The 55,881-nt window shown below is 60.2% G+C and carries 53 protein-coding genes and 4 tRNA genes; 43 read left to right on the forward strand and 14 right to left on the reverse strand.

All coding sequences use genetic code 11. The annotated features are described in order from the left end of the window. Positions 1-50: 50 nt before the first annotated feature. Positions 51-1,175, reverse strand: a complete 1,125-nt coding sequence (locus HMPREF3135_RS03275; protein WP_016421984.1) for an HAD family hydrolase — start codon at positions 1,173-1,175, stop codon at positions 51-53. A gap of 164 nt (positions 1,176-1,339) precedes the next feature. Between HMPREF3135_RS03275 and HMPREF3135_RS03280 the strand changes: the two genes are divergently transcribed. From HMPREF3135_RS03280 to rfbA, 17 genes are all read left to right on the forward strand, one after another. Next, the gene (locus HMPREF3135_RS03280; protein ID WP_016421985.1) at positions 1,340-1,582 is read left to right on the forward strand and encodes a glutaredoxin family protein; all 243 of its coding nucleotides are present in this window, start codon (positions 1,340-1,342) and stop codon (positions 1,580-1,582) included. A gap of 224 nt (positions 1,583-1,806) precedes the next feature. After that, complete coding sequence (locus HMPREF3135_RS03285; RefSeq protein ID WP_083280601.1) at positions 1,807-3,249, forward strand: glutamyl-tRNA reductase; 1,443 nt, start codon at positions 1,807-1,809, stop codon at positions 3,247-3,249. Between the two features lie 15 nt (positions 3,250-3,264). Then, a complete protein-coding gene (gene hemC / locus HMPREF3135_RS03290) occupies positions 3,265-4,197 on the forward strand; it encodes a hydroxymethylbilane synthase (RefSeq protein ID WP_049190547.1) in 933 nt (310 codons plus the stop codon). A 204-nt stretch (positions 4,198-4,401) separates the two neighbouring features. Further along, complete coding sequence (locus HMPREF3135_RS03295) at positions 4,402-6,069, forward strand: bifunctional uroporphyrinogen-III C-methyltransferase/uroporphyrinogen-III synthase (RefSeq protein WP_016421988.1); 1,668 nt, start codon at positions 4,402-4,404, stop codon at positions 6,067-6,069. Between the two features lie 47 nt (positions 6,070-6,116). Beyond that, positions 6,117-7,175, forward strand: coding sequence for a porphobilinogen synthase (gene hemB / locus HMPREF3135_RS03300; RefSeq protein WP_070438168.1), 1,059 nt, complete (start codon positions 6,117-6,119; stop codon positions 7,173-7,175). Positions 7,176-7,220: 45 nt separating this feature from the next. Further along, positions 7,221-7,865: a hypothetical protein gene (locus HMPREF3135_RS03305; protein ID WP_016421990.1), complete on the forward strand. Its 645-nt coding sequence runs from the start codon at positions 7,221-7,223 to the stop codon at positions 7,863-7,865. After that, entirely contained in the window at positions 7,862-8,242 is a 381-nt protein-coding gene (locus tag HMPREF3135_RS03310; RefSeq protein WP_016421991.1) for a hypothetical protein, read from the forward strand. Before HMPREF3135_RS03305 ends, HMPREF3135_RS03310 begins: the two co-directional genes overlap by 4 nt. 19 nt (positions 8,243-8,261) lie before the next feature. Further along, the gene (locus HMPREF3135_RS03315; protein ID WP_016421992.1) at positions 8,262-10,853 is read left to right on the forward strand and encodes a heavy metal translocating P-type ATPase; all 2,592 of its coding nucleotides are present in this window, start codon (positions 8,262-8,264) and stop codon (positions 10,851-10,853) included. 35 nt (positions 10,854-10,888) lie between these two features. Beyond that, positions 10,889-12,235, forward strand: coding sequence for a glutamate-1-semialdehyde 2,1-aminomutase (gene hemL / locus HMPREF3135_RS03320; RefSeq protein WP_070438036.1), 1,347 nt, complete (start codon positions 10,889-10,891; stop codon positions 12,233-12,235). A gap of 7 nt (positions 12,236-12,242) precedes the next feature. Then, complete coding sequence (locus HMPREF3135_RS03325) at positions 12,243-12,941, forward strand: histidine phosphatase family protein (protein WP_083280602.1); 699 nt, start codon at positions 12,243-12,245, stop codon at positions 12,939-12,941. Between the two features lie 54 nt (positions 12,942-12,995). Then, on the forward strand, positions 12,996-13,610 hold the full coding sequence (locus HMPREF3135_RS03330; RefSeq protein WP_049192980.1) for a TlpA disulfide reductase family protein: 615 nt from the start codon (positions 12,996-12,998) through the stop codon (positions 13,608-13,610). An 8-nt stretch (positions 13,611-13,618) separates the two neighbouring features. After that, positions 13,619-14,494 carry a cytochrome c biogenesis CcdA family protein gene (locus HMPREF3135_RS03335; RefSeq protein WP_141739572.1) on the forward strand — a complete coding sequence of 292 codons (876 nt, stop codon included), beginning with the start codon at positions 13,619-13,621 and terminating at the stop codon, positions 14,492-14,494. A 15-nt stretch (positions 14,495-14,509) separates the two neighbouring features. Beyond that, on the forward strand, positions 14,510-16,198 hold the full coding sequence (locus HMPREF3135_RS03340; protein WP_070438040.1) for a cytochrome c biogenesis protein ResB: 1,689 nt from the start codon (positions 14,510-14,512) through the stop codon (positions 16,196-16,198). A gap of 172 nt (positions 16,199-16,370) precedes the next feature. Further along, positions 16,371-17,381 (forward strand): c-type cytochrome biogenesis protein CcsB, encoded by a 1,011-nt coding sequence (gene ccsB, locus HMPREF3135_RS03345; RefSeq protein WP_016421998.1) that lies wholly within the window; start codon positions 16,371-16,373, stop codon positions 17,379-17,381. A gap of 52 nt (positions 17,382-17,433) precedes the next feature. Continuing rightward, positions 17,434-18,426 (forward strand): dTDP-glucose 4,6-dehydratase, encoded by a 993-nt coding sequence (rfbB, locus tag HMPREF3135_RS03350; RefSeq protein ID WP_070438043.1) that lies wholly within the window; start codon positions 17,434-17,436, stop codon positions 18,424-18,426. Positions 18,427-18,528: 102 nt separating this feature from the next. Next, complete coding sequence (locus HMPREF3135_RS03355) at positions 18,529-19,218, forward strand: dTDP-4-dehydrorhamnose 3,5-epimerase family protein (RefSeq protein WP_016422000.1); 690 nt, start codon at positions 18,529-18,531, stop codon at positions 19,216-19,218. Positions 19,219-19,238: 20 nt separating this feature from the next. Next, a complete protein-coding gene (rfbA, locus tag HMPREF3135_RS03360; RefSeq protein WP_016422001.1) occupies positions 19,239-20,114 on the forward strand; it encodes a glucose-1-phosphate thymidylyltransferase RfbA in 876 nt (291 codons plus the stop codon). Here the strand turns inward: rfbA and HMPREF3135_RS03365 are convergent. Further along, a complete protein-coding gene (locus HMPREF3135_RS03365) occupies positions 20,111-20,377 on the reverse strand; it encodes a hypothetical protein (protein ID WP_016422002.1) in 267 nt (88 codons plus the stop codon). The genes rfbA and HMPREF3135_RS03365 overlap by 4 nt on opposite strands. A 193-nt stretch (positions 20,378-20,570) precedes the next feature. On the opposite strand from HMPREF3135_RS03365, the gene HMPREF3135_RS03370 reads away from it, so the two are divergent. Further along, positions 20,571-20,966: a DUF4229 domain-containing protein gene (locus tag HMPREF3135_RS03370; protein WP_070438046.1), complete on the forward strand. Its 396-nt coding sequence runs from the start codon at positions 20,571-20,573 to the stop codon at positions 20,964-20,966. Here HMPREF3135_RS03370 and HMPREF3135_RS03375 read toward each other — a convergent pair. From HMPREF3135_RS03375 to menE, 3 genes are read right to left on the reverse strand one after another with little or no spacing between them, the layout of a single operon-like run. Continuing rightward, positions 20,963-22,135 (reverse strand): alpha/beta fold hydrolase, encoded by a 1,173-nt coding sequence (locus tag HMPREF3135_RS03375; protein ID WP_083280603.1) that lies wholly within the window; start codon positions 22,133-22,135, stop codon positions 20,963-20,965. The two genes, HMPREF3135_RS03370 and HMPREF3135_RS03375, sit on opposite strands and share 4 nt — an antisense overlap. A gap of 9 nt (positions 22,136-22,144) precedes the next feature. Then, positions 22,145-23,041 carry a 1,4-dihydroxy-2-naphthoate polyprenyltransferase gene (locus HMPREF3135_RS03380; RefSeq protein WP_070438049.1) on the reverse strand — a complete coding sequence of 299 codons (897 nt, stop codon included), beginning with the start codon at positions 23,039-23,041 and terminating at the stop codon, positions 22,145-22,147. Between the two features lie 56 nt (positions 23,042-23,097). After that, a complete protein-coding gene (menE, locus tag HMPREF3135_RS03385; protein ID WP_048732378.1) occupies positions 23,098-24,246 on the reverse strand; it encodes an o-succinylbenzoate--CoA ligase in 1,149 nt (382 codons plus the stop codon). Between the two features lie 102 nt (positions 24,247-24,348). Between menE and msrA the strand changes: the two genes are divergently transcribed. Continuing rightward, complete coding sequence (gene msrA, locus HMPREF3135_RS03390; protein ID WP_048732380.1) at positions 24,349-25,005, forward strand: peptide-methionine (S)-S-oxide reductase MsrA; 657 nt, start codon at positions 24,349-24,351, stop codon at positions 25,003-25,005. A 99-nt stretch (positions 25,006-25,104) separates the two neighbouring features. Continuing rightward, entirely contained in the window at positions 25,105-26,286 is a 1,182-nt protein-coding gene (locus HMPREF3135_RS03395; RefSeq protein ID WP_070438052.1) for a YkvI family membrane protein, read from the forward strand. Between the two features lie 23 nt (positions 26,287-26,309). On the opposite strand, the gene HMPREF3135_RS03400 is transcribed toward HMPREF3135_RS03395, so the two are convergent. From HMPREF3135_RS03400 to HMPREF3135_RS03425, 6 genes are all read right to left on the reverse strand, one after another. Further along, a complete protein-coding gene (locus HMPREF3135_RS03400; RefSeq protein WP_048732383.1) occupies positions 26,310-27,743 on the reverse strand; it encodes an ABC-2 family transporter permease in 1,434 nt (477 codons plus the stop codon). After that, on the reverse strand, positions 27,740-28,483 hold the full coding sequence (locus tag HMPREF3135_RS03405; RefSeq protein WP_070438055.1) for an ABC transporter ATP-binding protein: 744 nt from the start codon (positions 28,481-28,483) through the stop codon (positions 27,740-27,742). The genes HMPREF3135_RS03400 and HMPREF3135_RS03405 overlap by 4 nt, the downstream gene beginning before the upstream one ends. 115 nt (positions 28,484-28,598) lie before the next feature. Next, on the reverse strand, positions 28,599-29,306 hold the full coding sequence (locus HMPREF3135_RS03410; RefSeq protein WP_016422011.1) for a response regulator: 708 nt from the start codon (positions 29,304-29,306) through the stop codon (positions 28,599-28,601). A gap of 52 nt (positions 29,307-29,358) precedes the next feature. Next, the gene (locus HMPREF3135_RS03415; RefSeq protein ID WP_070438058.1) at positions 29,359-30,588 is read right to left on the reverse strand and encodes a sensor histidine kinase; all 1,230 of its coding nucleotides are present in this window, start codon (positions 30,586-30,588) and stop codon (positions 29,359-29,361) included. Between the two features lie 33 nt (positions 30,589-30,621). Further along, a complete protein-coding gene (locus tag HMPREF3135_RS03420) occupies positions 30,622-31,302 on the reverse strand; it encodes an alpha-ketoglutarate-dependent dioxygenase AlkB family protein (protein ID WP_070438061.1) in 681 nt (226 codons plus the stop codon). A gap of 16 nt (positions 31,303-31,318) precedes the next feature. Then, positions 31,319-32,101: an SDR family oxidoreductase gene (locus tag HMPREF3135_RS03425; RefSeq protein WP_070438063.1), complete on the reverse strand. Its 783-nt coding sequence runs from the start codon at positions 32,099-32,101 to the stop codon at positions 31,319-31,321. A gap of 139 nt (positions 32,102-32,240) precedes the next feature. On the opposite strand from HMPREF3135_RS03425, the gene arfB reads away from it, so the two are divergent. The 7 genes from arfB (at position 32,241) to HMPREF3135_RS03460 (ending at position 39,134) form a co-directional block, all read left to right on the forward strand. Continuing rightward, positions 32,241-32,684 carry an alternative ribosome rescue aminoacyl-tRNA hydrolase ArfB gene (gene arfB / locus HMPREF3135_RS03430; protein ID WP_070438066.1) on the forward strand — a complete coding sequence of 148 codons (444 nt, stop codon included), beginning with the start codon at positions 32,241-32,243 and terminating at the stop codon, positions 32,682-32,684. 41 nt (positions 32,685-32,725) lie between these two features. Then, complete coding sequence (pdxY, locus tag HMPREF3135_RS03435; RefSeq protein ID WP_246818303.1) at positions 32,726-33,652, forward strand: pyridoxal kinase PdxY; 927 nt, start codon at positions 32,726-32,728, stop codon at positions 33,650-33,652. Between the two features lie 221 nt (positions 33,653-33,873). Continuing rightward, positions 33,874-35,544 carry an ABC transporter substrate-binding protein gene (locus HMPREF3135_RS03440; RefSeq protein ID WP_016422017.1) on the forward strand — a complete coding sequence of 557 codons (1,671 nt, stop codon included), beginning with the start codon at positions 33,874-33,876 and terminating at the stop codon, positions 35,542-35,544. A 126-nt stretch (positions 35,545-35,670) separates the two neighbouring features. After that, on the forward strand, positions 35,671-36,618 hold the full coding sequence (locus HMPREF3135_RS03445; RefSeq protein WP_016422018.1) for an ABC transporter permease: 948 nt from the start codon (positions 35,671-35,673) through the stop codon (positions 36,616-36,618). After that, positions 36,611-37,438: an ABC transporter permease gene (locus HMPREF3135_RS03450; protein ID WP_016422019.1), complete on the forward strand. Its 828-nt coding sequence runs from the start codon at positions 36,611-36,613 to the stop codon at positions 37,436-37,438. The genes HMPREF3135_RS03445 and HMPREF3135_RS03450 overlap by 8 nt, the downstream gene beginning before the upstream one ends. Next, the gene (locus HMPREF3135_RS03455) at positions 37,435-38,385 is read left to right on the forward strand and encodes an ATP-binding cassette domain-containing protein (RefSeq protein ID WP_016422020.1); all 951 of its coding nucleotides are present in this window, start codon (positions 37,435-37,437) and stop codon (positions 38,383-38,385) included. Before HMPREF3135_RS03450 ends, HMPREF3135_RS03455 begins: the two co-directional genes overlap by 4 nt. Further along, positions 38,382-39,134: an ABC transporter ATP-binding protein gene (locus HMPREF3135_RS03460; protein ID WP_016422021.1), complete on the forward strand. Its 753-nt coding sequence runs from the start codon at positions 38,382-38,384 to the stop codon at positions 39,132-39,134. Before HMPREF3135_RS03455 ends, HMPREF3135_RS03460 begins: the two co-directional genes overlap by 4 nt. 454 nt (positions 39,135-39,588) lie before the next feature. Here HMPREF3135_RS03460 and HMPREF3135_RS11555 read toward each other — a convergent pair whose 3' ends face one another. Further along, positions 39,589-39,738 carry a hypothetical protein gene (locus HMPREF3135_RS11555; RefSeq protein ID WP_246817631.1) on the reverse strand — a complete coding sequence of 50 codons (150 nt, stop codon included), beginning with the start codon at positions 39,736-39,738 and terminating at the stop codon, positions 39,589-39,591. A 6-nt stretch (positions 39,739-39,744) separates the two neighbouring features. Between HMPREF3135_RS11555 and HMPREF3135_RS11095 the strand changes: the two genes are divergently transcribed. The 5 genes from HMPREF3135_RS11095 to HMPREF3135_RS03485 all read left to right on the forward strand — a co-directional run bounded on the left by HMPREF3135_RS11095 (position 39,745) and on the right by HMPREF3135_RS03485 (position 44,719). Beyond that, positions 39,745-39,993 carry a hypothetical protein gene (locus tag HMPREF3135_RS11095; protein WP_241482443.1) on the forward strand — a complete coding sequence of 83 codons (249 nt, stop codon included), beginning with the start codon at positions 39,745-39,747 and terminating at the stop codon, positions 39,991-39,993. Further along, a complete protein-coding gene (locus HMPREF3135_RS03470; RefSeq protein WP_065421727.1) occupies positions 39,990-41,390 on the forward strand; it encodes an MATE family efflux transporter in 1,401 nt (466 codons plus the stop codon). The genes HMPREF3135_RS11095 and HMPREF3135_RS03470 overlap by 4 nt, the downstream gene beginning before the upstream one ends. Before the next feature lie 223 nt (positions 41,391-41,613). Continuing rightward, entirely contained in the window at positions 41,614-42,735 is a 1,122-nt protein-coding gene (locus tag HMPREF3135_RS03475) for an ABC transporter substrate-binding protein (protein ID WP_224783767.1), read from the forward strand. A 95-nt stretch (positions 42,736-42,830) separates the two neighbouring features. After that, entirely contained in the window at positions 42,831-43,880 is a 1,050-nt protein-coding gene (locus HMPREF3135_RS03480; protein ID WP_070438183.1) for a FecCD family ABC transporter permease, read from the forward strand. A gap of 179 nt (positions 43,881-44,059) precedes the next feature. Continuing rightward, a complete protein-coding gene (locus tag HMPREF3135_RS03485) occupies positions 44,060-44,719 on the forward strand; it encodes an ABC transporter ATP-binding protein (RefSeq protein ID WP_080969612.1) in 660 nt (219 codons plus the stop codon). Positions 44,720-44,829: 110 nt separating this feature from the next. Here the strand turns inward: HMPREF3135_RS03485 and HMPREF3135_RS03490 are convergent, their stop codons facing one another. Continuing rightward, on the reverse strand, positions 44,830-45,798 hold the full coding sequence (locus tag HMPREF3135_RS03490) for a 1,4-dihydroxy-2-naphthoyl-CoA synthase (RefSeq protein ID WP_042389125.1): 969 nt from the start codon (positions 45,796-45,798) through the stop codon (positions 44,830-44,832). A 25-nt stretch (positions 45,799-45,823) separates the two neighbouring features. On the opposite strand from HMPREF3135_RS03490, the gene HMPREF3135_RS03495 reads away from it, so the two are divergent. From HMPREF3135_RS03495 to HMPREF3135_RS03515, 5 genes are all read left to right on the forward strand, one after another. After that, positions 45,824-46,849, forward strand: a complete 1,026-nt coding sequence (locus tag HMPREF3135_RS03495; protein WP_070438069.1) for an o-succinylbenzoate synthase — start codon at positions 45,824-45,826, stop codon at positions 46,847-46,849. 353 nt (positions 46,850-47,202) lie between these two features. Then, entirely contained in the window at positions 47,203-48,942 is a 1,740-nt protein-coding gene (gene menD, locus HMPREF3135_RS03500) for a 2-succinyl-5-enolpyruvyl-6-hydroxy-3-cyclohexene-1-carboxylic-acid synthase (RefSeq protein WP_168163233.1), read from the forward strand. Between the two features lie 67 nt (positions 48,943-49,009). Then, a complete protein-coding gene (locus HMPREF3135_RS03505) occupies positions 49,010-49,501 on the forward strand; it encodes a DUF3592 domain-containing protein (RefSeq protein ID WP_049172339.1) in 492 nt (163 codons plus the stop codon). Positions 49,502-49,505: 4 nt separating this feature from the next. After that, positions 49,506-50,714, forward strand: coding sequence for a glycosyltransferase family 4 protein (locus tag HMPREF3135_RS03510; RefSeq protein ID WP_016422034.1), 1,209 nt, complete (start codon positions 49,506-49,508; stop codon positions 50,712-50,714). Between the two features lie 10 nt (positions 50,715-50,724). Then, positions 50,725-51,417 (forward strand): demethylmenaquinone methyltransferase, encoded by a 693-nt coding sequence (locus HMPREF3135_RS03515; protein ID WP_042388380.1) that lies wholly within the window; start codon positions 50,725-50,727, stop codon positions 51,415-51,417. A 51-nt stretch (positions 51,418-51,468) separates the two neighbouring features. Here the strand turns inward: HMPREF3135_RS03515 and HMPREF3135_RS03520 are convergent, their stop codons facing one another. Continuing rightward, complete coding sequence (locus HMPREF3135_RS03520; RefSeq protein WP_168163232.1) at positions 51,469-52,821, reverse strand: geranylgeranyl reductase family protein; 1,353 nt, start codon at positions 52,819-52,821, stop codon at positions 51,469-51,471. 118 nt (positions 52,822-52,939) lie between these two features. Between HMPREF3135_RS03520 and HMPREF3135_RS03525 the strand changes: the two genes are divergently transcribed. The 6 genes from HMPREF3135_RS03525 to secE all read left to right on the forward strand — a co-directional run bounded on the left by HMPREF3135_RS03525 (position 52,940) and on the right by secE (position 55,783). Next, positions 52,940-53,995, forward strand: a complete 1,056-nt coding sequence (locus HMPREF3135_RS03525; protein ID WP_070438072.1) for a polyprenyl synthetase family protein — start codon at positions 52,940-52,942, stop codon at positions 53,993-53,995. A 180-nt stretch (positions 53,996-54,175) separates the two neighbouring features. Next, positions 54,176-54,257, forward strand: a tRNA-Tyr gene (locus HMPREF3135_RS03530). A 399-nt stretch (positions 54,258-54,656) separates the two neighbouring features. After that, positions 54,657-54,729: transfer RNA gene (locus tag HMPREF3135_RS03535), tRNA-Thr, on the forward strand. 39 nt (positions 54,730-54,768) lie between these two features. Beyond that, positions 54,769-54,842: transfer RNA gene (locus HMPREF3135_RS03540), tRNA-Met, on the forward strand. Positions 54,843-54,945: 103 nt separating this feature from the next. Beyond that, a tRNA-Trp gene (locus HMPREF3135_RS03545) sits at positions 54,946-55,018 on the forward strand. Between the two features lie 456 nt (positions 55,019-55,474). Continuing rightward, the gene (secE, locus tag HMPREF3135_RS03550; RefSeq protein ID WP_016422041.1) at positions 55,475-55,783 is read left to right on the forward strand and encodes a preprotein translocase subunit SecE; all 309 of its coding nucleotides are present in this window, start codon (positions 55,475-55,477) and stop codon (positions 55,781-55,783) included. Positions 55,784-55,881 lie beyond the last annotated feature (98 nt).

The raw sequence follows: 55,881 nt of genomic DNA on the forward strand, positions 1-55,881 counted from the left end.
CATTTTTGTCATAAACGCAGTCACTAACTCTCGAGTACGCCTAGCAGCGCTTAACTTTCCTTATTCGCGTCCCACAGTCGCTTGCCGACGAGTCCCGCGCCCCCGACAGCTCCTGCCAGCAGTGCTCCGATCGAGAGCCACCGCATCGTGGCGAAAGTTGCGGAGCGGAAGTGGCGATAGTCGTAGATAGTCCACCCCATCTTCTGGGCGTAATTCCGCAACTTGCGGTCCGGGTTGATGGCCACGGCGGTGCCCACCATGGACAGCATGGGAATGTCGTTGGCGGAATCTGAGTATGCCGTGCAGCGAGACATGTCCAACCCGGAGGAGGCCGCCAGAGCTGCCACCGCGTGCTTCTTGCCCGGGCCGTGGAGAATATCGCCTACCAGGCGGCCAGTGAACTTGCCATCTTTGACCTCGGCGACCGTGCCAAGGGCGCCGGTCAGTCCGATGTGCTTAGCGATAACCTGGGCCAGCTGCACCGGGGTGGCGGTGACCAGCCAGACCTCTTGGCCAGCCTGGATATGTAGTTCCGCAAGATCGCGGGTGCCCTGGTAAACGCGGTCGCTGATCTTTTCTTCAAAGATTTCTTCGCCGAGTTTGACCATTTCATTCACATCGTGGCCGGCGAAAAACTCCAATGCCTGTTCACGGGCCTTAGCTACGTCGGCGGCGTTTTCCGCGCCTGAGATTCGGAATTTCAGCTGCTTCCAAATCATGCCGGCCAAATCGCGCTTCTTGATGAAGCCGCGCTCGACCAAACCCATGGCAAAGAGGAAGATTGATGCGCCCTGGACAAGCGTGTTGTCCACATCGAAGAAAGCGGCTGCGCCCTGATCGCGTTCGACACCTGGAATGGGCTGCGAGAGCACACGTGCACCGCCAGCGGCATCTTCGGCACCCGCTACACTGCGAAATCCCGTAGCCAGTTCTTCGCCGCCGACGTCGTAGACCTCGCCGAGAGCTTCCAGTGCATTGGCAGCCGCTGCAGCACCAGCTTCCTCCTGTGCTTCATCATTGAGCGGAGCGAGAACTACCTGCTCGAGGAAGTTGCGGACGTTACCCTGCGAGGACGCAAGGTCACCCAGCATGTCGATGGGGAAGGGGGAGCGGTTGTCGGCACTGAACTCACTCACGGCACGAAAATCTCTTTCCACGGTGTATGCAACCGACATCCGTTATCGGAAGCTCTTGTTGAATAGTATCCGCTCTTTAGGCAAAGCTGCGCGCTGAGATTCAAGGAGCGGATGGGGCAAGGATAAGAAGAGTCACTTTTGCAGGGGAAGTGTGGGGAGGGGGACGTCGTAAAGCGAAACAGTCGACCTTTAGACTGGCCGTTATGGTGACTGTGACGGTGATGAGTAGGAAGACGTGCGGTTCGTGCGCCCGAGTGATTGCGCAGATTGAGCCGCTAGTTCGGGACCAAAATGCGCAGTTCCAGGTGGAAGACGTCGATACCGATCCGAACTTGGCCATGGAATTTGGCGATCGCGTGCCGGTGATTTTGGTCAATGATGAGGAAATCGCTTGCTGGGAAATCGATGATGATGAACTCCTGGAAGCGATAGCGGAGGCCGAATAAGTTCGGGAGACAACTCTGCCGAACTGCTAGGAGCTGCGGAGACATGGCAGAATGTGGAGTAGCGGCAAAGAAGTAGGGGAGTGCTGCGAACATCGAGGTAGAGACTAAGTAAAGTATGCCTTTGTTGTGACGAGATGGCGGAGTTGTCTAGCGTTAACAGTCATAGCTGTGTGAAAAAGCCCGTAGCGGGGCCTGTGAAGGAGCAATAGAGCGGTGATTGAGCGGTGAGTGTGCTTCTCGTCGGAATGTCGTACCGGTCTGCACCGGTGACCCTTCTTGAAAAGGTCTCCGTCGGTGAAACTGAGCGAGAGGCCATTTTGGCTCGGCTGGTCGCGGATGAAGCGATCAGCGAAGCGATGCTGTTGTCGACCTGTAACCGCGTTGAGTACTACGTGGTGGCCAACGGCTTCCACTCTGGCCTATCGGCCGTGGTCCGTGAAATTGTCGGTCGTACTGGGCTCGAACTCGATGAACTGACACCGCACCTCTATGTGCGATACGCACAGGCCGCAGCGGAGCATGCCTTCTCGGTGTGTGCTGGTCTTGACTCGATGGTGCTGGGGGAACAGCAGATTATCGGTCAGCTTCGCAATGCTTACCAGGAAGCGGACGAAGCCGGCACCGTCGGTCGCATGCTGCATGACTTGGCGCAGAAGGCGCTGCACACAGGCAAGCGAGTCCACAGCGAAACACTGATTGATAATGCGGGCGCATCGATGGTCTCCGTGGCCATCGATGAGGCGATTGCTGCGCTGCATCCTGGGTTCAACTCTGGTGTTGACGTCGCTGAGGGTACCGATATTCTGGCCGGACGTTCGGCCCTTATCCTCGGCGCCGGTGCGATGAGTTCGCTGGCCGCCAGTTACCTGGGGCGCTGCGGCATTGATCGTCTGATTATTGCCAACCGCACCGTTGACCGGGCGCAGAACCTGGCTAACCACTCGATCGAAGCGGGCATCCCCGCTACTGCTATTGCGTTGCATGATTTCGCTGATGTCCTCGATGATGTGGACATTCTCGTCAGTGCCACCGGAGCCATGACTCCAGTGGTCTCAGCTGCAGATGTTGTCAACCACGGCCCGCTCGCCATCGTCGATTTGTCTATGCCTCGCGACGTCGCGGAGGATGTCTCCGGGCTTGAGGGGATCGCACTCTTCAACATCGAATTGCTGCAGATGACTCGCACGGAGGTTCCGGGTCGTGATGATGAGGCTGCAGCGCGCGACATTGTGGCCGAAGAGTTGGAGTCCTACCTCACGGCGCAGCGCGCAAGCGAGGTAGCACCGACTGTTCGCGCTCTGCGTGAGCGCGCGGCGGATGTGGCGGCGGCTGAGCTCGCTCGCCTGGAGGCGAAGACACCGGGTCTTACTCAAAAGGAACGTCGCGAGGTCGAGTCCACGGTTCGCCGCGTCGTCGATAAGCTCTTGCACGCGCCAACGGTGCAGGTCAAGAAGCTTTCTAGCCAGCAGGGTGGTGGCAACTATGCGCTTGCCCTGCAGAAGCTCTTCGACCTGCCCCTATCCACCCCCTCTGGCCTGTATGCTGACACCGATATCCCCGCAGATCTCATGGTAGAGGGCCGAATTGGGCGGATGCAGGGATTTGAGCAGTATGGTCTTGACAGTAGTGCCATCATTGAAGGCGTTGCTGAAACCACCAAAAATTAACACCCGGAGGGAAACATGCCTGACCCAGCGACTATTCGTATCGGTACCAGGGGCTCGGAACTGGCCACGACACAGGCCGGTCACGTCCGTGATGCACTGATTGAGCTGGGACAGCCTGCAGAGCTGGTGATTGTAAAGACCGCCGGTGACCATAACCGCCACGACCCGGTGGAAAAGATTGGCATCGGTGTCTTCACCCAGGCGCTGCGTCATGCACTCCGCGAGGGGGTGTGCGACATTATCGTGCACTCGTTTAAGGACCTGCCGACCCTGCCGGAAGACGACATGATGGTCGCAGCCGTGCCGGAGCGCGTCGATCCGCGAGAAGCACTGATTTCCCGCGATGCCACGCCGCTGATGGACCTGCCTGAGGGGGCTCGTGTGGGTACCTCCGCGCCGCGTCGTGTCTCTCAGTTGCGTGCGCTGCGCTCCGATCTCGAACTTGTACCATTGCGTGGAAACATCGAAACCCGCATGGGGCGCGTCTCTGAGGACTTGGACGCTGTCATTCTGGCTCGCGCCGGACTGGAGCGCACGGGGCGCCTCGGAGAGATTGCGGAATCCCTGGACGTGGACGTCCTCATGCCGGCCCCGGCTCAGGGCGCCCTGGCGCTGGAGTGCCGCACTGCTGACCGCGAAATTGTGGATATTCTGCGCAAGATTGACCACCCGGTGTCCCATGCCCGCGCTGTCGCTGAGCGCGCGGTACTCAATGAGCTGGAAGCGGGCTGTACCGCTCCGGTCGCGGCCTACTCAACCGTGAGCGACAGTGGTGAACTCACCCTGCAGGCGGGGGTGTTCGCACTCGACGGTTCGCGTCAGTTGCTCGAGACCGCTACCGCAAACGTGGATAAGGCCGATGAGCTTGGCCGGAAGGTTGCGGCGGCCCTGCTCGAACGGGGTGCTCATGAGGTAATGGGCGATACCCTGCGGGAATCTCAAAAGTAGCCGGTTAGTTAATTTGGCTCAAACCCTTTATGCTAATAGGCCTGTATGCATGCCGTTGGGATAAGGGTTTCCTTCGTGTGCTCGCATGTGAGATTCAGGTGTCCACCTGCCACTCACATGCGTTGGCGCATGTCCGCTTTCTTCCTTCAAGACTCATCGGCACGAAAAGTGAACAACCAATAGAAAAGAAATCACTCCGCAACGATGAACACCTCCCTCCCCTCAGCAACGGGACGCATCCTGTTCGTCGGCGCTGGTCCTGGAAATCCCGACCTGCTGACGCTTCGCGCCCGTGAGATTCTCGCAGACACCGCTATCGCCTACGTCGACGCCGATGTCATGCCGGGGGTTCGAGAGCTCGTCGCAACCGATGTGCCTGTTCCTCCCGAGCTGCTGAAGGAAGCCGAGGAAGAGTACGAGCGCATGTGCGCCGCAGCCAAGGCCAAGGGATCTCGTCGTAAGCCGCCGCGTCCGGCACCACCGACCGCCGCAGATTTGCGCACGCCTATCGACGATCCCAAGAAGATGGCCAACCTGCTCGTCGAAGAAGCCGCTAAAGGCAATGACGTGGTGCGTTTGGTGGCAGGCAATCCGCTGACCAACGATTCGCTGCTGGCCGAAATCAACGACGTCTCGCACGCCGATGTTGAGTTCCAGATTGTCCCTGGCATGTCCGTGCCCTCCACCGTCCCGGCATTTGCCGGTATCGCGTTGGGCTCGACGTACACGGAGACCGATCTCGGTCGCGCCGATGTGGACTGGGACGAGCTGGCCCAGGCACCACAGCCGCTGGTACTGCAGGCCGTGCAGGACGACCTGTCCGCCATTGCAACTGAGCTCGGCGAACGCGGCCTGCCGTCGTCGTTGCCGGTGTCGGTGACTGTCAACGGTACGACTCGTCTGCAGCGCACCTACGACGTCACGCTGGGCACCTTGGCGCAGCTCTCGGGTGACCTGACCGGTCCGCTGGTGGTCACGCTTGGCAAGGGTGTGGACAATCGTTCGAAGTACTCATGGTGGGAAAACCGCGCTCTCTACGGATGGAAGGTGCTGGTCCCACGTGCCAAGGCGCAGGCAGGGCCGATGAGTGCCCGTCTCGTTGCGCACGGCGCCATCCCGATTGAGGTCCCGACCATCTCAATCGAGCCACCGCGCAGCCCGGCGCAGATGGAACGCGCCATCAAGGGGCTTGTCGACGGCCGTTACCAGTGGGTTGTCTTCACTTCCGTCAACGCCGTCACCGCAGTGTGGGAGAAGTTCCAGGAATTCGGCTTGGACGCGCGCTCCTTCGCCGGGGTCCGCATCGCAGCAGTCGGCCATCGCACCGCCGCTGCCATCCGCGATCTCGGCATCACTCCGGAGCTGCTTCCGGATGACACTCGTCAAAATGCCGCGGGCATTGTCGACGTGTTCCCGGAGTACATCGAGGATCTCGATCCGGTCAACCGCGTGCTGCTGCCGCGCGCCGATATCGGCACCGATGTGCTTGTCGACGGTCTGATTGACCTGGGCTGGGAAGTTGATGATGTGGTCGCTTACCGTACCGTGCGGGCAGCGCCACCGAGTGCGGATATCCGCGACATGATTAAGTCCGGTGGCTTCGACGCAGTGTGCTTTACCTCGGGGTCGACGGTGAAGAACCTGGTCGGCATCGCGGGTAAGCCGCATGCTCGCACCATCATTGCCTGCATCGGGCCGATGGCCGCAGCCACGGCTCGCGAGTACGGCCTGCGGGTAGATGTCGTGCCGGAGCGCGCAAGCATCCCGGAGCTGGTGGATGCGCTGGCAGAGCATGTTGCGCAACTGCGGGCGGCAGGGCAGCTGCCACCACCGCGCAAGAAGCGTCGTCGTTCGCGTAAAACCAAGGACTGAGCAGGGGCGTACCGGAGCGAGTTCGCGTTTTGATTAAGGTTGTCTTTATGACTACATCTGGAGCTTCTGAATCATCCCGCGAAATCGATCTCGAACAGTTTGGATTTCCTCTCCCGATTCGTCGCCCACGCAGGCTGCGCACCAACCCGGTGATGCGTGCGATGACGGCGGAGACGACACTGACTCCGAAGAATCTCATCCTGCCCATGTTTGTTGCAGATGGTATTGATGAGCCGAAGCCAATCAGCTCCCTGCCCGGGGTAGTGCAGCATACCGAGGACTCCCTGGTAGAAGCTGTGCGCGAGGCTGTTGAGGCAGGTATCTCGGCAGTTGACCTCTTCGGTGTCCCGCTGGATGCGGACAAGGACGGCGAGGGCTCTGAGTCCTGGAATCCGGAGGGCGTACTCAACCGTGCCCTGCGTCGTCTCCGCGACGAGTTCGGGAATGACATTTTGATCATGGCCGACACTTGCCTGGATGAGTTCACTGACCACGGCCACTGTGGCGTGCTGGGCACGGATCGCTTCGGCAACACGGTCGTTGAGAATGACCGCACGCTGATTAACTACGTCAAGATGGCCGTTGCGCAGGCCGACGCCGGTGCACATATCGTGTCCCCATCGGGCATGATGGACGGCCAGATTGCCGCCATTCGCGAGGGTCTGGATGCCGCTGGCCATGAGGATGTCTCCATCATGGCGTACTCGGCAAAGTACGCGTCCGCCTTCTACGGTCCATTCCGTGAAGCCGTTGGCAGCTCGCTGCAGGGCGATCGCCGTACCTACCAGCAGGATCCTGCAAACCGTCGTGAGTCCCTGCTTGAAGTGCAGCTCGACGTTGACGAAGGTGCGGACATGGTGATGGTCAAGCCGGCCATGAGCTACCTGGACATTCTGCGCGAGGTCGCGGATATGTCGCCGGTGCCGGTTGCCGCCTACCAGGTCTCTGGTGAGTACGCGATGATTCACGCCGCTGCCGCCAACGGGTGGATTGACCTGGATGCTGCGATGATGGAGGCAGTACTGAGCATTCGCCGTGCCGGTGCGGAGCAGATTTTGACCTACGCAGCGGTGGACTTGGCGAAGAAGCTGCGCGCCCAGTTCTAATTCGCTCGGGTGAACGTGCAGTAATAATTATCGAGAAGTGGACGGATGACTAAAGAAGAGAAGAAGCCCGCAATTCCCGAGCAGGTCGAGGGAGCTAGGCAGGCGTGGCGGGTTACGGCCGTGTTGCAGCTGCTCGTCGCTGCGGTAGCTACGGTGACCTACTGGCTGCATCCGGAAATGCTGATGAGCCCCTCAACCGCTAAGGAGAATTTCCCGGGGTTCAGCGAGGGCCAGATTGATGCTGCCATGAAGGCGACTATCGTTATCGCGTTCTTTTTCGCAGTGGGGCTTTGCATCGCGTTCTTCGCCATCATCGAGCGAATGCGCAAGGGGAGCGAAGGTGCTCGCACCGTGCTGGTTATCGGCTCGCTTTACCTGGCACTGTCGGCGCTGATGTCCTTCTTCTCTTCTACGGCTTCAGAATCGGGAGTGCCGGCATCCCTCGTTCTTATCAGCGGAATTGTGCGAATCGCCTCGGCCACTGCCGCGGTAGCGGGCCTAGTGCTCGCCGCTTCGAAGGAATCCAAGGACTACTTCGATCATCAGCGCCCGTCGAAACCGTGGACGCCGTCCGCTCCGGAATCGCATCTGCCGAGAGCGTCGAAGCATGGCGCTGATCCAAAGCGGCAACAGCAGCTGGGCCAGTCACAGCCCAAGCAATCCAAGCAGCCTGAGGAGTCCAAGCGATGATGTCCCTGCCGAGTCGGCCCTGGCAGTGGGTGCTCTTCGTCGCGCTCATCGCCCAGATTGTCCTGAGCTTGATACTGGTCACCGGCGACTATTCGCAGGCTCCCGCCGCCGTTGGCCGCGATATCTACATCGTCGCCGGTGTGACGCTGGTCTGCTCGCTTATTGGTAGCGGCTGCTTGCCGACGGCCACTGAGTTCAAACTCTCCCGGAACTGCCTGCTCATCATGGTGATTATCACGGCTCTCGCCATGTTCTTTGCCATTATGGCTGGAGCGCTGACTGTATGGGTTATCGCGCCCAGCCTGGCGATGGCGTGTGGACTACTGTTGCTCTATCGTGAATTAGCGCTCACGCGCGCCAACCAGCCACAGGATTAGACGGAAAGTTTCAAAGGCCATGAGTGACACCGGTGAGTTTGATTTCTCTCTGGACAATCGCGTTGAACAAGCGATTGTGGATGCCAAGGTCGCTGCTCGTAAGGCATTGCCACGAAGCCGTCAGGACATCGACGAAGAAAGTGCCCATCAGCGGCTTGCACACCGCAGAGGCCAGTCCAACACAGCTTTCGCACTCATCCTGGAAAACTTGGAAAACGCCGAGAGTGCTGAGCGTGCTGAGCATGTTTTGGAATCCTTTCCAGATGTGACGGCCTCTGTGGTCTACAAGCCCGGACGCGCGTGGATTACAGCGCCCGATACCATCGATCCGAATCAGTTCATCGAAGCTCTCCGCGAAATTGGGGTCGAGTCGTACCTCACGCGCAGCACGCTTCGGCGTCGTGCAACTCGGCTGGATGTGTCACAACATCGCCGTCCCGCTGTTCCGGCTGCCGCTCAACAGAATGAGGAGGAGCGCATTCGCCGTCGTGAAGCGGCCCTGCGCCGAAGCGGCGGCGGTGCGGAAGTATTGTTCACGGCGCGTGAACTGGTGACCAAGCAGCGCTTTTGGGGCAGCCTGTTCCTATCGATTCCGGTGCTGGTGACGTCGTTGAACGTCAACTGGCAGTTCCCGGGTTGGCAGTGGATGTGTCTTGTGCTGACCACGATTGTGGTGTGGTGGGGTGGCTGGCCGTTCCACCGTGCAATGGCGGCGTCTCTGCGTCGGCGGATGTCGGCGCTGGATGGGGCGAGCTCCATTGCCATCCTGCTGGCGTGGCTGTGGTCACTGGCGCAGCTTATTTTTGGCCCCGCGGGACAGATTGGCTATACCACTGCGCCCACGTGGTTTGCTTTCAACTACCGGGAAAGCGCCTCGGCAGAGGTGTTTTTCGACGTTGCCTGCGGTCTGACCGTGCTGTTGCTAACAGGTCGCATGTTTACGCGCTACAACAAGGTGCGTACTGGACAGATTTTGCGCAACCTGCGCATTCCAGCTGAGCGAAACGTGACAGTCGTGCGCAAGAGTGCCAAATCCGCGGAGCCGAAACGGGTGGAGGTGACGGTCGCGGAGCTCAATATCGGTGATGACATCGTGGTTCCACCGCACTCGGTGATTCCGGTTGATGGCTCAGTCATCGGTGGTGCGTCCACGATGGATGCGCAGCTACTCGGTATCGGCGTTGAACCACAGAAGGTCAAGGTCAATTCCAAGGTTTGGGCCGGCGCAATCAACCTGGATTCGGAGCTCAAGGTGCGTGTGGAGCGCACTGGTTTCAAGACCCGGGCGTCATCGATAGCACGTTGGCTGCGTCAAGCGGTTCGAGAAGAAACGGTGATGCACCAGACCGCAGTGCACTCGGCATCAGAGCTGGTGCCATGGACGCTGTCGTTGGCGGGCGTGGCTTTTTGCGGTTGGTGGCTGGCGACGGGCACGATGAGCGGTGCCCTCGCGGTGGCGCTGGCTATGCTCTCGGGCATCGCGCCGGTGGCATTGGCAATGTCTACGTCGACCGTGCAGCGCATCGGGATTCTGGCCGGTGCTAGTAACGGAATCTTGATTCGTGGCAATGAGACTTTCCGAAAGCTGGCCGCTGCTGATGTGGTGATTTTTAACCGAGTTGGAACGCTGACCGAGGGTGACACCCACGTGCTCGGTGTCGCCGCTGAGCGCAATGAAAATCCGGATCTGGTTCTGCGTGTGGCGGGCGCTCTCATGATGGAGAGCAACCACCCGGCATCAGCGGCAATCGTGCGCGCGTGCCGTGTATCCCGCGACGCCGGTTCCGGCGGTGGTGAGGTGCCGCACTGGATTGAGACTGTACACGTCGCAATTGCGGAAGACGGTGCGTTCGTTGGCCAGGTAGAGATCCCGGTGAAGGACTCGGACGACAAGTTGGAGATGCGCTTTGTTGAGGGGCGTGTTTGGCGTCCGCGTGATCTCACTGCACTCAGCGAGAAAATGGCCGTGGCTGCGCTCAGTGGCGGTACTCCGATGGTGGTGTCGTGGCGTGGCAAGGTCCGTGGTGTCATCACCATTGGTGAGGACATTAAGCCCGATGCGGTCGAGAGCATCGACCAGCTTGAAGATATGGGCGTGGACACCATGATGATCACGCGAGATCCGTATCCAGTAGCCCGTCGTTTTGCTGACCGGCTGAATATCTCACGAGTATTCGCGGGCATCATTGCCTCCCGCAAGGCCATTGCGGTGCGTTCGGTCCACAGTGACGGCGAGACTGTCGTGATGGTTGGCGACAAGGACATCCGGGACTCTCTGCGTGCCGCTGACGTGGGTGTTTTGATGGACAATACCGAAGGCAATCAGAATCTTGATGTTGATTACGCCGATGTCGTGGCACTGCGTAACAACGTGTTGTCGATTCCGGAGGCCATTGAAATCGCACGTGCTGTGGTGCGGATGATGGACTCCAACATCTACTTTGCGTGGTTCTACAACGTTGCGGTCATCCTGCTGGGTATGACCGGTATGATTCACCCGCTGCTGGCATCGCTTTTGATGATTTTCTCCAGCTTGTGGATCGACTGGCGATCCCGTCGAGTGTCCTCTCGCCGCAAGCATCTATTCAGGGTGAAGCTGGGACGTTGGTAGGGCAGGGTAGCCCTTCATCCGAGTGGCCGTCTACGATGGTCACCGTGACTCAAGACATTAATGCTCCTCATGTCCCAGAAAACGTTGAGCTCACCGATCGTTCGGCAGAGTTCTTTACGCAGGCTCAGGCAGTGACGCCGGGTGGCGTGAACTCGCCGGTCCGCGCCTTCGGTTCCGTCGGTGGCACCCCACGTTTCATTGACCACGCCGCGGGCTCTCGTCTCGTGGATGTTGATGGCAACGAATATGTGGACTTGGTCTGCTCGTGGGGTCCAATGATTCTGGGCCACGCGAACCCGGCAGTGGTGGAGGCCGTTCAGAGCGCCGCCACTCGCGGTTTGTCTTTCGGCGCTCCGACGACGGCTGAGACCGACCTGGCTCGTCACATCGTTGAGCGCACGTCGGTAGATGAGGTGCGTCTGGTCAACTCCGGCACTGAGGCCACTATGTCCGCAGTACGCCTGGCTCGCGGTTTCACTGGCCGTTCCAAGATCATCAAGTTCGCCGGCTGCTACCACGGTCACGTGGACGCGCTGCTGGCATCGGCCGGGTCCGGTGTCGCTACTTTTGGTCTGCCGGATTCGCCGGGTGTCACCGGTGCATCGGCTGCCGACACCATTGTTGTTCCTTATAACGACATTGAGGCCGTCAAGGCCGCATTCGCTGAGAACCCGGGCGAGATTGCCTGTGTCATCACTGAGGCGGCAGCGGGCAACATGGGTACCGTCGCACCGCAGGACAACTTCAACGCGAAGTTGAAGGAAGTCTGCCACGCAGACGGCGCACTGCTGATTCTCGATGAGGTCATGACTGGCTTCCGCGCTTCCTACAACGGCTGGTACGGCATTGATGGTGTGGCCGGTGACCTGACCACCTTCGGCAAGGTCGTCTCCGGTGGTCTGCCGGCAGCTGCCTTCGGTGGTCGCCGCGACGTCATGGAGTACTTGGCTCCGAACGGTCCGGTGTACCAGGCAGGCACACTCTCCGGTAACCCGGTCGCTATGGCAGCTGGACTGGCCAACCTGGAAAATGCCACGAAGGATGTCTATGACACCGTCGCAGCCAACGCAGATCGCCTGGCCACGATTCTGTCCGACGCCCTGACCAAGCAGGGCGTGGCCCACCACATTCAGCGTGCGGGCACGATGCTCTCGCCACGCTTCGCCGAGGGCGAGGGCCATAACTTTGAGCAGATGCAGGCAGCGGATACTTTCCGCTACCCGGCTTTCTTCCACGCCCTACTGGCCAATGGTGTCTACCCGCCGGCTTCTTGCTACGAGACCTGGTTCGTCTCCGCTGCGCTGACCGACGCCGACTTCGAGATTATCGAGCGTGCAGCAGCCCGCGCGGCCGAGGCGGCGGCAACCGCCAAGCCGGAGTAGGTGACACGTGCCGAACAAGACCAATTCGCAGGCCGAGCAGCAGGAATCGCAGCCGACACAGCCGGAGAACCAGGCATCCAAGCGTGCAACAAAGCACGCCAAGACCACGGTCGTACATCTCGTCCGCCACGGCGAGGTTTATAACCCGGATAAGATTCTCTACGGTCGCCTGCCCGGCTGGCACTTGTCTGAGCGCGGTCAGCGCCAGGCAGCGGCCACGGCCTCGTCCTTCGAAGGCCACGACATCCGCTACTTCGCCTGCTCTCCGCTGCAGCGCACGCAGGAAACCTCGCGGCCCTTCACCGAGGTAATCGGCATGAAGCCGACCCTGGATGAAGATTTGCTGGAGGCTGGCAACTCCTTTGAGGGTTTGCACATCAAGGGCATTGACTCCGCACTGTGGAATCCGAAGTACTGGCCACGGCTGCGTCGTCCGAGCGTGCCCAGTTGGGGCGAGCCCTACGAGGAGATCGCGGACCGTATGTTCCACGCCATCGAGCGAGCCCGCGAGGCCGCCGAAGGAGCGGAAGCGGTGCTGGTGACGCACCAGCTGTGCATCATTGCAGCTCAGCGTCGTGCGCGGTACTTGAAGCTCGCCCACAACCCGGCAACTAGGCAGTGCGATCTGGCGAGCGTGACCTCTTTGATCTTCGTCGGAGACACCATTGTCGACGTGCGCTACAGTGAACCGGCCGGTCACCTGTAAGGTGAATAAATAGTCTTGTTGAAGTTTCACTGACCCCGGAAGGTGGCACCCCAGGTGGCCAAGGTCTCATCGTCCCGAATTGCAGCAACGCTGGCGGCAGCAACTCTGTCTCTGTCGCTCGTGGCATGTAACCCCGGAGAGTCGGTGGGACACGACGCCGTTGCCGTTGGCGGTCAGTTCGAGTTCGTTTCTCCGGGTGGTCAGCAAATCATTGACTACGCACCGGAGGAGCGCAAGCCGGTCGGCAATGTCTTCGGTCCTTCTCTCGAGGACGACGACAAGGAAATCTCCCTCGATGACTTCAAGGACCAGATTGTGGTTCTGAACGCCTGGGGCCAGTGGTGCGCACCGTGCCGCTCCGAGTCGGATGACCTGCAGTACGTCCAAGAACAGATGGAAGAGGAAGGCATCGGCACTGTCCTCGGCATTAACGTCCGCGACAATGTCCGCCAAGCTCCCATCGACTTTGTGAAGGACAACGGCATCACCTACCCGTCCATCTACGATCCGGCTTTCGTCAACGCCGGTGCGCTCGGTGGTATCCCGGCGTCGGTGATTCCGACGACCATCATCCTGGACAAGCAGCACCGCCCGGCGAAGGTCTTCCTCCGCGAGGTCGATCACACCATGCTGATGAAGGCTGTCAATGAAGTGAAGGCGGAGGGCTAGGCCCCGGCATGTCAACTCTTGCCATGGACACGATCTTTTCTGCCGATGGCATCGGCCAACAGTTCGCCGACGTCGCCACCGGCGGTCCCATTGTGTTGGGGCTGCTCGCCGCTGCACTGGCCGGTCTCGTCTCCTTCGCCAGCCCGTGCGTTATTCCGCTTGTGCCCGGTTATGTCTCCTATCTCACTGGTATTTCCGGAGCATCGGGGGCGCAGGGCAATGGCGTGACGACGGGAGTTGCGGACGCAACCGCCGTCGATAAGCATGACGGCGATGGACACCGTGGCCAGCGTTCCTCAACAGCCCGCGTCGGCCTGGCTGCGTTGCTGTTCGTGTTGGGCTTTACTGTCATTTTTGTGCTGGGTTCGGCCTCTATTTTCGGGCTCGTGTCCACGTTGCGTTTGCAGGCGCGCACGCTGACGATTGTTGGTGGCGTGGTGACCATCGTGATGGGACTTGCCTTCATGGGCATGGTGCCAGCGCTGCAGAAAGACACCCGCATGGCGCCGAAGCGCTGGACCACGTGGCTGGGAGCGCCACTGCTCGGCGCGGTGTTCGCGCTGGGGTGGACGCCGTGTCTGGGCCCGACGCTGACTGCAATTATTTCGGTGTCCGCAGGTACACAGGGCATGACTGCGGCCAGGGGAGTGGCGCTGATTATCGCTTACTGCCTGGGGCTGGGGCTGCCGTTCATTTTGGTGGCGCTGGGGTCGGCACGTGCGATGCGTGGAGTGGACTTCTTGCGTAAGCACTCGCGAACCATTCAGCTCATCGGTGGTGTGGCGCTGGTGCTGGTCGGAATTGCCCTGGTCACGGGACTGTGGGATGTTTTTGTTGCCTGGGTTCAGGCCGCTTTTATTACTGATACGGTAACGCCAATTTAGTGAAAGATTTTTTCAATGTCGGTGAATTGGAATAAGGTACGACAGCCCTTCCAGCAGGTCTGGAATTGGTTGACCAGCATGCGCACGGCGCTGATTCTGCTGTTCATCCTCGCTTTCGCAGCGGTTCCGGGTGCCCTGTTGCCGCAGCGCTCGCTGAATAAGGACAAGGTCGACCAGTATCTTGCCGCCAACGGCAAGACCGCCGAGATCATGGATAAGCTGCAGCTTTTCGATGTCTTCTCGTCCGTCTGGTTCGTCGCCATCGTGGCGTTACTGCTGATTTCCCTGGTCGGCTGCATTATTCCGCGCACCATCGACCACTACAAGGCCATGAAGACACCGCCGGCCAGGGCACCGAAACGGTTGGCGCGTCTTCCGCTTCACGACGAAGCCGTGGTCGATGCTTCCGCGGACGAAGTTTCTGAGCGGGTGCGTGAGCGCCTGAACAAGTGGGCGTTGACCGAGACTCCAGCAGATGAAGATCGCGCCGGGGCACGCTCCTTTTCCGCGGAGAAGGGCTACCTGCGTGAGCTCGGCAACTTGGTATTCCACCTGGGCATTGCGCTGCTGATTATCATCGTCGGCTTGGGGCGCATGATCTATTACGAGGGCCAGGTCATTCTGCTGACCAACACCGGCACCGAAATTTCTGATGACAACGTCAACAGCGCGGTGGGCGTTCCGTTCTGTAACACCGCTGCGGCGAACTATGACTCGCTGCGCTCGGGAAACACCTTCGACGGTACGACTTTGAACCCGTTCTGTATTCAGGTAGAGGACTTCGCGGCCGATTACCTGCCGAACGGCCAGGCCAAGATGTTTACCTCGCACATCCGATTCGCAGAAGAAGAGGATATGCGTAAGCCTGTCGATGAGTGGGAGAAGACCACGCTGCAGGTCAACCACCCTCTGCGCGTCGCCGGTGACCGCGTCTACCTGCAGGGGCACGGCTTTGCGCCTGCGTTCAAGGTGACCTGGCCGAATGGCGAGTCGCGTACGTCGATTGTCCAGTTCCGTCCGGATGATCCGACCTTCTTCCTGTCCTCTGGTGCGCTGCGCTTCGACCCACCAGCAGGCATGTACCCGGACTTGTTCGAGCGCCGCCAGAACCAGATTGCAATCGAGGGACTGTTCGCTCCGACCGCGGAGTTTACTGGTGAAAAGGGTGCTCTGCTGCAGTCCTCTTACCCGGCGATGCAAGACCCGGCCGTGGCTGTCGACATCTACCGCGGCGACGCGGGCTTGGACACCGGTCGTTCGCAGGGGCTGTTTTCCCTCGACCGCGATCTGATGCACTCGGGTCAGCTGGCTAAGGAAGCCCGCGTCAACCTCAAGCAGGGCGAATCCACCGAGCTTGCCGACGGCACCAAGATTGAATTCCTCGGTGCGAAGGAATTCGTCAACTTGCAGGTTTCGCACGATCCCACGCAGTTCTGGGTGCTGGTGGCAACTGTGGCCGCACTGGCGGGCATGGTTCTTTCGTTGGGCATTAAGCGCCGACGTGTTTGGGTGCGCATGTTCCCGCTGGAAGATGGCCGCACTCGCGTTGAGTTCGGTGGCCTTGCCCGCACCGACAAGGCAGGTTGGGGCGAGGAGTTCCAGTACATCGTAGATGACATCCTGGAACGTGACAGTGATGACGAGGATGCTGCTGACAACAATGCTGCGACCGACGAGAGCGCGGACGACAAGGACAAAAGCTAACTGACCACTAAGTCTGGTCCATCATTACTGCAGGGTGAATGCGCGGGGGCGAGAATTGCGCCTCCGCGCATTTTTGCGTCCCCCGTGTCCCCGGTCCCCTTTTGCTTAGTCCTGCTTTAGTACTAGGGTTTGAAGAAGTATTCCGCTAATTCCACACTTTGGAGCCAAGTACATGCTCGTCAATAAGACACTGGCGCAGTTTTCGGACTGGTCGTACTTCACGGCCTTCGCCTTTTATCTTGTGGCCTTTGTTATTTCCATTGCCTACTACAGTCGTCGTATCGCGGCCGCTGAAGCGAAAAGCCAGGTTGCGGAACGCGAGCTGGTAGCCGCCGGTGCGGGTGAGGGAGCTACCACCGCTAGTGTTGCTGACTCGGGGGAGTCGGCGACGAAGTCGTCGGCAAGCGAGCCTAAGAACCAGGTGCTGACGAACCGACTCGGCGTTGTGACGGAAATGCTGATTTACGTCGGGGTGGCCGTGCACTTTGCATCGGTGCTGCTGCGTGGCCTGGCCGTGCAGCGTTTCCCGTGGGGCAACCTCTACGAGTACGTATCAGTTTCAATCCTCTTTGCTATGGCAATTGCAGCTGGCGTACTGCATCGTGAAACCATGCGTGTGTTCTGGCCGTGGCTGTTGGCTCCGATTCTGGCGCTGATGTTTTACGGTGGTAAGAACCTATATGTTGAGGCTGCTCCGGTGGTGCCGGCACTGCAGTCGATTTGGATTCCGGTTCACGTCTCGATTATTTCTATCGGGTGCAGTATCGCACTGATTTCCGGTGTTGCCTCGATTCTCTACATGCTGCGGATGTACAACCGCGAGGGCAAGGAAAAGGGCTTCCTGGGCAAACTGGTCGCGCCGCTGCCGGATGCTCAAAAGCTGGATGCGATTGCTTACCGCACCGCTATTTGGTCCTTCCCACTGTTCGGTCTGGGCATTGTGCTGGGCGCTATCTGGGCCGAGTCCGCATGGGGTCGTTACTGGGGCTGGGACCCGAAGGAGACCACGGCGCTGATTACCTGGATTATCTACGCCCTGTACCTGCACGCTCGCGCGACTTCGGGTTGGCGTAATACCAAGGCCGCGTGGATCAACATCTTCGGTTTTGCCACCATGGTGTTCAACCTCTTCTTCATCAACCAGGTGGTTTCGGGCCTGCACTCCTACGCTGGTCTGAACTAAGTCTTCACACTTGTACAAAGCCGGCATCGCCGGGTGAACTAGAATCGCTTCCATGCGCGTTCTCGTCACCGGTGGTGCCGGCTTTATTGGTTCCAACTTCGTTCTCCGCACTCTGGCTACACGGCCCGATGTGAATGTCACGGTGCTGGACGCTTTCACCTATGCCGCGAACCCTGCGAGCTTGGATGGCGCGGACTGTGAAATCATCCGCGGCGATGTTCGTGACGCGGAGCTGATCGATCGCCTCGTGCCCCGCTTCGACGTGGTCGTCCACTTCGCCGCAGAGAGCCATAACGACAATTCGCTGGTGGATGCCGATCCCTTCGTCACCACTAATGTCATGGGCACCGTGAATCTGGCCAAGGCTTGCGCCACCCACGACGTCCGCCTTCACCACATCCCCACCGACGAGGTCTTCGGCGATCTCGCTCTCGACGATCCAGCACGCTTTACGACGGCCACCGCGTACAAACCCTCCAGCCCCTACTCGGCCTCCAAGGCTTCAGCGGATCACTTTGTCCGGGCGTGGGTGCGCAGCTTCGGGTTGGTTGCGACGATTAGTAACTGCTCGAACAACTACGGGCCGAGGCAGCATCCGGAGAAGCTGATTCCCCGCCAGATCTGTGGTCTGTTGCGCGGTCGTAGCCCTCGCGTGTACGGCACTGGCGAGAATGTTCGGGACTGGATTCACGTCGATGACCACAACGACGCGGTCTGGGCAATCTTGGATTCTGGCGAGGTGGGGGAGACCTACCTGATTGGTGCCGATGGCGAGCGTTCCAACCTCGACGTGGTCGGAGACATCCTGGAGGGCTTCGGTCGTGAGCGGTCCGACTTTGTCCATGTCACTGACCGCCCGGGGCATGACCGTCGTTATGCGATTGACCCCGCATCCATCCGCAGCCTTGGCTGGCAGCCGCGCTACCAAGACTTTTCCGCGGGGCTCGCCGAGACCATCGACTGGTATCGCGCCAACGAGTCCTGGTGGGCGGCGGCCTACGATGCCGCTGAGGCTGGCTACGCGGAGCGCGAGCAGGAGTTGTAGTTCGCTGCTGGGGCATGCCTAGCGAACCCTCAACGCACACTCAGTGCACACTCAACGCGTGCCACAGCCTCAGCCCGGGCGCCCCGTCTACACTTGTTACCCATGAGCCCTAAGAGCACATTCCAGCCCACTTCTATCGACGGCGTTTTCACCTTCGAACCGGTCATCCACGGCGACAGCCGCGGTAGTTTCCACGAGTGGTATCGCCTCGACGCATTCGCCGAGGCCACGGGCTACCCGTTCTTCCCGGAGCAGGCCAACATGAGTGTCTCCGCCGCAGGCGTTGTCCGTGGCCTGCACTTCGCTGACGTCAGCACCGCGCCAGATGGCCACCCCGGCCAGGCGAAGCTGGTTACTTGTCCCGCGGGCCACATCCTCGACATTGCGGTTGACCTGCGTCGCGGCTCCGATACCTTCGGCAAGGTCGAGGTTTTCGAGCTCGACAGCAAGACCCGCCGAGTGGTCTATCTGCCCAACGGCATCGGACATGGCTTCGTCTCGCTTGCCGACGACTCTGTGCTCACTTACCTCACTTCCACCGGTTACAACCCGGAGGCAGAGCGTGCTGTTAGCATCCAGGACCCGACTCTCGGAATTGACCTGGCTGCGCTGCTGGCCAAGGGTGGTCTCACCGACGCGGACATGATTCTCTCCGAGCGCGATCAGAAGGCTCCGACTATCGAGCAGTTCGAGGCCGAGGGCAATAAGCTCCCCAGTGAGTTTGACTGCAAGGATCTTGAGAACATGGCTCGCGACGAGTGGGCAATCGCCAACGAAGCGGCCGGGCAGTAAGGCAGAAAGGCGCGAGCACTATGAAGGGCATCATCCTCGCAGGTGGTACGGGCTCTCGGCTGTTTCCCATCACACTTGGCGTAAGCAAGCAGCTGGTTCCCGTCTATGACAAGCCGATGATCTACTACCCGCTGAGCACGCTGATGCTAGCGGGAATCAGGGACATCCTCGTCATCACCACGCCACATGATGCCCCGCAGTTTGAACGCTTGCTTGGCGACGGCTCGCAGTGGGGCCTCACCCTCACCTTTGCCACCCAAGACGAGCCCCGTGGTCTCGCTGAAGCGTTCATCATCGGTGCGGACCACATCGGCGATGACTCCGTTGCCCTCATCCTCGGCGACAACATCTTTTACGGTGCTGGCTTGGGCACGCAGCTGCGCCGCTTCCATAACGTCGATGGCGGAGCGATCTTCGCCTACTGGGTCGCAGATCCCACAGCCTATGGAGTCGTGGACTTCGACCAAAGCGGCAAAGCCGTGGCGATCCAGGAGAAACCGAAGAAACCACGCAGCCATTTCGCGGTGCCTGGTTTGTACTTCTATGATGCCGAGGTTGTTGAGATAGCTCGCTCGCTGCAACCGTCGTCACGCGGCGAATTGGAAATCACGGATGTTAACCGCGCCTACTTGGAGCGCGGGAAACTGCAGGTAGAGGTGCTGCCGCGCGGCACGGCATGGCTGGACACGGGCACGGTGGACAATCTGATGGCCGCGGGTGATTTCGTGCGCACGATTGAGCAGCGGCAGGGGCTAAAGATTGGCTCGCCGGAAGAGGTGGCGTGGCGCATGGGATTCATTGACGATGCTGCGCTTAGCGCGCGTGCCGACGCCCTCAGCGCCAGTGGCTACGGGGAATATCTACAGCAGTTGTTGCTGCGTGGCAAGGACGTTTAGTCAGTTTCGCCGGGATTATCGGGGTTGTCGTCCTGCTCCCGTTCGCGCCGCTCCTGCAGCTCCTGCTCACGTTTACGGCGATCGAATTCGGCCTTCTTGAGCTTCCAGAGAAACTCCGGATCATCGTCGGGAGCGAGCGGACGGGGTTCCGGTTGCGGAGCGGAAATACGTCGCATGCCGTTGCCGCGACTGCCGGGGCCAAATGCCTTCCACAGCATGACTACGACAAGGATGATGAACAGCAGCAGAATGAGCCGACCCATGTAATAGCTAACCTCCTGGATTTACCGACTAGAATACGCAACGAGTCCCGTAGTGCCCACGAGGGGTATCGCACTGCATGCGGTACGGCGTACAGAGTTCGTTAGGGTACAAAGGAACGTTGGACACGAACAGCCATGGACGCTAGCAACGCCCGGGCACAGCACAGGCGTAACACGTAGAGGTGAGGGTTTAATGACCAATCCAGCAGAGCAGGACAAGTTGGCTTCTGAGGCTGAAGTGGAGGCGACTCAGGCTCCGGCTTCAGCAGCTCCGAAGCAGTCAGCTCCTAGCTCCAAGAATGCTGGTCGCGGCAATGCCATGAAGGGTCTGTTCTGGTACGGCCTTGCGCGCCTGCTGCTATTCCTGGTGCTGTTCTTCATTCTGCTCGTGATTATTTACCTCGTTAATGTGCAGATTCCGGCTGCAATTACGGCTGTGTTCGCACTGATTATTGCGATGCCGCTGTCGGTTTTTGTGTTCCCGAAGCTGCGCGTCCAGGCCAATGAGTCTGTTGCAGTGTGGTCGGAGAACCGCCGCGCGCACAAGGAATACATTGCGCAGCAGATTAAGGACCGCGAGGAAAACTAGCGCACCTTCTCCAGGGCCCGCTCGATAGCCCGGTTCACCGCTTCCGGAGCCTCGAGCGGCAACATGTGGCCGGCCCCGTCGACTTCAACCAGTTCGGCGTCCGGCCACTTTTCCATAATTAGGTCTGCTTGCTTGCGCGGAGTGACATCGTCCTTCGTGCCCACCAGTACCGCTCCCGGCAGACCCCCCAAGTGAGGTCCGGCCGCGAACTCGTCATGGTCCTGCAGGTCGTCGAGGTATCCCACGAAAGTTTCCAGCGGTGTTTCATTAATCATGGCCGCGTGGAACTCGATGATCTCGTAGTCCGTGCGCCGGGCGAACACCGCCACCGCCAACGACGGCGCCATCAGTGACGCGATTGCCTCGCGGAACTTGCGAATCTCCTTCGGCGAGGACTCAATTGCATTGCGCGCCGCATCCGCCACCGGGGACGCCAGAATCTGCGGCACACCCTGGGCGGCAAGCTTGTCGATAGACGTGGAAATCAGCACTACGCCTGCGATCCGACGGCGAATACTTTCCTCGGCAGCGCGCACCATGTGCAGTGCGATCAAACCGCCCAGTGAATGCCCAACCACGATGAGTTTTCCGGTCGCGGCGCGCTCCGCAATCACGGCCAGCGCATCGGCCGCAGCACCTTCGACCGTGCAGAGTGAAGCCGGAACCGCGCCGGTCTGGCCGTGGCCGCGTAGATCCATGGTGAGCAGGCGTGCTTCCGGGTGTGACTTCCGCAGCGCGTTGAACTGCCGGTACCAGGACTCGCCAGCCAGGGTGAAGCCGTGGATAAAGACGATGGTCACGGGGTCGTTGGCGGGAGCACTAGGGGGACTCTCAGGCTCAACCTCGTACCAGTGCACCGGAATATCGGTGGTGACAGCATCTGGTTTGTCGCTGGCCTTTCGCTCGTCATCCTTGGCTGCAATCTCGGCTGTGACCGGTGCGGTCTTGATATGTACTACACCGGTGGCCGTAAGATCCGTCAGGCCCGGTTCACGGGTCTGTGAATGCAGCGCGCCGTGCTCCAGCGCCAGTCGGCGGCGTCCCGATTTGGTCAAACGCAGAGCAGCGCTGCGGGCGAAAGCTGGAGCCTTGGCTGCTGTGTCGCCAACTCGGGTTGCGGCCTCCTGGACGTCGTCAAGCGCCTTGTGCGTCAGTGTGCGGAAGTCCATCGGTACCCCCTAGCTGAGCGCGAGTGCGAGTGCCGTAATGACGGACCAGGCAAGCATCATCTTGCCGGTAAGCCCCAGTACCGGGATGAGCTCCTTGCCCTTCTTATGCATGCGAATTGGCTCGGAGGCCTTCACCCACAGCGGCACGATGAGCAGACCCACCAGCGCCCATGGGCGCCAGAAAGCGATAAAGCTGCTGGCCAGCGCGGGCATGAGGGAGAGAATCTGCCAGACGATGCGGGTGCGGAAGTCGCCCAGGCGAACTGCCAAGGTGATCTTGCCGGTAGCGGCGTCGGTGGGGATGTCGCGCAAGTTGTTCGCCAGGTTCACGGCAGAAGACAACGAACCAATACCAATTGCGCAGGCCAGGCCGACCCAAGACAGCGAGCCCGTCTGGGTGAATTCCGTGCCGAGCACCGCGACGAGACCGAAAAAGACGAAGACCGAGACCTCGCCAAGTCCGCGATAACCGTAGGGATTTTTACCGCCGGTGTAGAACCACGCAGCCGCGATGCACAGTGCACCGACCAGAATGAGCCACCACGCGCTCATCAGGGACAGCGCCACACCGGCAAGACCGGCGACACCAAAGGAACCGAACGCCGCGTACTTCACAACCTTCGGCTCGACCAGACCAGAACCCGTCAGGCGCAGCGGGCCCGAGCGGTCATCGTCAGTGCCGCGGATGCCATCGGAGTAGTCGTTGGCGAAGTTCACGCCCACAATCAACGCCCACGCGACAACCAGCGCGAGCACCGCACGTCCCCAGATAATCGGCGCGTGCGTCGATGCCGCTCCGACACCGACGATGACCGGCGCAAACGCATTCGCCCAGGTATGGGGGCGCGCGCCTTCCAGCCAATCGCTTAACGACGCCGTTGCAGGACTCTTTGGTGCTTCAGACATGAATTAATAATAGGACGTGACACCAAATGCCTTGAACTAATGCGTGTCTGAATGAGCTAAAAGAGCGCCGCGACTTTCTTCCGGTCGACCTTGCCCGGACCAATCAGTGGCAGGACCTCCACGCGACGCAGGTCCTTGGGAATCATCCAGTGATTGATTCGCCCGGCGTCTTCAGCATCGCCGAGCCCGTCCATGACATCGCCGAGCTCAGCGATGCCTTCATACGCTGCGACGATAGCGTGGCCGAGCCTTGGGTGTGGCACACCGACCACGCAGGCTCCCGTAACTCCATCGATGGCGAGCAGTTCACGTTCGAGGACTTCGGGGTGCAGCTTCAACCCGCCGGAGTCGATGATGGTGTCCAGGCGTCCCGTAATGACTAGTCGGCCATCGTGGATCTCGCCCGCATCGGAGGTGGCGAACCAACCTGGTTTATGGAAAGCCTCGTGACTGGGCGCGTTGCGGTAACCGTGTGCAATCATCGGTCCGCCCAGCCAAACGCGACCATTTTCGATGGCGACCTGTGCACCTTCGATGGGCTGTCCGTCATAGACGCAGCCGCCGGCTGTCTCGGAGGAACCATAGGTGGTCACGACGTTGATGCCGAGTTCTTCGGCGCGCGCTGCCACCTGCGGGTTCAAGGCTGCGCCGCCGACAAGGACAGCATCAAACAGGCGCAGGGCTGCCGCGCCAAAGGGTTCTTCCATGGCCTTGGCCAGCTGCATCGGAGCCAGCGAGGTGTAGGCACGGTCGCTGGTGAGGGCCTCGGCGCCGTCGGCGAATGCGGCCACATCAAAACCGTCGGTCACATCCACACACACCGGATTCGTGCCCGCGAGCAGCGAACGAATGAGAACCTGCAGGCCAGCGATATGGTAGGCCGGCATCGCCAGCAGCCACTGCCCTTCACCGCCGAGCCACTGATGTGTAGCGGTAGCAGAGGAGACCAAGTTATCCACCGTCAGCTGTGCACCCTTCGGTGTGCCGGTGGAACCGGAGGTGCCGACAACAAGCGCGATGGATTCATCAATTGGCTCACCTGCGCGTTGCGAGTTCCGCAAGATTGAGGCGCGCGTGCCGTCGTGAAGCGGAACGGGAAGAAGAGAGACCTCACCGTCCAGCGCAGCGCGGAGGTCAGGCAGGATGGCGGTCGGGTTGTGGGGATTGATGGAAAGCAGGCTGAGCGTACGCACAACCCAAACCATAGTCGGTGTTATTCCGTAGTTTCTGGTGGCGAGGTCGGAACAATCGTGGCCTCGGGCGCGTTGCGCAGACCAAAGACAGTCATAGATAGAAAGGCGTCGAAGATGGGTTGGATTTTTGGTAGATCAGCGGAGCTGGTGCCGGAAGATGAGGCGCTAAAGGGCGGCTCGCACCCGGTGTTGGAAAATCCGAAGCCGCATGCGGTGCTCGGCACGCCGATCACCGGCCCATGGGAGGAAGGCCAGGAGGTCGTCTACATCGGGATTGGCTGTTACTGGGGTGCTGAGAAGCTGTTTTGGGAAACACCGGGCGTGCTCAGCACATCGGTCGGGTTCGCCGGGGGCATGACGCCGAATCCCACCTACCGCGAGTCCTGCACCGGACGCACCAACCACACCGAGATTGTGGAGGTCGTCTACGACCCGGAGCAGATTAGCTTCGACCAGCTGATCGCCAAGGCCTTCGAGGCCCACGATCCCACGCAGGGCTACCGCCAGGGTAATGATGTCGGCACGCAGTACCGTTCCGCGATCTACACGACGACGCCCGAGCAAGCGCGCCGGGCACAGGAGATCGCCGATGCCTACGCGCCGAAGCTTGCCGACGCTGGCCTGGGGGCCATCACCACGGAGATTAAGCCACTCGCGGAGACCCCGGCAGGGGAGTACTACCGGGCTGAGGATGAGCATCAGCAGTACTTGTTTAAGAATCCGAACGGCTACTGCCCAGTGCATTCGACCGGCGTGGCCTGCGGAATTTAAAGGCGAAACTTCGTAGAACGCTTAATTGCGATTAGTAAAACTCACTGAGAAAAGTAAGGTGGTTATATCAATCAGATAGTCGAATAGGAGTGAACCCTTGTGGTGAAGCAAGTACTGCGCGTTGCATTTGCTTTCGTCGGCATTGTCGTCGGCGCGGGCTTTGCGACGGGTCAGGAAATCATGCAATACTTCGTCGCCTTTGGCATCAATGGTGTCTGGGGTGCCGTTCTCTCAGCGGTAATCATGAGCCTGATGGCGATGATCATTTTGCAGCTGGGAAGCTACTTTCAGGCCAGCGAGCACGGCGAAGTTTTCCGACGCGTATCGCACCCCATCTTCTCGCGAGTACTGGACATTGGCGTGATTATCACGCTCTTCGCCACCGGGTTCGTCATGTTCGCCGGTGCCGGTGCCAACATGGAGCAGCAGTGGGGCATCCCCGTGTGGATCGGTGCCGTAATCATGGTGTTGGTGACCATTGCAGCCGGTTTCCTCGATGTTGACCGAGTGACCACAGTGATCGGTTCCATCACGCCGTTTATCGTCGGCTTTATCCTGCTGGCCAGTGTTTATACGCTGGCGTTCACCGATGCCACCCCGGCCGCGGAGCAGGCAGCTGCCGTTGCGGAAGTCCCGACCACTCTGCCGAACTGGGTTGTCGCCGCAGTGAACTATGTCGGTTTTAACCTGATGGTTGCGGTTTCCATGGCGATTGTTATTGGCGGTAGCCTGTTCAATCCCCGCGCCGCAGGAGCCGGTGGATTTACCGGTGGTTTGATTTACTCCGCGATGTTGCTGATTACCACCATCACGCTGTTCCACACTGTTGGTACCGTCGCCACCGATGCCGTGCCAATGCTCACTGTCATTAATCGTCTGCACCCGTGGCTGGGCCAGGCCATGGCCGTGGTGATTCTTGGCATGATCTTCAACACGGCACTTGGCATGTTCTATGCGCTGGGCCGTCGCGTCACCGCTAAGCACCCGGAAAAATTCAAGATTGTCTACGTCGGCCTGGTTCTGCTCGGTTTCGCCTTGAGCTTCATGGGCTTCCAAAACCTGATCGGTTGGGTCTACCCAATCTTGGGCTACATCGGGCTGCTGCTCATTACCGTCATGCTTGTTGCCTGGTTGCGCGGCCGCGAGCGCATCAGTGAAGAGACTTCCCGCCGCAAGCGCATCTTCCGCCTGGTCCGCCGTGGCCGGAACAAGGAGGCCCGCGAGGAGATTGAAGACTCCAACCTCAGTGTCGAAGAGGTCCGCGAGGCGATCGAGGAGTAGGTGGGCTGCTCGTAGCGCCGCCGTCAGTCTTGGGATCGGATCGCTTTCAATGATGTCGCCCGAGCCCAAGCCACGAACGCCGCCATCACAATGGCGGACACGAGAACCATCACTGGCCACCGATCGGGGTAATCACGGACTACCCAAGTCCATCCCCATTCCGAGGTCCACCACAACGGTGAGGCGCTGAGGACATCACCGCCAACCATCACCGCCCAACCGCCGAGCGCGACCGAGACAAAGATTGCGGCCGCCACACTTCGACGCGCAATTAAGCCGGTCACGGCCACAATCATCGCGGCCACAAGAGACGCGATTACCGCCTGGTACGGCCAGGGGTTAATGCCCGTCTGGCTATTGGTCTCGCCGCCTGCACCACTGATAACCACCGCAACCACCAGCACCGGCAGGAGAAACGCCATATCCAAGGCAAACAGTCGGAGCGTGATGCTGCGTCGCGCACGCCGATACATCAGTGCTGGCCAGGCATCGGCTTGCGAAGTCCATGTCATGATGGCCACCACGGTTGCGGCCGTCGGCACGCAGACGAAACTCAGCAGCCCCAGCGCATACTCCGGGTTCCACACCACACGCACGACCGCAAGTCCGGCAAGCATCAGCGCTGCGAGACTCCACCAGGTGCGCCAGGGAAGGGTCGCGCTCATGCCATGGCTTAACGACGAAGTGCTGCGTTCCCGGCCCGTCGGCAAGCTGAGAGATTTTCCGTGCGCAAGCAATGCGATGGCAAATAGACCTAGCCCGAGGAGTAAATGCAGCAACGCGGGCGGCAGGATGGCGATGTTCCAGATCTCGCTGTCGGCGGGAGCCGAGATGGAATTAGCCTGCACTCCGTGGATAGGTAACGTTGGGCGGATTGCCCAGGTCCACGGGAGAACTTTCCAGTTTGGGCTCATGGCGTCCAGTGTTCCTGCGATGGCCCAAGCGATGGAAGCGAGCGGAGCGAGGAAGAGAGCTGCGCGTGGCACAAGGCGCCATAGGGCAAGGCCGAATGTCCAGAAGACGAAGAATGACAACGTGCTAAAGAGCGTGAATTGCAATGCGGTGCTCACGCTCCGGGCAAGGAGTGCAGCCATCAATGCGTGACCGAGGGCCGCGGAGGCAATGACAGTGGCTGCGCGGGCAAGGAGCACTCGAGTGCCCGAGATATTGCGCCAGATTAGGCCGCCTTGGCGGAGTTTTTCTTCACGGTTTTGGCCGATGACGGACGTAATAGCAGCCAGCGGAGGAAGCAGGATAAGCGAGTAGATGTGGGCGCTCGCCATGGCGGTGGCGTCAACGCCTCTAGAAAAGACCATGCTGACCAGAGCGATTGCCACCATGATGATGGGAAGAAACATGGTGAGTGACCACTTTGCCCGCAGTAGCTCGGCGCGGAAGTAGCGGCGGGCAGGAACGGTGCGCGTGTTAAGAGTGCGCGTGTGCGGTTGAGTGCTCATCGGGCAACACCTACTGCGGTGAAGAAAGCTTGCTCGAGGGATTGACCAGCAGCCGCAAAGTCAGCCAGCGGGCCTTCGTAGACCAGTCGGCCACCGGCGAGGACACCAAGGTGGTCAACGCTCTTTTCGACTTCCCCGAGTTGATGGGAGGACACCACGACGGCCTTGCCACTAGCGGCAAGATTTCGCAACAAGGTGCGCAGGCCCACGATAGCTTCGGGGTCGAGGCCGTTGGTGGGCTCGTCGAGAAGCACAATGTCGGGGTCGGTGAGCAGCGCCATCGCCAGCGAGAGACGAACCTTCATGCCCGTTGAGAAAGCGCGGGCACGCTTGTTGCCCGAGTGCAGCCCCACCATGTCGAGGACTTCGGCGATACGGCTCTTGTCCGTGCCGGTCAGGTGCGCGTGAACCTTGAGGTTGTCGGTGGCTGAGAGCTGTGGGTAGAACGCCGGGCCATTGATGGAGGCGCCGATGCGGTCCAGGTCGACAACGGACCACGGGTGTCCCGCGATGCTGATTTCACCGGAGTAGGGAATTAGCCCAAGCACCGTGCTCATCAACGTGGATTTACCTGCGCCGTTGAGTCCCAATAGTCCGTAGACCTCGCCGGCACGGACGCTCATATCGAGGCCGTTTAGGGCAGGTTCGTTCTTGCCGTAGGAGACAGTGATGCCGCGCAGCTGAAGGAGGGAAGCGGCGGCATCTGCGGAAGGGCCTGAAGTGGGGGTTGGTGCGTTCATGCCTTAAGTAATAGGAGTGTTTGGCACGGTTCGCGCCCTCCCTGAGGATGAGGTGGCGGAAATATCCTCCCTAGGGAGGAGGCAATAGCGAGGGTGACGGCACCGCGAGGAGAAGCTACAGCAGCCCGTTTTTCGCAGCCCAAATGACAAGATCCACACGACTGCGTGAGCCCGTTTTGGTCAACAGGGCTTTCACATGGGTTTTCACTGTCGTTGTAGCGACAACCAACCTGCGAGCGATTTCGTCATTGGAAAGCCCTTGGCAGACGAGGTTCAAAATCTCCTGTTCGCGGGGTGTGAACTGGGGCGCTGCGTGGGTGGTATCTGAGCTAGAGCCACTGGCCGAGGACTCCCTCGCTGGCTGTTCAGAGTGAGATGCACGCGGTGAAACATGCCGCAACACCATCGGTGTCACCTTCGGATCGATGACTCCTTCACCACGGTGGATGCGCATAATGGCCGAAAGCAGCTCGCGGGGATTGGAGTCTTTGAGCAAAAAGCCTGCCGCCCCAGCTTCTAAAGCGTCGAGCACCAGGTTTTCTTCGCGGAAAGTGGTCAGCACCAGGACTTTCGGAGCGGATGCGCGAACCGCACCTCTGGACGGCACGCCTTGCACGATCTGCCGTGTGGCCTCGATACCGTCCATCACAGGCATACGAATGTCCATGACGACCACATCCGCACCGGAGGCACAACGCACAGCCTCGGCGCCGTCGCCCACGGCACCAATGACTTTCATCTGCGGGTGGGCATCAATAAGCTGCGCGAAAGACTGTCGAATCAGAGCCTGATCTTCAGCCACTAGTACTCGAATTACACCCATTGCTCGTCTTTCTCGACAGAATCGCCAGTCAGCCTTGCTTCGGTCGAACTGCTTACAGCCGAATACTGACGCGGAACATGCCGTCGCTTTCACCATAAGTCATCTCACCACCGAGCTGCGCCACGCGTTCATCCAGACCAATCAGGCCAGCACCAGCTCGCTTCCTGGGTTCCAAAGTTTCGCTCTCAGCCCGATTTGCGGTCACCAAATGAACCCGCGCCGGGCTGTCATCAGCGTCGGCAGGTGGATTGATTATCAGTGCCAGCTCACCAGCGCCCGATGAGTGCTTGGCCATATTCGCGGCCAACTCCGTCACTGCCCGCACCAGAGTCAGTCGCTTCGCGAGTGGCCAATCCGCCAGCGCCTCATAAGACTCCGGCAGAGTCACCGAAACATTGCGACCCGGCGGACAAACAGCCGCAACCAGACGTGGAATCTCATTCGGATCAGCGCTAATCTCGCCGCCTTCACGTAGTGCATCGACAAGCGCATGCACATCTCGCAACGATTGTTCTGCGGTCTCGGCAATACCTTCCAGCGTGGTCTTTTCAGCAGCGCTTTCCGCTCGTGAGTCATCCATCTCCGCCAGGTACAGCGCTGTTTGGGCCTGAACCCTAATAGAGGTGAGTCCGTGCCCCACGACGTCGTGAAGCTCCCTGGACAACTCCAGCTTGTTGAGCGCCACGACGTTCTCCAACTCCGCGGCATGTTCCTCGGCGTTGATGCGCAGCCACAGCGGCACTGCGTACGCGCTCGCCGTGATGAGCACCGCGGGCAGACCGAAGACCAACAGCCGTTCCGGAGTAAAACCGAAGGCTGGAACCGCTGGGTTGAGGAAACTGCCAATCAACCCTAAAAAGAGCCCAACTATGCCCCAGGTGCGATTCTGTTCCCACCTGGTCACAGCCCATAGTGATAGTGGGGCGGCAACAATAATAGGGTCTACCCCAAGGTTCACCGGGGATAGCCACACCAGCAAGGCGAGGCCCGCTAGGGCACTGTACGTAATCACAAACGATGCACGCACTGCTTTACGACGAAACGCTGCGGCGCCGGCAATCATCGCGGACAGAACCACATTGGTGACATAAGTGAAGCTCGGGCCATAAGTAAATAGCGGCGTCATGCTCAACCAGCAGCACAGCAGGAAAGCAGCCGCAATAGCGAGATCGGCAGCTGGGAACGAGCCGACAAAGAAACGCACCCGGCTGCGCCAGTCGAGTGGGGCAGGAGTCTGCGTGGTGGCAGCCTGTGCGTGCATGGAGGAAGCGGTGCGCTGCATGTGTCTAGGCTAGCGGTCGGTGGCTTGCGCGGTTTAGTGTGAGTTTTCCACTTGCCGAAAAGTGATATTGATGCGGCCCTCTTTAAGCCCGCACCCCTCAGGCAAAGTGTCCGGACGAGTCTTGGGCACACCATGAAATGCAAGCCGCTTGGGACCACCAAACACAATCACATCCCCGCTGGCGAGAGTCACGTCATCCCAGGGTTTGTTGCGGTTTTCAGTTCCGCCAATGCGGAACAGAGCCTCATCGCCGATAGAGAGCGACACAATTGGCGCAGGGGAGTTTTCGTTGAGATCCTGGTGCATCCCCATGGTGGCCCCAGGTGGGTAGTAGTTGACTAACGCCATGTCGGGCCGGAAAGTGGTGGGCCACTGGTTGAGGGATTCGTCGTAAAGCGCGGCAGCGCCGAGTGCTTCGGTGGCGAGCTGCAGCAAATTGTCAGGCACAGGTGGGACGCGAACGCCGCCTGCGTGCGTGACGTAGCGGTACGGATTCGTGGCCCACATGCGCCCCAGGTGCAGCATGAAGACCTGCATCTGACCACTTTTGAGCTGCGGGCGAGTCATGGCCAGGGGAGTGCCGGCAACGTCGCGGGCGATGTCGCGGAGTTGCGTGATGATGCCGGCCTGCCGCTCCAATGGAAGCCACCCCGGAAGATGAACAACTCCCGGCGTGATGCGGGCATCGTCGCGCGGGAGCTGATCAAAGAGCATAGGTCTAGTTTGCCTCTTAACCCGCGATGATTGCGTTAACCGGGCGGGACAGGAACTGCGGACCAATCTTGCCCAGGTAGCGCAGGATAAAGTCCGCTGCCGACACCGAGTAGAAGTGGCGCTGGCGCTCAATGAAGTTCTGCGGATGCGTTGCCTTCCACACGGCATCAGCGACCTGATCCGGCGTGATGCGCACGCCAAGACGACGGGTCGAACCAGCGGAAACGTCCGCCAGCTTGGTCTTCGCCCACAGCGGCATGATGGCGACGACGCGGATCTTGTCCTCGCGCCATTCCAAATCCAGAGCCTGCGTCAGACCAGAGACGTAGAACTTCGACGCAGAGTACGGCGCGATGTGCGGCTGACCGTAGATACCCGAAGCCGAACCCATGTTGACCAGGTGAGACCCCTTGGTGCGCTTCAGGTACGGGTGCGCCGCCTTCGCGCCCAGTGTCAGGCCGGTGCAGTTGATGTCCACCTGCGCGCGGATAATCTCCGGTGACTGGTCAGTGATATCGCCATCGCCGATGATGCCCGCGTTATTGTCCAGCACCGTCAGCTTGCCGCCGGTGTGGGAGGTGAAGTCCGCAAGCGCGTCCTCCCACTGCTTAAAGTCCGTCACGTCCAGCTTGCCGACGATTACCTCCGGGCGCTCAGCCTTGAGCTTCGCCAGGGCATCCTCATTGATGTCGTAGACGCCGACGGTCCAGCCTGCAGCCAGGAGCTTCTCGGCCACCGCGCGGCCAATGCCCTGCGCGCCGCCGGAGATGAAAATGGACGGGGAATCAGAAGTGGCCATGGTGTCTCAATCCTGCCTTTTCTTGCTGTTTTTATAAGTGGATAAATGTTATTTGCCAGCTTAGGTGAGTATTTGTTGTTTAACCGCGGATTAGAGGAAACGCGCCCTGATTACAAACGCGCCCTCTACACTGGCCACCATGAAACCCCTGAACATCCCACCAGGTCCCGGCATCCCAAAGGGCCTCGTCATCCCCGCAGCGGAGCTCACCGAACGCTTCGCACGCTCCGGAGGGCCGGGCGGTCAGGGCGTTAACACCACCGACTCCAAGGTGCAGCTATCGGTGGATATCGCCGAGCTCAGCGTGCTTTCCGACGTCCACCGCCGCCGCGCTCTCCAGAACCTCAGCCACCGACTCGACGGCACGACACTCACCGTGTCCGTCACCACCCAGCGCTCCCAAGTGCGCAACCGCGCGGAAGCCCGGCGTCGCTTGGCGGATCTCATTCGGGAAGCCGTGCAGCCACCGCCTCCGAGGCGCCGGCGGACTCGACCAAGTCGGGCCTCGATTGCCCGTCGTAAAGCGCAGAAGCAACGCCGCTCTGAGCTCAAAGCCAGCAGGCGCCGACCCAGCGCCTACTAGGGGAATATGGGATTTTCGCGCATCCGTTGCAATATAGAGGAATGAGCGAAAATCAGGCCCCTACCGAAAAGGCAGCTGAAGCCGTCGCGGAGTTCAACCGCGTGCCCTCGATCCTGTCCATCCAGTCGCATGTGAGCTACGGCCATGTGGGTAACTCCGCTGCCGTTTTCCCGCTGCAGCGCGCAGGTTTTGAAGTGTGGCCGGTCCACACCGTCGATTTCTCCAACCACACCGGCTACGGCCAGTGGCGCGGCCCGATGATTCCGGCCACGGATGTGCGTGAGGTCATCAAGGGTATCGATGAGCTGGGCAAGCTTGACGACGTCGACGCGATTATCTCCGGCTACCAGGGCGGTAGCGATATTGCGGATGTCATCATCGAGGCCGTGGCGCTGGCCAAGGAGCGCAACCCGAAGGCCATTTACTCGTGTGACCCGGTGATGGGAAATGCCAAGAGTGGCTGCCACGTCTCGGATGACATTCCGCCGCTGCTGCGCGACAAGGTTGTGCCGGTGGCAGACGTGATTACGCCGAACCAGTTTGAGCTGGGATACCTGACGGGCCGCGAGGTCAGCGACCTGGAGTCCACCATTGCGGCAGCCCATGCTGCTCGTGAGATGGGCCCGGAGGCCGTGCTGGTCACCAGCGTGCTGCGTCCGGAGCGCAAGGAGGGCGAGATTGAGATGCTCGCCGTCAACGGCTCGGGCGCATGGCTGGTGGCGACACCATACTTGCCGCTGAAGCGCAACGGCTCCGGCGATGTCGCGGCTGCGCTGTTCGCGGGCAACCTGCTGCGCGGTCGCGGTATTGACGGTGACCTCTCGGTCGCGCTGGGCAACACCGCGGCCAGCATCTTTGAGCTGCTCAAGGTGACGCACGAGTCCGGCTCTGACGAGCTGGAGCTCGTTCGTGCGCAGGAGGCCTACGTCCACCCGGAGCAGCGGTTTGAGGTAACGAAGGTGGCGTAGCGCTTTATAAGCGAATATGGGGGGAGTCGATGGCGGCAGCACTTATGTGTTGCCGCCATCGTCGTACCAGGTCTTCGGGATTTTTCTGCCTTTTACCTGGGTTCTAAACATTTGCGCAACAAGAAGAAAAGATTTTGAACCATTGAAATAAAGTTTCCAATGAGTAGATAATGAAAACGGTTACTACTTAGTTGTGCCTATCCTTCAATAAAGGGGAGTAAATGTTTTCTACCCGCACGGGGCGAACCCTGGCTGTCTCGGTCTCTGCACTTGCGATTTGTGGCCTCGGGTTGACCGCCTGTTCGAACCCCGATGATAAGTCCGCCTCCGGTGCCGCCGGGGACTCCGGCGCCAGCGCCGAGCAGACCCTGGTCCTGCTGGATAACAACGAAACCGGCGGATACAACCCGGTTGCTGGTTACAGCAGGTCCGGCGATTCCCCGGTCTACGAGGGCCTTTTCCGGCTCAAGCCGGTGTCGGGTGACACCTCCACGAAGCCCGTCGACTTTGAGCCTCTGCTAGCCTCCGGCCCCGCCGAGCCGAGCAATGGCAACAAAACGTGGACCGTTCCAATCAAGGACGGAATCACCTTCTCCGACGGGACCACCTTCGGGCCGGAGGACGTCGTGGCGACCTACAAGGCCATCCTCGACGAGCGCTCGGCCTCCTCTGAGGCTCCGAACTGGGAAATGCTCGATGAGGTGCACGCCGACGGAGACAAGGTCGTCTTCGAGCTGAATATCCCGTACGCGGAATTCGATCACCAGCTCCTCAACGGCATCGCCCCGTCGGAGGCCTTCAACTTCGATGATTTGAAGCCCGCCGAGGACTCAGATCTCAATACCAAGCCCGTGGGAACTGGCCCGTTCAAGCTCGAATCTTTGCGTGCCGACGAGGCCATCTTCACGGCCCGCGAGGATTATCACGGCGGGGCCCCTGAGCTGAAGAAAGTCATTTACCGAGTCAATCAGGACGAAAACTCCCGTGCTCAGCAGCTGCGCGGCGGCGAGGGCGACGGAACCATTATGGAGCCGGCGTTGGCGCAGGAATTTGAAGGCCAGGAGGGATTCAAGGTCGAGTCGGCGCATTCGGCGGACTGGCGCGGAATCACCCTTCCAGCGGGCAACCCGGTCACCGGTGACCAGGCAATCCGCAATGCGGTCAACCTGGCTGTCAACCGTGAGGCCATGGCGAAAGACGTGATGAAGGGCCACGCGAAGCCGAACTCCACCTTCCTCGCGGACTTCTACGGCGACGCCTACGACCCGACCGCCGAGATCAAGCACGACACCGCGAAAGCCGAGAAGCTTCTCGACGACGCTGGGTGGAAGAAGGGCTCGGACGGAATCCGCGTGAAGGACGGCCAGCGCGCCGCATTCGATGTCATCTACTTCCCGAACCGCGATCACGCCCGCACTGACCTGACGTTGGCCGCAGCCTCCGACCTGAAGAAGGTCGGCATTGAGGTCAATCCGGTCGCCCGTGATTCCAAGTCTGTCACCCGCGAGGACTACGCCAAGACCCCGGTCATGCTGGGAGGAGGCGGTACCCCGTACTCCGTCGACGGCCAGATCTACTCAATCTTGCACTCCAAGTACGCTGAGCCGGGTGCCGGTGCCAAGTGGGATAACGGCTCCGACTACGTCAACCCGGAGATCGACAAGCTGCTCGACCAGGCGCGCGTCGAAGCGGACCAGGCCAAGCGAGACGAGCTCTACCGTAAGATTCAGAAGCTCTACGCCGAAAAGCCCGCCATGCTGCAGCTGGTCTACGTTGACCATGTCTATGTCGAGCGCGACCGTGGCTACACGCACCCGGATGCCATCCTTGAGCCCCATGCCCACGGCCTGAACTTCGGCCCGTGGTTCAACCTGGGGGCATGGCACAAGTAAATGACAGAAGCCGAGCCACACCCACGTCCTCACCCTCGCTCGCGCCCGCACTCACACCCGCGTCTACACCCCTCTGAGCATCAACCCCGTTTCAAGAGCCGGAAACGGCAGGTCGCAGGAATCGTCGTGAGGCGAGTGCTGGTAGCCGTTCCCATCGTTGTGGCGGTGACGGCAGCAGTGTTCGCGCTGGCGGCGGTGAGCCCCTTCGACCCTTTGGATGCGTATCTCAAAGGTCAGGCGGGCAACCTGACCGAAGCGCAGAGAGTCTCGATTTCTCACCAGTTGGGGCTGGATAGGCCCTGGTGGGAGTCGTGGTTGGTGTGGCTGCAGGGCCTGGCGGTGGGCGACCTTGGCATTTCGAGGTCCTACTCACAGCCGGTGACGCAGGTGCTCGCCGAGCGTCTGCCGTGGACGATGCTGCTCGGCGCCTGCGGACTTGCCGGAGCTATCGCGCTGTCATTCGTTCTGGCACTGTGGGCTGCGGTGCGGCGCGGGGGAGTGCTAGACCGGCTAGTCCTGTCGATCTCGACGGTGATTCAGGCGACCCCGCCCTTCGTCGTTGCACTCGGCGGCCTCGGCCTTTTTGCGTTGGCCTGGAAGCTATTTCCCACCGGAGGCCTGACCTACCCGGGCGAGCCCGTGACTTTCTCCTCTACGGTGGCGCACCTTACGCTGCCAGCTGTCGTTCTTGCGATTACGCAGGTGCCGTGGCTGGTGCTGTCGTTGCGTGAGTCCATCGTCGAGGTCATGGACTCCGGCGCGGTCACCGGAGCGCAGGTCCGCGGCATTCCGCGCCGAACGATTATTTTCTCCCATATCCTGCCGACCGCAGTGCCGCCTTTCCTCGCGCTCATCGGCGCGCGACTGTCTGAGCTGGTCGTCGGATCGACACTGGTGGAGGCGGTCTTCGCGTGGCCTGGGCTCGGAACCGCGCTGGTCAAATCGGCTCAGAGCTTGGACTTTCCGCTGCTGAGCATTCTCACTATCGCGACGACGGCTATCGTCCTGCTCGGAAATCTGCTTGCCGACGTCGCCTTCGTCGTCCTCGACCCACGGGTGGATGCAGATGCTTAAAACGACAAAGAGGCCGGTCGCCCCGGTCGTGGCCGTGGCGTGCCTGGTCCTCATCGCTGCCTACGCCTTTTTAACTCCGCTGTTTCACGACTCCGACCTGGTGCTCACCGACTTTGCCAATTCCGGTGTCGCCCCGGGGCCTGAGCACTTCTTCGGTACCGATTCGAAGGGGCACGACGTTTTCGTTCGAGTTGCTGCGGGAATGCGCATTTCCCTTTTCATTGCACTGGTCACGGCAGTGTGCTCGGCGATCGTCGGTATCGTCCTCGGCGTTACCGCAGGCATGCTCGGCGGGCGCGTCGACCGCGTCATTATGCGCAGCGCCGACGTCACCAACGCGCTGCCGCACCTGCTACTGGGGCTGCTCATCGTCAGCCTTTTCCGAGGCTCGGTCCCCGCAATCATCATCTCCCTGGTACTGACGCACTGGGTGACCATCACCCGAACGGTCCGTGCGTCCGTGCTGCATCTGCGGGGCGCCGAGTTCGTCGAGGCCGCGCTCCTGTCCGGAATGAGCCGCGCACGCGTGCTAGCTCGGCACGTTGTTCCGGCGGCACTGGGGCAGTCCTTGGTCGGCCTTATCTTGCTGATCCCGCACGCAATCTGGCACGAGTCGACGCTGTCTTTCCTTGGGGTGGGCCTGCCGCCGCACAAGCCGTCTCTCGGGACTCTGCTTGCCGACGCCGAGGGCGCCCTGCTTCTCGGCCATTGGTGGATTTTGGTGTTTCCCTCGTTTTTCCTCGTCGCCACAACGTTGTGTATTGCGGCCGTCGGCACGCATTTGAAGGAGCGGGTGACCGGACAGGAGGTGCTGGTGTGAGTGCTCGGGAGGGCGTCGGCAAGCGAGAGAAGCTGCTGGACATTGAGAGACTGACAGTGCGGATTCCCCTGCGCGGTGGTGACGTGGTGCATGCCGCGACGGGCGTGTCCCTGACTGTGGGTAGGGGAGAGGTCGTCGCGGTTGTGGGTGAGTCGGGCTGCGGAAAGTCGATTATTGCCTCGGCGGTGGTTGGCATGCTGCCGCCGCACGCGAGAGTAGAGGGGCAGGTGCGTTTCTATCCGCGCGAAGGGGCAGCTGACAGTGGTGCAGAAGCGGAGAGGAACGCCGAGCCCATCGAAATTCTGGCGCGGCGACGTACCGGCGCGGGCCTTGCTCGCACTGACGAGGAGCTGGCGGGGCGGCAAATCGCGCTAGTACCGCAGTCGGCGGCGACGTTTTTGACACCGGTGCGCACGGTCGGGGCACAGCTAAAAGAAACAATTTCCGTTCTGGGGCGCAACCACACGGTGGAGGAGATGCTGCGGCGAGTCAGCCTGGATGCGGAGGTCGCGGCGCTGTATCCCCACGAACTTTCCGGGGGTATGGCGCAGCGCGCAGCAGTGGCATTCGCCCTGGCTGGCGACCCTGCTCTGGTGATTGCTGACGAGCCGACGGCCTCCCTCGACCCCGACCTGACCATGGCCCTGCTGCGCATGCTTCGCCAAATCGCCGACAGTGGTGTGGGAGTCATGCTAATTACGCACGACATTTCCGAGCTGCGCGATAGCGGCATCGCCGACCGAGTTGCAGTGATGTACGCATCGCGCCTTGAGGAGACGGGACCGGCAAAACAGGTGATTGAGGCCCCAGCCAGCGAATACATGCGCGACCTGCTCGCAGCGCTGCCCGAAAACGGCATGCGGCCGATGCCCGGCGTGGTGCCGAGCTTGACGAACCTGGACGAGGACTATTGCTACGCGCGCAGGCTCGAGGAGGCGGGGAAATGAACGAGGAGGCTGTGGTGAGTAAGGCGTTGGTGAGTGAGCAGGCTTCGGTGAGCTGTGACGCGCAGGCGAGTGGCAAAGCGCTGGTCGCCGAGAACGTGTCGAAGTCATTCGGCGCCAAGGACGGCTCTGCGAGAGTCGTTTTATCGGACGTTTCCATCAGGGTTGATCCAGGGCAGATCGTCGGGCTTCGTGGGCCTTCGGGGGCTGGCAAGTCCACGCTCGGCCGTATCCTCGCAGGCCTGGAAGTGCCCGATTTAGGGCAGTGCTTCTGCGACGGGGTGCCGGTCGGCGCTGTGCGCAGCCGCGCCGGGCAGCGGGTTCGTGGCCAGATTGGGATGGTGTTTCAGTCTCCCCGAAGGTCCTGCGACCCGCGGATGACTTTGGGGCGCACCATTCGCTCAGCCGCACGACAGGGGCGGCAAGGGCGGCGGGATGGTCAGCGAACCGGGAAAAGTGTGGACATCGACGAGCTCATTCGAAACGTTGGGCTGACTCCGGACCTTCTCGATCGCTTCCCTAGCCAGGTCTCAGACGGGCAGCTCCAGCGTGCCGCAGTCGCTCGCACCCTGGCCGCCGGTCCACGCTACCTCATCTGCGACGAGATGACCGCCATGCTCGACGCCGCCAACTCCGCGGCAATCGTCGAGGTCATCCGGGATTTCGCCGTATCTGGCGGCGGTGTTCTCATGATTAGCCATGAACACAGGCTTCTCGCCGCCGTGTGCGACGGCGTCGTCGCCTTAGAGTAGCGATATTGCTTAGCGCCCAGCTTGGAGTCATTGAACCTTCACTGCCTGTGATCGCCGATAGAATTTAGGAATTAGGGTAGCCATACCTATGGCAGGTAGTGTAGGCTCTCCTTTTGTTGGTTGAATGGTTGGCTATCAATCGTTACTTGCTTGAAGGACTTCTATTGATTGATTCAAAAACTCCAAAGCTTCGACTTTTGACCCGATCGGACTTGGAAGATATCGAACTCGAACCTTCGCTGGTTATCCGTGCAGTAGAAGATGGATACTTGGCATTCGCGGAAGGTTCCTCGCAGTGCCCGACAAAAATGATGATTGACTTACCGGTTGAGAGCCGGGACTCGATTGCTTTTTCGATGCTCGGTTTTGATGCCAACCGTGATCTCGTTGGATACAAGACCTCTTATCGCCACGGAAGCGACAACCCAGATAAGTACTACACCACCATTAGTCTCTACGACGATGAAAGCGGCATGCCATACGCGCTAATGGACTGCCAAAAAGTTGGAGCCTCGCGAACTCCCGCTACGACCTCATCGACCATGGAGTCAAAGTTAGCGATGTCAAGGCATTCGCCGTGGCCCGAGTGTTGGCTAGGGAACATGGGCTCATGGTTGGAGGCACAGCAGGTGCTGCAATCTACGAAGGTTTGCGTCATCTACACGAGTTTCAGGCAGGAACAACAATGGTCGTCATTGTTTGTGATGCTGGTGAGAAATATCTCGACACAATTTTTGATACTGATTGGCTTCAGAAAAATCATTTGTATTCAGAAGTTATGGAGCGTCAAGTTTCGCGAATGCTCAGAGCCTATGGTGATTCTCGTGCCATTGCTAGTTCCTTCGAGGTGGCCGGGTGATAAATCCAGCTCGTGCAATTGGCCAGCAAACCGTGTCCTACCGTGATGTCTATTCGCTTGCGCTACCCATCGCGGGCGTTCAGCTAGCGGGGGTTGCGCTAACCACGACCGATGTGCTGATGCTGCAGACCCTCGGTGTAGTGGCAATTGCCGGCGGCGGACTCGCAATGCAGTTCTACAACCAGATTCGCACCATGTGTGTCGGTATGGTCACCGCCGGAGGCAACCTAGTAGCCGAGGCCGCGTCGGAGTGGGAAAAGACAGGCGAGGAAGTTGCGGCTGAGCGAATCCGCCAAGCGGTACGCAGTTGCATGGCCGTCGGTACCGCAACTGCAATCATTGGTGGCCTCATCGTGATTTCATTTGGTGCGCTTGCACTCATCTTGCCCATCGACGACACTGTTGCCGAGCTAGCGTTCTCGATGACGGTCGCGCTTGCACCAGGCCTTATCCCGATGATTTGGCTCAATGTCCTGCGGCAGTTTGCAGTCGGCATGCGTCGGCCGGGCTCTCTGCTGGTGGTTACGCTCATCTCCATCGTTGTCAACGCTGCTCTCAACGCTGGATTCCTCCGGCTAACAAGTGTCAATGAATGGGGAACTGCATGGGGACTGGTGGGCATCGGTCTGTCGACCACCTGCGTCCAGGTTTTTACCCTGCTGTCCTTTGCTGGCTTGCTGCAAAGAGACCGTCAGCTACGGAAATTCTTCGCGGTCATTCCGAGGCCCGGCGACGCAGCATGCATGAGGCGCATTATTCGGCTTGGGATTCCAGTTTCGCTTACCTACGGCTCTGAAGCTGCGATTACTACTATCGCAGGTCTAGCGATGGGCCTGGTTAGCCCAGTCATGCTGGCAGCGCACACCGTTGTTAACCAACTCGCTTATATCGTCTACCAAGTATGTATCGGCTTCTCGCACGGAGGATCTATACTGGTCAGCCGTGCATTAGCGGATGGTGCCGAGGCAGTCAAACAGGTATCACGTCGGGTTTTGCACGCAGTGGGTATTTATCTTGCCGTCGTCGGTTTGCTCTGGTTGCTACTGGGCAAGTACGTCGTTGGACTGTTCCTTACTGATTCCAACGTTAGTGCCAATCCCGATGTACGCCATATAGCGACAATCTTGTTGTGCCTTGCCGTGCTTCAGCAGTTCGCTAAAGGCTCCCAGAACGTGCTGGTGGGGCTCCTTCGTGGGCTGCGCGACACGAAGTCGGGTCTCAGTGCGACCCTTTGGGGCTACTGGGCGGTGGGGGTTCCAGCTCTCCTGATTCTTGGCCTTGGCCTTCGTTGGGAAGGATATGGCGTTTGGGTTGGGCTCATCCTTGGCTTTTCCACGACCGCTGCTCTGCTTTACCGCGCTCTGCAGCGTCACCTGCAACCCACTAGTTCCGTGTGACGGCCGAAGCTTCGTAACACCCATCCAGAAATAGTCTGAACCATCCACGTAAAGATGACGTTTTCCCTCTACCGAAGGGGATCCGAGGAGCTGAATATGCGGTCGACTGACCGCCTGCTCCGGAAAGAAGAAAATGAAGAAAATGAAGGTTAGTTCTCCTCTTACTCCAAGCGTGCTACTGCGTGACTTCCCCGCAAGGGTGCTTTTCGCGGTACTCCTATGCATGTCGCTCGTCCTTCTCGCCGCTTGCTCAGATGGAAATGGAGACGCATCCGCTAGCAGTGAGAAGCGTACCGTCGTCGATGCGCTAGGACGCGAAGTTAAAGTCCCGCAGAATGTCGAGCGAATCCTGATGGGCGGGCAGAAGATGCTTTACACGACGGCGCTTCTGAACCCAGACAATCCAACTGACAAGATCGTTGCCTGGCCAGAGGACCTGAAGGAAAACGACAAAGCCACTTACGACCGCTACGTTGAGAAGTTCCCCAAAATCAAGGACATCCCGACCACAGGCGAGATTTACAACAACACTATGTCGCTGGAACAGGCTCTGGAGTCCCGACCCGATGTCTTCGTAGTAAATGCGGGTGTCTTCGACGCGGCTAAAGATGCTGGAATCGTTGATGGATTAGAAAAGGCAGGCGTGCCGACGGTGACTGTCGACTACTTCATTGACCCAGTGAAAAACACCGAGCCCAGTATTCGAATGATGGGACAACTGCTGGGGCGTGAAAAGCAGGCGGAAGACTTTATCAACTACTACGAGAAGAAGGTCAACAAGGTCGCTGACCGCCTTGCCGAGAAGAAACCAGCACCGACACCGACATTCCTGTGGCGAGCACCCGGTTACTTTGACTGCTGCTCAACCTTCGCCAAGTCCAACCTGGCGCAGATTGTCAATTTTGCCGGTGGACTAAACCTTGGCGACGAAATGATTGATGCGAAGCAAGGGCAGGTATCGCCAGAGGCATTGGCCGGGAAGAATCCTGAAGTCATCATTGCCACAGGCGCAGACTGGGATCAGGGTAAGACTCCGGTCAAGGAAGGAAATTACGTACCGCTGGGTTACTCGGAATCGAAGGAAGAGGCGCAAAAGGCCCTTCACGATGTCGTCGGTAAGCAGCCCGCTGTGCGTGAAGTCGACGCGGTGAAAAGTAAGCGTACTTTCGTCGCATGGCATCATTTTTACGATTCGCCATATAACTTCCTGGCAGTCGAGATGTTTGCAAAGGCCATGCACCCGGACTTGTTCGGCGACATTGACACTGAACGAGAGGTACAGGACCTGCACGATAAGTTCCTGCCAATCGAGGCCTCGGGCACCTTCTGGACTGGGCTGGAGTGATGTCGAACATGCAAGTTTCGCACGGAAACCTGGCAACAACGCAGGGGAGCGGAGACGCCGTTCGCGGGGAGCAGGAAGTCAGCCCTGATAGAGTAATGGTGCAGTCAACTTTTCACTGGTATCAGCGCGCAGCACGGAAGAAGTGGGTGATAATCGCTCTGATTACTGTGGTGTTGGCTTTGACATCGCTTGCTGACTTTCTACTCGGTGGCGGTAGCATGCCTGCCAGCGAAGTTTTGCATACATTGACCCATCCGGTTGGTGCGCGACCCATTGACCACCAGATTGTTTTCGACATTCGGCTTCCGATGACCGTGACTGCAGTGCTCGTCGGAGCGACGCTGGCAGCGGCGGGCTCACAAATGCAGACAATTCTGGGAAATCCCCGGGCCGAGCCGTACACCCTGGGCGTGTCAGCGGCGGCCGGATTCGGTGCTGCCCTGGCTGTGGTCACCGGCTTCGCTTCTGAGGGAATCGGTGCGGTGCTGGGGATGGCCGGGACTGCGTGGGTGTTCGCGATGCTGGCCTGCGCTGCGATTCTGCTCTTTTCCCGATTTCGTGGCCCAGGAGTCGAGGGGATGATTCTCCTCGGTATCGCGATTGTATTCTTTTTCGACGCTCTACTGGCCCTGATGCAATACCTGGCCTCGGAGACGCAGTTGGAACAGGTTGTGTTCTGGACGATGGGTAGTCTCACCCGCTCGAACTGGACGCAGATTGCGTTGCTCGCGGTGATATTCGTGATGGGGCTACTCTTCTTTTACCTCAATGCCTGGTCGCTGACTGCATTCCGGATGGGCGATGACCGCGCAAAAGCCCTTGGCGTAGACGTTGATCGACTGCGTGCGCTGACCCTTATCGTGGTGTCCTTTATGGCGGCAACCGCTGTGTCGATGGCCGGTACGATTGGATTTATCGGTCTCGTCGGCCCACACGTTGCGCGCTTATTGGTAGGCGAAGATCAACGTTATTTTCTTACTGCTTCGACTTTGGTAGGGGCGCTGCTTCTGGTTGCGGCATCGGCAGTGTCGAAGGTGATTCAACCGGGTGTAATTCTTCCCGTAGGCATTATTACCGCAATTGTAGGAGTGCCCGTATTTGTCGCGATTATCGCTGGCCAGAGGAGGAAAATGTGGGTTGGCTAAAGGCAAGTCGCTTTGTCGGGAACGACGCTGTACATGGTCATCACGACAGCCCCAGTAAACCTGACGGTAAACCCCTCGGCGAAACCCCTCCAGAATCGTCCGCTCTTAGCGCGCGAGGAGTGTCTTTTGCTTACGACGGCCATCATGTCCTGCACAATGTCGACGTTGGGCCTCTTCCGATGGGAAGCGTGACTGCGTTGGTCGGTCCCAACGGAGCTGGCAAATCGACACTGCTGAGGTGTTTGGCGGGCCTTGAAAACTGCTCGGGGCAGGTACGTGCTGAAAGATCTCTATATTTGCCACAGGACCCTCCGCCGCTGAGCTCATTGACCGTGTACGAAAGCGTCCTGCTTGCCCGGCAACAGTCGTTTTCTGGGTTTTCCGCACTGCGTGTCGGATCCACAGTGCGGGCAGAAGTGCAGGCCACCATTGAACGACTTGGGTTGGTTGCGTTGTCATCGCGGCTGATGTCTGAGTTGTCTGGGGGACAGCGGCAGTTGGTGAGTTTTGCGCAGGCGGTTGTGCGACGACCTCGGGTATTGCTTCTCGACGAGCCCACCAGCGCACTCGACCTGCGTAACCAATTGATGCTTCTCGGGCAGGTACGCAAGTGTGCGCGGGAATTGCCCTGCGCGGTAGTGATGACACTTCATGACCTGGGGCAAGCGGCGCGCTTTTGCGAACATGTGGTTGTTCTAGCCGATGGTCGGGTCAGCAGTGCAGGGCCTCCGGCAGAGGTCATTAATGAAGCTATGCTGCGAGAGGTTTATCAGGTAGAAGGTGCGGTGCTCCCGACTCGCAATGGCGGGCTGGCGGTCGAAGCGTCGGAGGCACTCTAGCGCAGACCCGTGACTGTAGCGCACGCTCTCGGCTGTTCTACAGCCACGAATGAGCGCTAAAGTGCAGGGCCCGACGAGCGCCCCAGCCGGCGCCCCCCCCCTAACTGCCCCTAGTAGTAGAACGGGAACTCGTCCCAGTTCGGGTCACGCTTTTCCAGGAACGCTTCCTTGCCCTCGACGGCCTCGTCGGTCATGTACGCCAGGCGAGTAGCCTCGCCCGCGAAGACCTGCTGGCCCATCAGTCCGTCATCGGTCAGGTTGAAAGCGAACTTCAGCATGCGCTGCGCCGTTGGGGACTTACCGTTGATCATGCGGCCCCACTCCACCGCGACATCTTCCAGCTCAGCGTGGTCGGCGACCTCGTTGACAGCGCCCATGCGGTGCATGGTCTCAGCGTCGTAGGAACGGCCGAGGAAGAAAATCTCGCGGGCAAACTTCTGACCAACCTGCTTCGCCAGGTAGGCCGAGCCATAGCCGGCATCGAAAGATCCCACGTCAGCGTCGGTCTGCTTAAAGCGGGCCTCCTGGCGGGATGCCAGTGTCAGGTCACACACCACGTGCAGGGAGTGTCCGCCACCTGCGGCCCAACCATTGACCACGGCAATGACAACCTTCGGCATAGTGCGAATCAGGCGCTGCACCTCCAGGATGTGCAGGCGGCCACCCTCGACCTTGGCACGCGCGGTATCGATGGTGGATGCGTCCGCGGTAGCGTCGTCATGCTCGTGGGATGTGGCGTACTGGTAGCCGGAACGACCGCGAATGCGCTGGTCACCACCCGAACAGAATGCCCAGCCACCGTCCTTGGTGCTCGGGCCGTTACCGGTCAGCAGCACAACGCCGACATCCGGGGTGCGACGCGCGTGGTCGAGCGCGCGGTAGAGCTCATCGACAGTGTGCGGGCGGAACGCGTTACGAACCTCCGGGCGATCAAAAGCAATGCGCACAATGCCGTTTTCGCGGCCCTCGCCGACGTGGCGGTGGTAGGTGATGTCGGTCAAATCCTCAAAACCATCAACCGTCTTCCACTGCTCAGGGCGGAAGGGGTTATCGGTCGAGTACTTCGCGGTATCAGTCATGGCTTCCAGCATAAAGGTCTCTAGCATGAGGGGTATGTCTGTGTCCGCTGCGCCCAACATCCAGCTTCCGCCAATCGACGACATTCTCGACCGCGCCCACGTCGTGGCGCTTCCCATGGCGGTGAAATTCCGCGGCGTCACCACCCGCGAAGCGCTTCTCATCGACGGCCCCGTTACCTGGGGAGAGTTCGCGCCCTTCCTGGAGTACGAGGCGCCCGAAGCTGCCGCGTGGCTGCGCTCGGCCATCGAATGCGCCTACGTCGGCCTGCCCACCCCGAAGCGCGAGTTTGTCGAGGTCAACGCCACCATCCCCGCCGTCACGCCCGAGCAGGTGCGGGAGGTCGTGGGGCGTTACCCCGGGTGCCGCACGTTCAAGGTCAAGGTCGCAGAGCGCGGCCAATCGCTTAACGACGACATCGAGCGCGTAGCCTCCGTCCGTACCGCGGTGGCCGAAGCTTATGGCTATGAACCTGTGGTGCGGGTGGATGCGAACCGTGGCTGGTCGGTGGAGCAGGCCATCCGCGCCGCTCATGAGTTGGGCCCGCTGGAGTATATGGAACAGCCCGTTGCGACTGTCGCCGAGCTGCGGCAGGTCCGCGACGCAGTGGGGGACTTTTGCCCGGTTGCGGCCGATGAGTCAATCCGCAAGGCTGAGGATCCGTATTTGGTTGCGCGCGAACAGGCGGCTGACGTGGGCGTAATGAAGGTCGCGCCACTTGGTGGGCCACGCCGCTTGCTTCGGTTGGCCGAGGAGCTGGAGATGAAGGTGACCGTCGCCAGCGCGTTGGACACCGGCGTTGGCATGGCTGCCGGCTTGTTCGCGGCGGCGGCCCTGCCTACTACCGAGCTGCAGCCGGAGCCGAACGCGGCGGGTTTGGCCACGTCCTCGCTGTTTATCGAGGACGTCATCGAGCCCCGCCCACTTATCGATGGCCGACTGCCCGTCACCAACCCCGCGCCCGACCCTTCCCGCCTGGCCGAGCTCGCCGCGCCGAGGCTCCGCCGCTATTGGTGGTTCGACCGCCTCCGCGCGGCGTATGCCTACCTGTAGTGGCGCATTTGGCGGTCTAATCCCACCTGTAGCTGCTCGCCACCTGCATCAACCCTCGGAACACCCAGAGTTACTGACCCCGTTTATGACACTTTGAGCCCGAAAAACGGCTTCCAAACTGACATAAACGGGGTCAGTAACTCCCAACAAGTCCGATATCTGCCCAGACAAGTAGCCTATTGAGTGTGAACGACAACCAGGACACCTCCCAGACTTCGCACACCCCGGGCACCAACATCACCAATGCCGCCACCACCGATGCTGGCACCCCAGCCTCGGCAACCGACGCTGCAGCCAAAACCCCGGCGTCCCAATCCACCGCGGCCCCTGCAACTCCCGCAGCCCCATCCGCAGTGGTAGCGGGTCTCATCGTCGATGAGCTGCTGCGTCTTGGCATGGTCGATGCCGTGGTGTGCCCGGGTTCCCGGTCGGCCCCGCTGGCGCGCGCCCTGGTTCAGGCCGCCGATGCGGCGAAGGTGCGCCTCCATGTGCGTGTCGATGAACGCTCCGCCGCCTTCCTCGCCCTGGGCCTGGCATCGCGCACCCGCAAGGTGACCCCGGTAATTACAACGTCCGGCACAGCAGTGGCGAACCTCGTGCCCGCCATGGTGGAAGCCACCGCGTCGGGTATTCCGCTGCTGGCACTGACCGCTGACCGCCCCGCACACTACCGCGGCACCGGTGCGAATCAGACTATCGTCCAGGACCGCCTGTTCGCCGATGCCTCCGTAGTCGAGTTCGATCTCGACGGCACCGCCCCGGTCACGAAGGCCACCGCCGCGCAGATTCGTGCTCGCATCGACCGCGTCGTCGCCGCCATGGCATCCGGCGCCGGCCACCTCAATGTTCGTTTTGTCGAACCGCTTGTGCCTGACGACGACTCCGTCGCCGACATCCCCGAGGGCCGCGCCGACGGCGGCCCCTGGACCACGATTGCGCCTACTACCAGTAACAACGTCGGCGTAGCCGCCATCGCAACCAACTCGGCCACAACCATCCCGGCCACCACGGCCACCACAGCCACAATTGACATCAGCCGCCGCACACTCGTGATCGCGGGCTCGAATGCCCCACATCTGCCAGAGCTGGAGGATCTGCCAACTATCGCGGAGCCGAATGCGTATGCGCCGGCGTACCCGGTTCACCCGCTTGCGGCGGGTACTTTCGCGCAGATTCCGCCGGAGCAGATTGTGTTGGTAGGGCGGCCGACGCTGCACCGAGGTATCTCGAAGCTGCTGGCCAATCCGGACATCGAGCTGACGGTCGTCTCGGATGCGGAAAACCACGGCTATGGGGTGGAGTTCCCGGATGTGACGGCGAACGCAAGGGCCGTCGTAAAGCATGTGCAGACTGTGGGGGAGCAGGACCCGCAGTGGACGAAAATCTGTGAGGCAGCCAGTGAGTTGGCGGTGAAGTCCGTGCGGAAGACGCTCGCCGAGTCGATCGAGGCGGAGGAGCCGCTGACCGGATTCCATGTGGCGGCAGCGCTGACGGACAGCCTGCGCACGGGTGACAATGTGGTGCTGGGTGCGTCGAACCCGGTGCGCGATGCGTCGTACACGGGCCTGCCTTTCCCTGGGGTGAGCACGTATGCGGGACGGGGTGCTGCGGGTATCGACGGCACGGTGGCGACAGCAATCGGTATTGCGCTGGCATCCGACCGCGAGTATGCCGACGAAATCCGACCACCGCGCACGATTGCGCTGATGGGGGACCTGACTTTCCAGCACGACTCCGCAGCGTTGGCGATTGGGCCGCTGGAGCCGAGGCCGGAAAACCTCACCATCGTGGTGGCCAACGATGCCGGTGGCGGTATCTTCGAGACGCTGGAGGCGGGCAGCCCGGCTCTGCGGGGAAGCTTCGAGCGCATCTTCGGCACGCCGCAGGACGTGGACTTTGAGGGCATCTGCCAGGCTTACGGAGTCGAGCACGTGCGTGTCGACCGCCTCCCAGATCTGCTCGCGCAGCTGCACCCGGATACCGATGTCGACGGCATCCGCGTCATCGAGGTGGCGACCACACGTGCGACGCGTCGGCAGTTGCACCACAAGCTGGCATACAATGCGGAGATTGGGGTGCTGGACAAGCACTAGCCGGCCGGCAGCATCCAATCAGAGCTGGAAACAATCAGGGACAGAAAAATAGGAGGTCGCGACCGCCATGCAGTGGAAAACTGCCCTGGCCAATTGGCCGCGCTTCCTTCGTCAGGTACTGCTCTTTGTGATGATTTGCCTGTTGCTGTCGTGTCTGGCCATGGTGGTTGGCTGCTTCATTAATGACCGCAATATCGAGTCGAACATGGGGCAGTCCGTAGCCAATGTGCGCTCGGTCGAGCTCCTTCGCACCACGGTTGATTTCGTCGACGAGAATGGCGATTTTCAGTCGCCACCAACCGGTTTGCTCTATCCCGTTGGTCTGGAAGAGGGGCAGCGCGTCCGCGTCGAATACGACCGCACTGATCCCAATGTCGTCCGCGTCGCCGGGCGCACATGGACGCTGTCACTTCTCCCGGCGACCAGTATCGCTGTGGTTACATTTCTCGTCGTCGCGCCGTTGTGGTGGTCGTCGTTGCGCGCAACCCGTCGTTTACAAAGAGATCCCCAAAAGGTAAACAGAGGGTCACTTTCGCTTTCCGACGAGATGGAAAACTAGCACCATGCGCGTTGCCATCATTGCTGAAAGCTTCTTGCCCAACATCAATGGAGTGACAAACTCCGTGCTGCGGGTGTTGGAACACTTACGCCGTGAAGGACACGAGGCGCTGGTGATTGCGCCGGGTGCTCGGGACTGGCAGGAAGAGGCAGAGTTCTACTGCGACTACCGCATTGAGCGTGTGCCCACTGTGATGGTGCCGTTGATTGATTCGCTACCGATTGGTGTGCCGAACCGTCGGGTAGCGTCGGCGCTGACGCAGTTTAAGCCGGATGTTGTCCACTTGGCTTCGCCATTTGTGCTCGGTGGTGCGGGCGCGCTGACTGCCAAGGCACTGGGCATCCCGGCTGTGGCCATCTATCAGACGGACGTTGCGGGTTTTGCCAAGAACTACAAGTTGGCGGGGCTCTCCACGGCCGCGTGGTTGTGGACGCGCGTGATTCACAACTCCTGCGCCCGAACGCTGGCGCCGTCCTCGCCGACTATTGAGGACCTGCAGGATCACAAGATTCGTGATGTCTACCGCTGGGGCCGCGGTGTTGATGCGGTTCGCTTTACTCCGACAAAGCGTAGTGAAGAGCTCAGGAAGCAGTGGAGCCCGGAGGGCAAGCCGATTGTTGGTTATGTCGGCAGGCTCGCGGCGGAGAAGTCTGTGGAGCGGCTGGCAGCGCTGAACGGCCGCGATGATATCCAGGTGGTCATTGTCGGCAATGGCCCGGAGCTGCAGAAGCTGCAGAAGCAGATGCCGAATGCCGTCTTTACCGGACAGCTCACCGGCGATAAGTTGGCAGCGGCATTCGCCAGTCTGGACGTGTTCGTCCACACCGGTGACTTTGAAACCTTCTGCCAGGCGGTACAGGAAGCCCACGCCTCCGGTGTGCCGGCCATCGCTCCGAACGCAGGCGGCCCGCGCGACCTGATTACCAACGACGTCAACGGCTACCTGCTGGAACCCAAGACTTTCACCCGCGATTTGGCTGAGGCGGTCGACAAGCTGCTGCTCGTTGACGATGAGCTGGCACGTAAGCAGCTGCGCAACCGCTGCCGCGACACCGTGACCGAGCGCACCTGGGAAGCACTGTGTGCAGACCTGGTTCGCCACTACGAGGAGGTTTCTGGGGTTTCCGCGGCCGAGACGTCAAGCAAGGTCGCAGCAGATGCGATTGATGCCTCCCATGCAGGTGCTGCTACGCGTCAGAAGTCGGTCGCGTAATCTGGACATCGTGTCTAGGGCTGATTTAACGAAAAATCCCAGCGAAGTCGCCTCGATGTTCGATGGCGTGGGGAAGAATTACGACATCACTAATACCGTGCTCACCGGTGGCATTGACCACTACTGGCGCGTGCGCACGGCAAAGCGCCTGAACCTGCAGCCTGGCCAGAAAGTCCTCGACCTGGCCGCCGGTACGGCTGTTTCATCAGTGGAGTTGGCAAAGTCTGGCGCATACGTCGTTGCCTGTGATTTCTCCCGAGGCATGCTCAAGGCCGGTGCACACCGCGATGTTCCCAAGGTCTGCGGTGACGGCATGAAGCTGCCATTCCCGGACAACACCTTCGACGCGGTGACCATCAGCTTCGGTCTGCGCAACATCGTGGACTACAAGGCGGGCCTCGCTGAGCTAGCTCGCGTGACCAAGCCCGGAGGCCAGCTAACAGTCTGCGAGTTCTCCACCCCCGTGATGCCGGTGTTCAGCACCTTCTACAAGGAATACCTGATGCGGGCACTGCCGCAGATCGCCAAGGTCGTCTCCTCGAACCCGGAGGCCTACGTGTACTTGGCGGAGTCGATTCGCGCCTGGCCAAACCAGCCGCAGCTTGCCCGCGACATCAATGCCTCTGGCTGGGAGGATGCCGGTTGGCAGAATCTCACCTTCGGTATCGCAGCGCTGCACTCGGCAACCAAGCCCGCACAGTAGCTCGCTAGCCCGCAGCAAAGCCCTGTCGCAGGGCCCGTCGTAAAGCGATTCCTACTGCCAGGGCTGGCGCCCGAACCACTTATCGGAGGCCAGCGCTGTCCTCCCCGAAGCGCGCCAGAGTCGCGCCACTACGTCGCGGTCGTGTTCCGTGACCAGGTTTCCCATCAGGCGTGCGGCAACACCCATGAGCTGGCTTCCCCACGGGGCGCCGATGGTCAACGGGCCGACCGTGGGAAGGAAGCTCGGGTACGTCAGCGTCAGCGCCAACTTGCGAGCCAGCGAGAAGCCGGTGCCGTAGTGCTCGCGAAGGAGGGCGGGCCAGGAGTGCGTCAGCCCATCGCGGCCCGCACCAATCGAGCTAATCAGCTCCACTGCCAGTCGCGCCGACTCCATGCCGTAGTCAATGCCCTCACCGTTGAGCGGGTTGACTAAGCACGCAGCATCACCGAGCAACGCCCAGTTCGGCCCCGCCACATTCGATACAGCACCGCCCATCGGCAGCAGCGCCGACGTCACGTGCTCCGGCTCGCTCATCTGCCACTGATCGCGCACCTGTCCGTGGTACTCACGCAGCAACTTCTTCACATTCGTGCGCGCCGGGCGTGCCGACGTCGCCAGCGCCCCACACCCCACATTCGCCCGGCCCTCGCCCAGCGGGAAAATCCAGCCATAGCCCGGGTGCGTATGCCCTTCGGAGTCGCGCAGTTCCAGGTGCGAGTGAATCCAGTCATCCGCTACGTCTGCGCTGTCGAAGCTGACATACGACCGTGCGGCCACGCCAAAGACGCTGTCTCGATGCCACGCACGCCCCAGCTGCTTGCCGACGGTACTGCGGACCCCATCGGCCACGAGCAACCAGCGGGCCGAGATGGTGTGTGGCTTGCCCTCGTGGTCGGAAAGCTCCACCGCGCGCACGCCGTGCCCCCGCGTGCCGCCAGTGTTCAGCGCTCCGAGAACCACCTTCCGCGCTGCGACTCCATCAAAGACCTGCGCACCGGCATCAGCGGCGGCATTGAGCAAGAAAGTGTCGAGCTCAACTCGCGACATCGCGGATCCGACAGCGGGAAAAGTGCCGGAGGCATCATCTGGCCAAGGTGCGGTGATGGAGCCGCCGAAGCCGTGCAGCTTGAGTCCGCGGTTGCGGTTGCGGCGCAGGAGCTCGTCGTCAAGCCCTAGACGACGTAGCTCAGCGATGGCACGAGGAGTGAGCCCGTCGCCACAAGTTTTGTCGCGCGGGAAGCGCTGGGAGTCGACCACAGTGACCGAAAAACCGGCGCGGGCGGCGTGAATTGCGGCTGCGGAGCCGGTGGGGCCTGCGCCAACAATGAGCACGTCAGTGCTGCTGGGTAGAGCGACGGTGCCGTCGAACGTGGGGGAAACTCGCGAAATCGGGCTTGAGGTCATTGCCCCAGCGTATAACGACGTTGAAACAAATATGGGAACTGGTCTGCTAGCCACTATGCTCGTAAGGTAGTTTATTTAGCAGTTTCTTATCTTTTATCGTCAGTTAGGCAGGTCTCGAATGCGTACTGGAGACTACTCCGGGCTTAGTTCCGGAAGTGCTCAGGGCACTGGTGAGCACACCGCCACTAGTTCTCACTTCGTTGATGAGGCGCTGGAAGCAACAATCACCGAGGGAATGCGCAAGAGCGAGGACCTCCTGATTACCGAGCTGGGGCGCGGCGAGGACTTCCTAGTCGAGCGGGTTTCCCACCTAGCTCACGCTGGTGGTAAGCGCTTCCGCCCGATGTTTACCATGCTGGCCGCGCAGTTCGGTGAGAACCCGGAGTGCGATAAGGTCATCACCGCCGCGACGGTGCTGGAGCTGACGCACCTGGCGACGCTCTACCACGACGACGTCATGGATGAAGCGGATAAGCGCCGCGGCGTGCCCTCCGCAAACTCGCGCTGGGACAACACCGTCGCCATTCTGGCCGGTGACTACCTCTTCGCTGCTGCGTCCCGCCTGCTGGCAGAGCTCGGCTCCGAGAGCGTGGCTCACTTCGCTGAGACCTTCGGTGTTCTTGTCACAGGTCAGATGCGCGAGTGCCTCAACGACTTGGACCTGCCGATTGAAGAGCGCATCGAGCGCTACCTGAAGGTCATTGCCGAAAAGACCGGTGTGCTCATCGCATCGGCCGGTTATCTCGGCGCCTATCACGCCGGTGCGTCCGCCGAGATTTCCAACGCACTGCGCCGCTATGGCGAACTAATCGGTATCGTTTTCCAGATTGTCGACGACATCATCGACATCTCCTCCAATACCGATCAGTCCGGCAAGACTCCGGGCACTGACTTGCGCGAGGGCGTCTTCACGCTGCCGGTTCTCTACGCGCTGCAGGAGGACACCCCAGCCGCTGACCGCCTCCGCGAGATTCTTGTCGGCCCAGTTTCCGACGACGCGCTTGTCGACGAGGCCCTCGAGCTCCTGGCTCAGACCAACGGTGTGGCTCGCGCGATGGAGAAGGTCAATGAACTGCTGGATGAGTCCGACCGCGTCATCGCTGACCTTCCTGACTGTGCGGCCAAGGAGTCCCTGCGTCACGTTGCTCGCTACACCGTGGAGCGCGTGGGGTAGTGGATTGAGCTCCATCGGCGAGATGGGCCTAGGGGCGAGCACTGCTCTGAGGTGAGCTCTGCTCTGGGGTGAGTTCTGCTGAGGGGTGAATCCAGGTAGGGAAATATCCTCTCGACCTGCCGATTTGTGTAAATGACAGAGTAGTGGGTAGCATTCCATTCGCACCGTTTAAGAGTGCACGCCAGATTGCCCGAGCGGCCAAAGGGAGCGGATTGTAAATCCGTCGGCATTGCCTTCGTTGGTTCGAATCCATCATCTGGCACAGTGAAATCACCGCGAGAACTTTCTCGCGGTGATTTTTTGTTTGTAGGGGCCGTTGGTGGGGATGCGGGGCAGGGGTTTGGGGTAGGGGCTCGAGTGAGGGGCTCTGGATTAAGCGGGGGCAGGGGCTCGAGTTAGAGGCTCGAGTTAGAGGTCAGCCACTCATCGATGAGCTATTCACTTATGGTTCCGCTGGGGCTCATCGATAAGTGAATAGATTATCCATAAGTGCGCGCCAAATGTCTGCAAACGTGACAAGAAATACCACTGCCTACCTGCTGATTTGTGCTTAGTGGTGATTTCGGGTTAATCTTTGCAAGGCTTCACGGAGAGCACAGAGCGAAACGAAGCGGTCAACAATTGGCCACAGAGTTACGTGCTGGGTTTAACGGATGCTGATGCCCCCTTAGCTCAGTCGGCAGAGCGTTTCCATGGTAAGGAAAAGGTCGACAGTTCGATTCTGTCAGGGGGCTCTGTTCTTTTATACGGACTTATGTCCGGTAGAGAATAGGGGCGATGTAGCTCAGATGGTGAGAGCGCACGACTCATAATCGTGAGGTCGGGGGTTCGATCCCCCCCATCGCTACTACGGACAGTGATGTTCGTCGAACCCCGCCTTGATTATGCAGCAATGCAGTAAGGTGGGACATTGTCAGCTAAGGACTGAAAAGTTCTTTCGCTGGTGGTGAAGGGGCGTGGCTCAATTGGTAGAGCAGCGGTCTCCAAAACCGCAGGTTGCAGGTTCGAGTCCTGTCGCCCCTGCAAGTACCCGTCATCCAGGGCGTATGAAAATGCGTCTGGGTGGCGGGTTTTTCGTTTATGTTCGGTGGCGGTGGGGCAATGCGAGTTACTGACTGCGTTTATGACAAAAATGGTCCGAAAAATGGCTTGAAAGTGTCATAAACCCATACAGTTTCACATTTGCAGCCCCAAGTTCGCATCCCCGAGCGAGCGGCCGAAGCGAGCAGCCCGAGCGAGCAGCCCGTGGCTCTTTGGGGTTGTCAGAATCGAATCTCGAAGCCTGCGGTTCCCACGAAGGGCATTTCTTCGATAGTGTGGATTATCGGCTAGAATTTACGCACTGAACCAGACTTGCTCTGCACAGTGGGGGCTTGGCTCCGGAGAACTTCCCCGGAGTTTGCCCTTGAAGAATTCACGTTTGAGTTTCACTGTGCAGTATCTTTAGGTCTCATATGCACGAAGTAGCGAAGGAGCATCGTGTCTGAGGAAAACCAGACTTTCCAGGCGGCGGCTCGCCCGTCCGGTAAGCGCCAGGCGACGGGCGCGCAGACCACCGTGGCGAAGAAGCCTGCGCGTGAGAAGGAGACCAACGAGCTTTCGACTCGTAACCCTTTGGTTTTCATCAAGCAGGTTGTTGACGAGCTGCGCAAGGTGATTTGGCCGACCGGCCGCCAGATGGTCACCTACAGCATCATCGTGATTCTGTTCCTGATTGCCATGATCGCTCTCGTGTGGGGTGTGGACACGCTGGCCGGTCTGGGTGTCCGATCGGTGTTGGGCAAGTAATCGGTTATACTGTTTCGCAGTGATGCTTTTCATCCCGCCTCCGAGTTCCGGACGGCGGGATTATTCGTTAGCGCAGCTGGTGTCTGGCTGTGCGAAGT

Source organism: Corynebacterium sp. HMSC14H10 (genome assembly GCF_001807105.1).
In the GTDB taxonomy this organism is placed as follows: Bacteria; Actinomycetota; Actinomycetes; order Mycobacteriales; family Mycobacteriaceae; genus Corynebacterium; species Corynebacterium jeikeium_D.

Bases quoted from the DNA above. Each gene is read 5' to 3' on its own strand.
- HMPREF3135_RS11555 (WP_246817631.1), bottom strand. From the start codon at position 39,738: ATGTTCCCTAGCCAACACTCGGGCCACGGCGAATGCCTTGACATCGCT.
- HMPREF3135_RS03410 (WP_016422011.1), bottom strand. From the start codon at position 29,306: ATGGGTGTAATTCGAGTACTAGTGGCTGAAGATCAGGCTCTGATTCGA.
- HMPREF3135_RS03405 (WP_070438055.1), bottom strand. From the start codon at position 28,483: ATGAACGCACCAACCCCCACTTCAGGCCCTTCCGCAGATGCCGCCGCT.
- HMPREF3135_RS03375 (WP_083280603.1), bottom strand. From the start codon at position 22,135: ATGGACTTCCGCACACTGACGCACAAGGCGCTTGACGACGTCCAGGAG.
- HMPREF3135_RS11095 (WP_241482443.1), top strand. From the start codon at position 39,745: ATGGTTGGAGGCACAGCAGGTGCTGCAATCTACGAAGGTTTGCGTCAT.
- HMPREF3135_RS03275 (WP_016421984.1), bottom strand. From the start codon at position 1,175: ATGTCGGTTGCATACACCGTGGAAAGAGATTTTCGTGCCGTGAGTGAG.
- HMPREF3135_RS03520 (WP_168163232.1), bottom strand. From the start codon at position 52,821: ATGACCTCAAGCCCGATTTCGCGAGTTTCCCCCACGTTCGACGGCACC.
- HMPREF3135_RS03510 (WP_016422034.1), top strand. From the start codon at position 49,506: ATGCGCGTTGCCATCATTGCTGAAAGCTTCTTGCCCAACATCAATGGA.
- HMPREF3135_RS03440 (WP_016422017.1), top strand. From the start codon at position 33,874: ATGTTTTCTACCCGCACGGGGCGAACCCTGGCTGTCTCGGTCTCTGCA.
- HMPREF3135_RS03420 (WP_070438061.1), bottom strand. From the start codon at position 31,302: ATGCTCTTTGATCAGCTCCCGCGCGACGATGCCCGCATCACGCCGGGA.
- msrA (WP_048732380.1), top strand. From the start codon at position 24,349: ATGGGTTGGATTTTTGGTAGATCAGCGGAGCTGGTGCCGGAAGATGAG.
- HMPREF3135_RS03415 (WP_070438058.1), bottom strand. From the start codon at position 30,588: ATGCAGCGCACCGCTTCCTCCATGCACGCACAGGCTGCCACCACGCAG.
- HMPREF3135_RS03365 (WP_016422002.1), bottom strand. From the start codon at position 20,377: ATGGGTCGGCTCATTCTGCTGCTGTTCATCATCCTTGTCGTAGTCATG.
- HMPREF3135_RS03370 (WP_070438046.1), top strand. From the start codon at position 20,571: ATGACCAATCCAGCAGAGCAGGACAAGTTGGCTTCTGAGGCTGAAGTG.
- rfbA (WP_016422001.1), top strand. From the start codon at position 19,239: ATGAAGGGCATCATCCTCGCAGGTGGTACGGGCTCTCGGCTGTTTCCC.
- menE (WP_048732378.1), bottom strand. From the start codon at position 24,246: ATGGTTTGGGTTGTGCGTACGCTCAGCCTGCTTTCCATCAATCCCCAC.
- HMPREF3135_RS03425 (WP_070438063.1), bottom strand. From the start codon at position 32,101: ATGGCCACTTCTGATTCCCCGTCCATTTTCATCTCCGGCGGCGCGCAG.
- HMPREF3135_RS03335 (WP_141739572.1), top strand. From the start codon at position 13,619: ATGTCAACTCTTGCCATGGACACGATCTTTTCTGCCGATGGCATCGGC.
- HMPREF3135_RS03485 (WP_080969612.1), top strand. From the start codon at position 44,060: ATGGGAAGCGTGACTGCGTTGGTCGGTCCCAACGGAGCTGGCAAATCG.
- hemL (WP_070438036.1), top strand. From the start codon at position 10,889: ATGGTCACCGTGACTCAAGACATTAATGCTCCTCATGTCCCAGAAAAC.
- HMPREF3135_RS03305 (WP_016421990.1), top strand. From the start codon at position 7,221: ATGACTAAAGAAGAGAAGAAGCCCGCAATTCCCGAGCAGGTCGAGGGA.
- HMPREF3135_RS03450 (WP_016422019.1), top strand. From the start codon at position 36,611: ATGCTTAAAACGACAAAGAGGCCGGTCGCCCCGGTCGTGGCCGTGGCG.
- ccsB (WP_016421998.1), top strand. From the start codon at position 16,371: ATGCTCGTCAATAAGACACTGGCGCAGTTTTCGGACTGGTCGTACTTC.
- hemC (WP_049190547.1), top strand. From the start codon at position 3,265: ATGCCTGACCCAGCGACTATTCGTATCGGTACCAGGGGCTCGGAACTG.
- HMPREF3135_RS03400 (WP_048732383.1), bottom strand. From the start codon at position 27,743: ATGAGCACTCAACCGCACACGCGCACTCTTAACACGCGCACCGTTCCT.
- HMPREF3135_RS03490 (WP_042389125.1), bottom strand. From the start codon at position 45,798: ATGACTGATACCGCGAAGTACTCGACCGATAACCCCTTCCGCCCTGAG.
- arfB (WP_070438066.1), top strand. From the start codon at position 32,241: ATGAAACCCCTGAACATCCCACCAGGTCCCGGCATCCCAAAGGGCCTC.
- HMPREF3135_RS03280 (WP_016421985.1), top strand. From the start codon at position 1,340: ATGGTGACTGTGACGGTGATGAGTAGGAAGACGTGCGGTTCGTGCGCC.
- HMPREF3135_RS03475 (WP_224783767.1), top strand. From the start codon at position 41,614: ATGTCGCTCGTCCTTCTCGCCGCTTGCTCAGATGGAAATGGAGACGCA.
- HMPREF3135_RS03495 (WP_070438069.1), top strand. From the start codon at position 45,824: ATGAGGGGTATGTCTGTGTCCGCTGCGCCCAACATCCAGCTTCCGCCA.
- HMPREF3135_RS03295 (WP_016421988.1), top strand. From the start codon at position 4,402: ATGAACACCTCCCTCCCCTCAGCAACGGGACGCATCCTGTTCGTCGGC.
- HMPREF3135_RS03380 (WP_070438049.1), bottom strand. From the start codon at position 23,041: ATGTCTGAAGCACCAAAGAGTCCTGCAACGGCGTCGTTAAGCGATTGG.
- pdxY (WP_246818303.1), top strand. From the start codon at position 32,726: ATGAGCGAAAATCAGGCCCCTACCGAAAAGGCAGCTGAAGCCGTCGCG.
- rfbB (WP_070438043.1), top strand. From the start codon at position 17,434: ATGCGCGTTCTCGTCACCGGTGGTGCCGGCTTTATTGGTTCCAACTTC.
- HMPREF3135_RS03460 (WP_016422021.1), top strand. From the start codon at position 38,382: ATGAACGAGGAGGCTGTGGTGAGTAAGGCGTTGGTGAGTGAGCAGGCT.
- HMPREF3135_RS03480 (WP_070438183.1), top strand. From the start codon at position 42,831: ATGGTGCAGTCAACTTTTCACTGGTATCAGCGCGCAGCACGGAAGAAG.
- HMPREF3135_RS03340 (WP_070438040.1), top strand. From the start codon at position 14,510: ATGTCGGTGAATTGGAATAAGGTACGACAGCCCTTCCAGCAGGTCTGG.
- HMPREF3135_RS03315 (WP_016421992.1), top strand. From the start codon at position 8,262: ATGAGTGACACCGGTGAGTTTGATTTCTCTCTGGACAATCGCGTTGAA.
- HMPREF3135_RS03525 (WP_070438072.1), top strand. From the start codon at position 52,940: ATGCGTACTGGAGACTACTCCGGGCTTAGTTCCGGAAGTGCTCAGGGC.
- HMPREF3135_RS03505 (WP_049172339.1), top strand. From the start codon at position 49,010: ATGCAGTGGAAAACTGCCCTGGCCAATTGGCCGCGCTTCCTTCGTCAG.
- HMPREF3135_RS03310 (WP_016421991.1), top strand. From the start codon at position 7,862: ATGATGTCCCTGCCGAGTCGGCCCTGGCAGTGGGTGCTCTTCGTCGCG.
- HMPREF3135_RS03355 (WP_016422000.1), top strand. From the start codon at position 18,529: ATGAGCCCTAAGAGCACATTCCAGCCCACTTCTATCGACGGCGTTTTC.
- hemB (WP_070438168.1), top strand. From the start codon at position 6,117: ATGACTACATCTGGAGCTTCTGAATCATCCCGCGAAATCGATCTCGAA.